This is a genomic window from Bacillus sp. CH140a_4T, from assembly GCF_008923725.1.
Taxonomy (GTDB): Bacteria; Bacillota; Bacilli; order Bacillales; family Bacillaceae_G; genus Bacillus_A.
Map to the genome: position 1 here is coordinate 271,927 of NZ_WBPF01000022.1, position 43,631 is coordinate 315,557.

The following is a 43,631-nucleotide window of genomic DNA, read 5'->3' on the forward strand; positions in this document are numbered from 1 at the left end:
CACCGTCATCCTCTGGTTTCACTTCGCGCCCTTCGTATGCTTCTACATCTCCGCGCTCCAAGATCCAAGAGTGGCGCGGCGCCTGCATCCCCTTTTCCAGATCCACTTTATACGCAGGATCTGTATAAGGACCGCTCGTATCATATACACGAATTGGCGGATTCGGAATGCCATTTGTATCGCTTTGTTCAATTTCGCGCATCGGCACTTTCATACCCGCGCGTGGTCCATCCACATACACTTTCTTACTTCCTGGTAAACTCGATTTCAATTCAATTTGCTCAGCTGAAACAGACTGTTTCATAACCTTTGTTGCCCCCCTGTACGTGACAAGGACGAGATATGGCCAGCGTATGCCAAAATAAAAAGAGCCAGGTCCATAAAAAAATAAGGACCTGGCTCATAAAGACATCATTATGTAAAGCCATTAACTTCCCTACGCTGGTACGAGCCAGATCAGGTCCAAAGGGTTAAGAAGTTCACACGCTTCTCTCTCAGCCTACGCATACGTTAGGCACCCCTAGTTTATCACTGATTTAATTTTCAATACTTTCCCATCATACACGATAATCTGAAAAATGCAAAGTTTATTTCTTTTGTTGTTTATGGAATCATCCACGTTAAATAATATGCCTGCACATACGTCATAATACCAACAATCGTAACGAAGAATAAACTATGCTTCACTGTAAAGCGGAATAAATCAGATTCTTTTCCAGCAAGTCCAACTGCCGCACAAGCAATTGCAATCGATTGCGGAGAAATCATTTTTCCTGTTACACCGCCCGTTGTATTTGCTGCAACGAGAAGTACTTCAGATACACCGACTTGCTGCGCTGTAATCGCTTGTAAATTCGAGAACAGTGCATTCGCTGACGTATCGGATCCTGTTAAGAATACACCGATCCAGCCTAGGAATGGTGAGAAGAACGGGAATAGTCCACCAGTTCCTGCAAGTGCTAACGCTAACGTAGAAGATAAACCAGAATAGTTTGCGATAAATGCGAATCCTAATACGAATCCGATAGATAGAATTGGCATTTTAAGTTCATTTAACGTTTCTTTAAATGTCGCTACTGCATCTTTTGCACTCATTTTCAAAATAAACATGGAAATGATGCAAGCAATTAAAATCGCTGTTCCAGTCGCTGATAAAATATCTAATTTCAAAATTGCCTCGTAAGGCGTCGGTTTATTTACAATCGGCTCTGCTTTCATTACTAAATTGTGCAAGCCTGGAACTTCAAACTTAAATACAAGACTTTCTAATGCACCACCCGGAGCAAATAATGCTTTAAAGAAACTTTGACTCCAAATAACTACCATAACCGTTAATACGATAAATGGAGACCATGCTTTTACTACTTTTCCTACCGTTAGCTTCGGCATAGATGACACCGTCGTTGTCGCAGCTACTTCACTATTTGCTTGCCCCGATTGATAGATTTCTTTCGGCTGCCAAACTTTTAAGAATAGCGATAAACTCACTAAGCTTACAAGTGCTGACGTAATATCCGGAAGTTCCGGCCCTAAGAACGTTGCTGTAATGAACTGCGTAATTGCAAATGAACTACCCGCTACAAATAGAGCAGGCCACGTTTGTCTTACTCCTTTCAATCCATCCATTAAAAATACGATAAAGAACGGAACAAATAATGATAAGAACGGTAATTGATGTCCAGCCATTTGTCCAATTTTATGTGGATCAATACCTGTTACTTGTCCAGCAACTGTAATCGGAATTCCCATCGCTCCGAACGCTACTGGTGCTGTATTTGCGATTAAACAAAGACCCGCTGCATATAAAGGGTTTAACCCAAGACCTGCAAGAAGCGCTGCCGTAATCGCTACTGGTGCACCAAATCCTGCTGCCCCTTCCAAAAATGCTCCAAATGAAAAACCGATTAAAATAACAAGTAAACGATGGTCATTCGTAATGGACAATACAGATGCACGAATCACATCGAATTGGCCTGTTTTCACTGATATTTTATATAAAAATACCGACATAATGATAATCCAAGCAATTGGCCATAGTCCGTATAAGAAACCATATCCGGTCGCTGCCATCGCCATTGTGAACGGCATCTTATAAGCGAATAAAGCCACTAAAATTGTAAGTACAACTGTAATAAATCCTGCCACATACCCCTTCATGCGGAAAACTGCTAAAGCTAAGAAAAAAAAGATAATCGGAATAAGTGCGACCGCTGCCGAAATCCAAATATTTCCGAACGGATCATAAACTTGTGTCCATGTGTTCATTGTTCTCTCCCCCTAAAGAATCCCCTTTTAAATTGAATAACCTCATCAATAGACTATCAGGTCATCATACCTTTAAGTCTAAAATAAAAAAACGTTCAAGAAAACGTTTTCATTAATTCTATCACAAAAACTCCCATCCCAGAAGATTTTTTTGAAAATTTCATCATTTAATATGGAAATCTTACAAAAACGTCACGTTCTTGTAATGTTCATCGATAGGAAGCACGCTAAATTTCCTGCATAATAAAGGTATAACAACGGACATTATTTATGAGGTGATATATATGAACGGAAACAAAATATTAGCAGCTTTATCATACTTTAGTGTATTATTTGCCCCTATCTTATTCCCTATTATTGTGTGGATTGTGGGCGATTCTGAAACAAAACCACACGCAAAACGCGCTCTATGGACACACATCATTCCAAGCATCGCGTCATTTATTGGATTTGCTATTCTAGGAATTATGGGTATCGGATCGGATCAACCAGACGTAACACTTGGAATTGGAGCAATGATTGTCTTATGTATTTGCGGCATTATTAGCTTATACTACTTCATTTGGAACATCGTAAAAGGTATTAAAGTGCTGAAAGCTTAAGTTTAAACAAACGTTTGATTAAAACAACACGCATAATAATAAATGAAATTTTAATGGCGATACGACAACCTTTTAATAAGAAAAAAACGTCCCAAAATACCTTTTGGGACGTTTTTTTATCTTCTGCGTTTCTTCTTTTTTCTCATCATTTTCTTGCGGCGCGTGTTCACTTTATCCGCTATAATGTGAAGCGTGCTTGCCACAACAATTCCCATTACGAACGTTACAATTTCAACCTCATGTTCCTTCGCCATTTCTATCAAATTCCCGTCAAGCGCAATTACATTTAATAGGAATAAAAACGGAGAAAACACAATTAACATGTATGCAATACGAATCACATCACCAAGTATAATTGTATGTGTAAAAAAGGAACGATGCGGCATAACCTTCTTATACGGATACCAAAATATACGCAAGAACCCCCATTTATTATACGCATTACTATACGTATCTAAATCAGGCGTTAAAAATGTAGTACCTACTAAAAAGCCAATTGCAAAAGTTAATAAAAAATCAAAATTTGTTAATCCATACGAAAAAAGCAAAAACAAAACAACCGGAAGGGATATTAAGTTTATTTTCGTATGCGTTCTTCCTGATGGCATAAAGCACTTCCTCGCTTACGTTCGCCCTGTCACCATATGACAGTTCTCACCTATTGATCTAATTTCTGATCGATAAAGGATGTGTCTATATCCGAACCAAACCACTCTGCCAACTTCACCCGTGCCTTATCTTTCACCTCTTCATTGACGTATAACGACGCTTGTAATAGCGCGGCCATTAACGCCCCTAAATCATCCGTATAACCAACTCCAGCGATGAAATCTGGAATGGCATCAATTGGTGCAATAAAATAAGCAAGTGCTCCAATCACAATAATTTTCACTCGCTTTGGAACATCAGGTCTTTGCAAAACGTAAAACAATAGTAAACTTGCATAAATGACCGACTGCCCTGCTTGCTTTGCAACATGTTTTGCTTTCTTCCAAAACGCTTCAACTGAAAATTTTTGTTCCATATGAAAGCCTCCCTATTTTTTAAAAGAAATAAGCTACAATATGTTATCAGTAAAAGTTCATCAACATTACACATAATCTATCAATGAACTTTAATTGTAACAAACAAATAAAAAAAGAACAAGTGTTCGTTAATTTTTACACAATTCCCATCATATAATAGTTTTCTATATAACCACTTACCCATCGTCATTTCTTATTTCTCAACAAAGGAAATTTTCACTTTCACTTAACATTCTGCTCTATGTTTGTTATATTTTCTAGTTGACGGACATATAAACGAATGTTAAAGTTTTCTCTGGTAGTGACAAACCACATACAAAAAATGTAAAATGTTATAGTGTTTCTCAGAAATGAATTTTGTTGTATAATACAGAAATGACGTTATGCTTATGAGCAACACAAGAAACCAAAAGGGTATGCATAGTTATAGTCGTATATGGGTGAATATAGAACCTCTAATTATGGCCAAGAAAACTATGTATTTTTTATTTTAACATTTTTCGCTCCAAAATCGACCAAGCCTGATAGAGAAAGGGTGGAAATGAATGAAAGAAACCTTGAAATCACAATTTCAAAATGTGCGTTTCACTGTATTCGTAGCCTTAGCCGTATGGTTGAAGACGTATCTTATTACACGCACAAGCTTTGATTTAAAACTTGAATCTTTCATGCAAGAATTCATTTTATTCCTTAGCCCATTAGCAGCATCATTACTGCTTGTTGGTCTTGCATTATTTGCAAAAGGAAAAAAACGTAACTATATAGCACTTGGAATTAATTTTGTCTTAACAATCATTCTTGTTGGTAACGTAATGTTCTACGGATTCTACAATGACTTCGTTACTTTACCGGTACTAGGACAAACATCTAACTTTGGAAGTTTAGGTTCTAGTGTGAAAGAACTGTTTAACTACAAAATCATCCTTGCATTTGCTGATATTATCGTATTCTTCATTTTATTGAAGAAGAAGAAAAGCTTTGCGCCGACAGAGCGTGTAGCACGCCCAATGCGTTCCCTATACTTCGTGTCAACAGTTGCTATTTTCTTCGTAAACTTAGGACTGGCAGAAGCTGAGCGTCCTGAACTATTAACACGTTCATTCGACCGCGTTATGCTTGTTAAAAACTTAGGTTTATATGTACACCAAGTGTATGACCTTGGCTTACAAGCAAAATCAAGTTCACAAAAGGCCTTTGCTGACGGTAGTAAGTTACAGGAAACAGAAAACTACGTAAAAACAACGCAAAGCAAACCAGATCCAAATATGTTTGGTACTGCAAAAGGGAAAAACGTAATTGTTGTCTCTCTTGAGTCACTACAAACATTCTTAATTGGGGCAACAGTTAACGGACAAGAAGTTACACCGTTCTTAAACCAATTTACGAAAGAAAGTTATTACTTTGATAACTTCTTCCATCAAACTGGGCAAGGAAAAACATCTGATGCTGAATTCTTAGTAGATACTTCCATGTATCCACTAGACCGTGGTGCTGTATTCTTCACACACGGTAATAACGAATATACAGCAACTCCAGAAATTTTACGTGAGCAAGGATACCACACATCAGTATTCCACGCGAACAACGCAACATTCTGGAACCGTAACATTATGTATCCGGCACTTGGTTATGATCGTTACTACAACGAGCTTGACTACAAGATTACGCCAGAAACGAAATTAAATTGGGGATTAAAAGATATCGAATACTTCGATCAATCTATCGATATGTTAAAAGAAGTGAAGCAACCGTTCTATACTCGCTTCCTTACTTTAACAAACCATTACCCATTCACTTATGATGAAAATACAAAATTAATCGATGAATACAATTCTGGTGATGGCGTATTTGACCGTTACATGGTAACTGCTCGCTATTTAGACGAAGCAATGAAACACTTTATTGAGCGTCTAAAAGCAGAAGGTATTTACGACAACTCAGTTATCGTATTCTACGGTGATCACTACGGTATTTCTGAAAACCATAACCGTGCAATGGCACAGTTCTTAGGAAAAGAAGAAATCACTGCATTTGACCATATGAACTTACAAAAAACACCGATGTTTATTCACGTTCCAGGTCAAAAAGAAGGTAAAACAATTTCAAAACCAACTGGTGAAATTGACATTAAACCAACAATTCTAAACTTACTTGGTATAGATTCTACGAATCAAGTTCAATTTGGTCATGATGTATTCTCACCTGATAATAAAGGATTCGTTGTTCTTCGTGACGGTAGCTTCATTACAGATAAGTACATGTACACGAACAGTACATTCTACGACCGTGCTACTGGCGAAGTTGTACAACTACCAAAAGAAGAATCTCAACCACTTATCGATCGTGCCCAAAATGAATTGAACATGTCTGACAAAATCATTGAAGGCGACTTACTTCGCTTCTCTGAAAGTAATAAGACCAAAACTGGTGAAGTAAAGACCGCTATTAAAGAAGAAAAGAAGAGCGCTGAGTAATCTCAGCCTCTTTTTTTTATATTTCTCCATACAATCACTTATATTCATTAACTTTAACATTACATAACCTTTACCAAATATTCACATAACATTAATGAAACATCTCTATAATAAAATATGTAAGCGAGGTTCTATATATTTCTTATCTCTCATCTGTAATAAGATCCCTTAAAGAAATATGTGAATCGTTTATTTCTACTTTCTTATAATTGTCTTTCAATATGTTTTGTTTCCATACACAAAACATTCAATAAGACGATATCCCTATGAAAGATAGCTACCCTCCTTGTGCAGCATTCCATAAGAATGTTGCTTTTTTTTATCTAAAAGCAGGATTCTTATTTCTTATTTTCGAATTTGTATATACAAAATGCTGTAAATCACCACTACTTCTCTACCATTTACAAATACACATACGTCATATGTAAAGAAGTACTCACATAAAAATTACTATAGTGATTTTTATTCCAAATGAAAGTTTCACTTTATTTATGCACTTACGAAAGGATGGGACGAAAATTGGCATATGAAAGATTTGTACTTTGGAATGATGCAGTTATTGATACAACGAAACAAAAAACGTACATAGAACTTGAAGAAAGAGGATTGCAGTTTGGAGATGGTGTCTACGAGGTTATTCGCCTATATAAAGGCAACTTTCACTTATTAGATCCGCATATCACAAGATTATATCGCTCCATGGAAGAAATAGAATTAACACTTCCTTTCTCAAAAGCAGAACTGATTATCCTACTTTATAAACTAATCGAAAATAATAATTTCCACGAAGATGGAACGATTTATTTACAAGTATCTCGTGGTGTACAAGCTCGTACCCATACATTCTCATATGACGTCCCTCCGACAATCTACGCCTATATTACAAAAAAAGAAAGACCCGCGTTATGGATTGAATATGGTGTACGGGCTATATCGGAACCGGATACGCGCTGGCTACGCTGTGATATTAAATCGTTAAATTTATTACCCAATGTATTAGCTGCTACGAAAGCGGAACGCAAAGGTTGTAAAGAAGCTCTTTTCGTACGAAATGGTACTGTAACCGAGGGAAGCTGTTCGAACTTCTTTCTAATCAAAAACGGAACTCTTTACACACATCCAGCTAATCACCTTATTTTAAATGGTATTATTCGTCAATATGTCCTTTCTTTAGCGAAAACCCTTCGTATTCCAGTACAAGAAGAACTTTTCAGTATTCGTGATGTTTATCAAGCGGATGAATGTTTCTTTACAGGAACAACGATTGAAATTTTGCCGATGACTCATCTTGATGGAACCGCAATTCAAGATGGCCAAGTTGGACCTATTACAAAAATGCTGCAAAGGTCATTTTCTCAAAGCTTGTTACAATCCAATATGTCATCTTCTTAAACACGTATAATTTCTATCCTTTCTACATTCAATATATGTATTTAAATGGAAATCAAGGTATAGATTTATGCCTTGATTTTTTTTTGTAATCTTTTTGTCATATTCAGATTACCGCATAAGTCTTGACAGTAATCGACATGCTCTTTAGAATTTTTAACAGTTGGTAAATATTTCTTCACTACATTACAGACAGAAAGGAATCGACAAATTATGAAAAAATACCTTGCCGGTCTTGCGGCAGTGTCTGTAGCAGGAGGAGCAGCACCTACACTTGATAGTGTTCAAGCTGCCCCGGAACAAAATACACAAAAAGCTGCTACAACTGTCCAAGCTTCTGCATCAAACAGCTCATCTTATACGGTAAACGCTAGCGTATTACATGTTCGTGCAGGATCAAGTACTTCTCACGACATCATCTCTCGCGTTTATAACGGTCAATCATTAAACGTGATTGGCGAAGAAAATGGTTGGTTCAAAATTAACATTAATGGACAAACTGGCTTTGTTAGCGGCGAATTTGTATCAAAAAATGGAGCAAGCAATTCTAATGTAAGTACAACAGGTGGAAAAAATAAAGTTACTGCTGATGTATTACGTGTACGTACAGCTCCAAACACTTCTAGTTCTGTTTCAGGACGTGTATATGAAGGACAAACATTAAACGTAATTGGCCAAGAAAATGGTTGGGTGAAAATCAACCATAATGGACAAGTAGGTTATGTAAGTAGCGAATTCGTATCTGGCGTTTCTTCAAATGCAGGTTCTTCAAACAACAATACGAATAATAACAACCAAGAAACTGTAAAACCAGCAAGCGGAAACTATACAGTAAATGTATCTTCCCTTCGTGTTCGTACAGGTCCTAGCACTTCTCACACAACTGTAGGTTCTGTTACAAAAGGACAAGTTGTACAAGTTGTTGGCGAAGTTCAAGATTGGTTCAAAATTAATTATGCAGGCCAAACAGCTTACGTAAGCAAAGACTACGTAACAAAAGGCGGTTCTAGCGATAACGTTACACAAGGAAACAACCAAAATAATAATCAAAACAATAATGTAACTGTTCAAACTGGTGGTACTTACGTTGTTAACGCAACATCTCTACGCGTTCGTACTGGCCCTGCTACTTACCATAGCGTAATTGGTGGCGTATTAAATGGTACGACATTAAACGTAATTGGATCTGAAGGTAGCTGGTTTAAAGTTAACTATCAAGGAAAAACAGGCTACGTTAGTAGCGAATTCATGAAATTCGTTAAAGGTGGTACTACTACTCCTGAGCAACCAAAACAACCTGAACAACCTAATCAAGGTGCAATTGGTGACTACTACATTAATGCTTCTGCACTAAACGTACGTAGCGGCGAAGGTACAAATTATAGAATCATAGGCGCACTTCCACAAGGACAGAAGGTTCAAGTAATCTCTGAAAACTCTGGATGGAGTAAAATTAACTACAACGGCCAAAATGGTTATATCGGAACACGTTACCTTTCTAAAACACCAGTTGGTGGCGCAGTAGATAATAAGCCTAACAACAACCAAAATAACAATCAAAACAATAACAACAATAATACAGGTCATAATAGCGGCGACAGTTCTTCCATACTTGCATATGCAAAATCAATGCAAGGCGTACCATACGTTTGGGGCGGAACTTCAGCTACTGGTGTAGACTGCAGTGGTTACATCTACCACGTATTTAAGAAATTTGGTCATAACATTAGTCGTCAAAGTGTTGCAGGATATTGGAGCAGCCTACCAAAAACTTCAAGCCCACAACCAGGTGACTTAATTTACTTCCAAAATACTTATAAAGCAGGTCCTTCTCATATGGGTATTTACCTTGGTGGCGGATCATTTATCCAATCTGGAGATAAAGGTGTAGCAATTGCTTCACTAAGTAACTCTTATTGGAGTAAGCACTTCTTAGGTTATACAAAAGCACCTTAAGTTATATTTTTAGAGCCTTCTAGATTACTAGAAGGCTCTTTTTAATGTGTATAACCTATTTCCACGAAAAAATAATGTATCTATTTTTCTATTTCATACACTATATTTTACAATAATGACCCATAACGTTATCATAATGTATATTTTCACATAAAAAACATAACCTATTTCATGTCTATTCATTTCATATGTGTTTTTTTAAAGAATTTTCTTTTTATTTAAACTTTTCGTTAGACGTTTGACCTCTGATGTCCATTATGATAAGTTACTTAAGATGTTATATTTGCAGAAGTATAGACGACTGTTTTATACATTTTTTTACTATGAGGAAGGAGCATACACTGCATGAATCTTTTATGGGGAATTGGCGGCGTGATTGGAGTATTAGCAATCGCTTTCTTACTATCTTCCAACCGCAAAGCTATTAATTGGCGCACAATTTTAATCGCGCTAGCATTACAAATGTCATTTTCATTTATCGTATTACGCTGGGATGCCGGTAAAGCAGGTTTAAAATACGCTGCGGACGGCGTTCAAGGATTAATTAATTTTTCTTACGAGGGAATTAAGTTCGTTGCTGGGGATTTAGTCAACGCAAAAGGCCCTTGGGGATTTGTTTTCTTCATTCAAGCACTACTTCCAATTGTATTTATTAGTTCATTAGTAGCAATCTTATATCATTTCGGTATTATGCAAAGATTTGTTAGTGTCGTTGGTGGCGCATTAAGTAAACTTCTTGGAACTTCTAAAGCAGAAAGTTTAAACTCAGTAACAACTGTATTTTTAGGACAAACTGAAGCTCCAATCTTAATTAAACCTTACTTAGCACGTTTAACAAATAGTGAATTCTTCGCTATTATGGTAAGCGGTATGACAGCTGTTGCCGGATCAGTCCTTGTCGGCTATGCAGCAATGGGTATTCCGTTAGAACACTTATTAGCAGCAGCAATTATGGCAGCTCCATCAAGTCTATTAATTGCGAAACTAATTATGCCAGAAACAGAAAAAGTAGATAATAACGTTGAACTTTCTACAGAACGTGAAGATGCAAACGTTATTGACGCAGCGGCACGTGGTGCATCTGAAGGTATGCAACTCGTTATTAACGTAGCAGCAATGTTAATGGCTTTCATCGCATTAATCGCTTTATTAAATGGTCTATTAGGATTAATTGGCTCTTTATTCGATATTAAACTTAGCCTTGATTTAATCTTCGGTTACTTACTATCACCATTTGCAATCTTAATCGGGGTTTCTCCTGGTGAAGCTATACAAGCAGCAAGCTTTATCGGTCAAAAACTTGCAATCAACGAATTCGTTGCATACGCAAACTTAGGACCACACATGGCAGAGTTCTCTGACAAAACAAATTTAATTTTAACATTCGCAATCTGTGGATTCGCAAACTTCTCTTCTATCGCAATTCAGTTAGGTGTAACAGGAACATTAGCTCCTACTCGCCGTAAACAAATTGCACAATTAGGGATTAAAGCAGTTATCGCTGGTACATTAGCGAACTTCTTAAATGCAGCAGTTGCAGGTATGATGTTCCTATAAAGTGAAACTTTAATCAGTGGGGGGTTTTTTCATCCCCCACTGATTATTAGTTGAACCAATCGGACTTTAATGGGCAGTTGATCCGCCACCTAAATTCTGTGCTTTCGCTGAATTTTGAGGTGGGGGTCTTACTGCCCATTAAAGTGGGATAAAATGATGTAAAGTCTCCTCTTTCTAAAGAGGGGGCTTTTTATTATGTTCTTTATGTTTTCGGCAAATAGTTAATACTTAATACTGAAATATAACAACATTATGGTACAATAATTACTAAGTCTGTTTATTTTTTCTTGCAAACGAGGGATACTACTTGTTGTTGCTCTCCAAAATAAACGAATCACCCGTTCTATTTCTTAATAATTGCGCATACTACAAGTATCCTTGCATGAATTACCTTTAAGGAGGAAAGTTTTGTGAAAGATAACTTCTATAAAGTCCTCTCTATGTGGATTTTACAAATTTTATTTTATTTTACAACCGTACATGTAACGCAATATGAGCATGCTCTCATTTTCACAATTATATATGTAATTGTTAATGTACTATTTCTATTATTGAATGATAAAACCGCATTTGTTCTCTTTATATTAGGAACCATTACTTCGGTATTCTACCTGTTCTACCAAGCATGGCTTTACTTATGGAGTACATCAGAACAATGGGAATACATCATTACTCACTTCCTAATGGCAGCAAACTTCTTCATTGTATATATATCAACTCATTTATTAAAGAAGATTATTCATGAAAATAAAGAGTTAACCGCACGTGTGAGAATGTTAGAACAATACATTGGAGAATCAAAATTATTAACAAGACAAGAATTTGAAAGACGACAAGCATTATTAATCACTGCTATGAATCGTCGTAATGAAACAGGCGTTATCGTTTACTTTGACTTCACTTCCTTTAGTAAATATACGAAGGAAAGTGTTATGGACCGCGTGGCTTCCCTATTAGTTGAAACGGTAAGGAATGACTTTGACCTTGCTGCTGAATACGATAATAATACGCTAGTTATTTTATTACAAAACACAAATGAAGCTGGTGCTGACATTGTAATGAACCGCCTAAACCCAAAACTGGAGCAATGGCTTGCTGCTGAAGCAATCCAAGATATAAAAGTTTCACGCGAGCAAATTGGGAACAAAGGACAGACGTTATTATGATGACACTCGTTATACTGCTTTTATTCCTTCTGTTTTGCTTACTCGTGTTTTGGATTAGCATCACATTTTCGATTAAGTATATACTTATTTTTACCGCCTTTCTATTCTCTGGCTTACTTGTTTACTATTCATTCTTAACACTCGCAGGCTTAATTCACCGAAATAGTAAACGAAAAGATCGTACACTAGAACATTACCCAAGCGTCGATATTTTAATACCTGCCCACAATGAAGGGGTCGTTATGAAAGATACTTTAGAGGCGATGGCGAAGATTGAATATCCAGGTAAACTCACTGTTTATTTATTAAACGATAACTCGCAAGATGAAACACCTGAAATTGGTGACGATTTTGACAAAGCTTATGCTCATATTCGTCATATTCGTGTTCCACCTGGTGAACCAAAAGGGAAATCTCGTGTCTTAAACTATGGTCTTAGTATTTCAGATGGTGAATACTTCTGTGTGTATGATGCAGATAACCAGCCTGAACCACATGCACTTCGAATGCTTGTAGAACACGCTGAAACAACCGAAGATGCTGTTGGAGCTGTTGGTCACGTTCGTACTGTCAATGAAAAAAGAAACTGGCTAACACGAATGATTTCGTTAGAATTTCAAATCTTCCAGCTCCTTATGCAATCCGGACGCTGGTTACTATTCCAAACAGGTTCACTAACAGGAACAAACATGCTTCTTCGTCGCTCTGCATTAGAAGAGCTTGGCGGCTATGACCCTTATGCAATTGCAGAAGACGCTGAATTAACATTACGAATTACACAAAAAGGCTATCTCTTACCAATCGTGCCAGAATCGATTACATGGGAACAAGAACCTGAGCATTTAAAAATCCTTATTAAGCAGCGTACACGTTGGCTCCAAGGGAACTTGTACATTTTAGAAAAAATGTTTTCTTCATTAAGTTTCTTTAAAGGAAAACTTCTCGTCCATTCCTTACAACAAGTTTTAGTGTATGTTGTCTTTTGGTTATTCTTAATCATTTCGAACGTTTGGTTTGTAATTGGGTTACTCGGGATATTCCAAATTCAATATAGCATTCCGTTACTATTTATGTGGTATGTCGCATATATTACATATGTTTCTCAATTATTTAGTGCCCAGAGTGTGGAACGAACCTTTACACCAACTAATATTTTTATTAGTGTAATCATGTACTTTACGTACGCACAGCTCTTTACTTACTTATTCATTCGTAGCTTAATTTTATACTTACGTGCAAAGAGCAAGAAACAAGTCATCGGCTGGGATAAAACAGTTCGATTCAAAAAAGATAAATAAAGTGAAACTTTAATCAGTGGGGGTTTTCTTCATCCCCCACTGATTATTAGTTGAACCAATCGGACTTTTATGGGCAGTTGATCCCCCACCTAAAATCTTTACTTTCGCTGAATTTTGAGGTGGGGATCTTACTGCCCATTAAAGCGGGATAAAAATAAGCACAGAGCGCCGTATGCTCTGTGCTTATTTATTGCCGTATAAATTATATATCAGACAATACCCCTTAGCTGAAAGTAATTTCACGTCCATCCCCCAACGAACGATCGACCTTCATTTATATACGAAAAAGTGATTGCTATTTTTGTAGAACCAATTGCTTCTCTTGCTGTTCTTTGCGCGTTTCAGTCTTAGGTTCCGTGTTTTCTTGGACACTACGATGTGCCACACGTTTCAAACAAATATGCTTCCACTTTCTTTCGTAACGTTTCATTATTCTAGATGTCCCCCTTGAATGCGCTTTAAAACTATTTGAAATCGCTTACAGGAAATAATATAGCACATATACATAAACGTGACAACACATTTCCGACAATTTTTTGTCAAAAATATGAATAGAATCCGCAAGATAGCGAATGTTGTCGAAATGTATCGATTTTTCTTTATATAAAAGGCATACTACTTACATAGTAAATTATTTTATTTCCCTTACTTGTATGTAAAATCCCTTCTATATAAAAAAGAGCTGATACATAATCAGCTCTTTTTCCTTCTATTATTTATGACGCTTCATACGCCCTTCTTTTTGTAACTCTTTAAACAATGCTGCCATCATAAAGAAAATAACGAAGACGAATGGGAATGCTGCAATAATAGCTGCCGTTTGTAAGGCTTCTAATCCACCTACATATAATAAGATAGAAGCTAACGCTGCTAGAACGATACCCCAAATCATTTTAATGCGGTTTGGCGGATTTAAACTACCATGCGTCGTTAACATCCCTAAAACGAATGTAGCAGAATCTGCAGATGTAATAAAGAATGTAGAAATAAGAAGAATGGCTAGGACAGATAAGGCTGATCCAAAGCTTCCCATCTGATCAAACATAGCGAATAATCCTACTTCTGTTCCCATCTCTTTCACTTTTTCAAAGATATGCGCATCACCGAATAGCTCCATATGAATACCCGTTCCGCCAAAAACAGAGAACCAAAGCGCACCAATTACAGTCGGGACAAGTAACACACCGATAACAAACTCACGAATGGTACGTCCTCGTGAAACACGGGCAATAAACGTACCTACGAATGGTGACCATGCAATCCACCATGCCCAGTAGAAAATTGTCCACGATTGAATCCATTGATTTCCGCCTTCATCTAATGGACTTAATCGGAAACTCATACTTGGTAATTCCTGAAGATAAGCACCAATTGTTGAAGTGAAATAATTCATAATAAAGTTCGTTGGACCTGCAAATAATACGATAATCATAAGAGCAAATGCTAAAATAATGTTTGTATTACTTAAATATTTAATTCCTTTATCAAGACCTGTTTGCGCAGATAACATAAATAGCACGGTTACGATTGCAATAATAACTAACTGAGTCGTCAATGAATTTGGGATAGATGTTAAATAACTAACACCACCTGCAATTTGTTTTGCACCAAGTCCTAATGATGTTGCAACACCGAACACAGTGGCGAAAACAGCTAACACATCAAATGAATGAGCAATACGCCCATGTTCCCCGCCTTTAAATAACGGACCTACTGTCGCACTGATTGTACTTGCTTTCCCTTTTCTAAAAGTAAAGTAAGCAATACACAGCGCTACAAATGCATATAGTCCCCAAGGATGTAATCCCCAATGGAAAAACGAAAAACGCAGTGCAAGTCGCGCACTTTCCTCAGTTGCACCTTCTCCAAACGGAGGTGCGTACAAATGGTTTAATGGTTCCGCAACGCCCCAGAAAACTAAGCCGATACCCATACCAGCGCTAAATAGCATAGCAAACCATGTCATATAACTATAATCAGGCTCGTCATCATCTTTACCTAAACGAATAGAACCGTATTTCGAAACAATTAAAAAGATAGACACACCTAAAATAATAGAAACAGAAATAATATAGAACCATCCAAACTTACTAACTAACGCAGTTTGAATTGCGGTTGTTACATTTCCTAAGCTACCTTTTCCGATAATAGATTCGGGAATAATCCCCCAAATTGTAAATGCAATACATAATGTTAATGAAACGATGAATGTTTTTGTCAGTTTCCTCATCAAATCCCCCTTCGTAGGTTTCACTTTTGTAAATAACATCAATTCCGATATGTAAAATCGGATAGAAAACTATAATTTTACGGTGATTTTCTTACTTTCACCTTCACCAACTAGAATTCTTATGGACAGCCTTACCTTCCGTATAACCTTTTCACTCTGCAAGAGCTATAAGATCGAAATACTGCTGTCAAATTGTGCGAGAAAAATGCGGATGGGAATGTGTTTTCCCAAAAAAAGATGTGTTACAGGTGTAAAAAAGGGCATTTTTCTTCCTTGCAACCCTTTCTTTTTGTAACAATTATGCGGTTTTTTTGCTAGTATATAGCACGTGTTTATAGTTTCACAAACAAAATGTTTATGTTTATATAACTATATTACCCATAAAACGGTAAAATACTCAAGGAATGTAATCGTTTAGTAAACATCATGTAATACTCCTGTAATATTTTTATTTACGCCGAAAACAATATGTTGTATTAAATATTTTGAATATAAGTAGAAACCTACTAATCATATAGAATGAAAAACGCTTTCCTATATCTTTTGTTATATTACAGGATGTTAACGACTTATTACGAATGGTTTGTAATTGTGTGTTTTCCCGAAATCCGAAAAAATCTGTTGCTATAATGAGGACACGAAAACAAACGCAATGGAGGCTATCATGAAAAAATTAATTGGAATAGCAACAGCAGCAGTTTTTGGTCTTGGGATTTTCACATCATCTGCTAATGCAGAAACTGTTGTAACAACAGACGTACTAAATGTACGCGAAAACCCTACTACTGAATCAAAAGTTGTCGGTAAATTACTAAACGGTAATAAAATAGATGTACAAAATACAGAGAACGGATGGTCAAAAATCACTTTAGATGGTAAAGACGCATTCGTAAGTGCAGAGTTCACAAAAAGCATCTACTACGTAACAGCTAACGTATTAAACGTACGTGCTGAAGCGAACACAAACTCAGAAATTCTTGGGACGCTTAAGAAAGACGATATGATCGAAACGACGAACCAAGTACAAAATGAGTGGTTACAATTTGAATATAACGGGAAAACAGCTTATGTTCACGTTCCTTTCTTAACAGGTACAGCACCTGTTATTGAGAAACAAGAACAACCTGCTCCTGCTAAAACTGTAGCACCAGCTAAAGCACCTGCAGCACAAGCAAAACCAGCTGCTAAGCCTGCTGTGAAAGCTGCTGAAACTAGCACACCTTCTGGTGGTCGTGAGTTAACAGTTGTAGCTACAGCATATACAGCTCATCCGAGCGAAAACGGTGGCACATACGGTGGCCGTGTATTAACTGCAATGGGTCATGACTTAACAGCGAACCCAAACATGAAAATGATTGCTGTTGACCCGAAAGTAATCCCATTAGGATCTAAAGTATGGGTTGAAGGTTACGGAGAAGCTATCGCTGGAGATACTGGCGGTGCAATTAAAGGTAACCGTATCGACATCCTACTTGGATCAGATAGTGCTGCTCAAAAATGGGGCCGTAAAACTGTTAAAGTGAAAATTTTAAAATAACCAATGACTGCTAAAGCCGGTTCTCTTTGTTGAGAGCTGGCTTTTATTTTTTTATAATAGCTATAAGGAGGTTATGTCCATGAATGTACAAGCAAAAGTAGACTGGATCAGTACACCAAAACCGTATATATATAAAGATGAAGTAACATACGAAGCTACTTCCATTGACTTTTCACTCGCTGGTGATGACAATCGATATAAATTAATTGTGCTCAACTTTGAAGAAGATACACATTACAAATTTGTCCAATATGGAATCAAACCCGGCTCACAAAAGCCATTCCCTATCGACATTCCATTTGAACAAAACATGTTACCCATTATAGAACAAATATTACATGATCCGTATGTACAAGCGATATTAAAGGAAACGCGCTCATAATTGAAAAAAGACTATCTCAATTAGATGAGATAGTCTTTTTATTAACGGTTCGGACCAGATACTTCCTCTGACTTAAGCGTATTATTCGCTCCAAGAGAATGGTACAGTACCTTTCCATTTCCATTAACAGTAACGATATGGTCATTATTAAAACTTTTGAACTTCACAGATCCATCACCGTAACGAATATGGTACTCTTCATATGTCGTTACTTTATATTTCATATCACTTTGACGCTCTACATTACGAATTTCGATTGTTAATAAATCTTCAGTAATTCCTTTTTTATGTAGATATTGTATATAATCACGGTCTTCCTTATACGATTTCCCGCTCTTATCATAATTATTTTCAATCAGACTAAAATCATTTAATGAAATCGCACGCACATTATCATAAATATGATTTCGTACAAAATCACCCACTGCTGAGCTTGATGTTTCTTTCGGGAATTTTAAGTAATACGTGCTTTGGTCCCCAATTTTAACACTTTCAGATTTTATTACACCAAAATCAGTAGTTTTCTCTAAATGTACTTCTACTGTTTCATCTGTGGATACAGGCCCCAGTTTATAATTACCATAACTTAATTTCCCACGTTTTTTACCATTTACAAATACGGTTGCATCATTTTCATCAGAAGAAATGCTTACATAATTTCCTTCAAGCGATAAATCTACATTCACTTTCTCGCTCTGTTCATCTGCTAAATCTACTTCTTTCTCTGTTTCTAATTCAGTAAGTTCTGTCTTCGCTGTTGCCTTGACAACATACGTACCTGGGAAGTATGGCCCCAACTCTTTCGAAGTTTTATCACTAGAAAGTTCTGTTTCTTTTTTATCATTCACATATATTTCCGCATTCTTTGCAGTTGTACTAACACTCATATAATAAGATTTCATGCTAAACTTATACTTTGGATATAAGAACCACTCTTTTCCCTCTTCTACAATTTCCCCATCTTTAAACGAATTTTTATCCTTTGTTAACTTTTGATCTACTGTCTCTTTCTGTAAATAAGACAATAATTGTTTATTGTAAGAAGGGTTCTCTTTTAAGTAACGCATGTACGCTTTAATATCCTCTGTCTTAATCTTTAAGCTTGAATCATTCGCTTTCACAAACTCATCAATTGCAGTAATATCTTTCTTTTGGAATGCTTCAATCATTACATTTATTTGCTTTTCTTTTGAAAACTTGTATGCTCCAAATTTATATGCCCCAAATAATAAAATAATAATAATGGCGAAACCAATAATTAAAAATAAATTTTTCTTACTTTTCACTGGTCGTGTCTCGCTTTGTACTTCTGTATATGAAGCGGCAGTGTTATCGACGATTACTTCCACTTTACTCCCACACTCAGGACAAAAGTTCAAATGGTCTGCAACGTTCTTTTTACATGTTCCACAAAACTTCAACGTGCTCTCCTCCTACTTTTTGGCTAACTTCATTCCAACAAATGCTGCTACATATGTCACAATAAAACTACACATAGTTAAATATACAAATGAATTTTGCATAGATAATACCGTTCCACTTGTTCCAAACAAACTTGTTACAGTCCCTGAAACATCTATTTGGAACTTAGAAATCATATTCATTACAATCATCATAATCGTGTAAGAACCACTGCATACTGCTAATGTAATATATATATTGGCAGTCGATAATTCAGCTAATTTTCTTCCCGCTCTAAACATAAGGAACAACGGAATAATAAGCAGTAATAAACCGTAATAGAATACGTTATTCACTTCATCAAATTCAGCAAGGCTTTCCTGACTTGCTCCTTTTGAAATCATTATATCTCTAACCACTACGCCATTTACAGAGATGCCTGATATAAATGAAAATGATAATGTGCTCTCAGATGATTTTGATTTCTTACCAATTCCAGTAAACTCCTTACTAAGTGCTGGACTTGATACTTCTAACGGAGCAAAATGAGCCATACTCCATAATTGAGGTGTTAACTCTAATGCTAATAATGCACTTTCAGATTTTAAAGTTGTTATTTCTTTTAATGGTTCAATACTGTCTTCCTTATTTACTAACGCCATAATACAAACCACTACTGCTGTTATTAAAAGTCCTTTTATCATGGCTGAAATACCGTAATAAACAGACGCTCCATATGGCATTAACTCTTGAAATGCTGCTGCCATATTATTTTTGCTTGTATGAGCAATAAACCCTACTAAAGTAAATAACGTTCCACATACAAAACCACTCATTAAACTCTTAATCGCTGAATAGCCAACCGTAATCTTACCTGCTTCTGAGAATGGAATTGCGAAAGATTGTGATGCTATAAAACTTATAATGAATAAAAAGACACCGTAAATAATACCAACTGTTGCTGCTATAAAGATTTGATCCTTAATCGTTTTTGCAACACGCTGCTTTCCTAACCAAATTCCTGTTCCAGCGAAAATCATAAATGGAATGATTAATAGTAATGTAAAAGGAGTATGCCAAGATAAAGAAAATATCAATCCACTATCGTCGCTAGCTGTAAAACCAAGTAAATGATAACTTAACATCGTAGAAGTTGCACTCGAATAAAAGCTTGGCAACATTTCTAATTCTTTCGCAAATTTACTAAACATCTCACTTAATATAGAAGCAAATAATACACTACCAATCCAACCAGCAATTAACATGAGAATACTTGCAACACCCCCACCAATAAAACCTGTTTTTAAAACGGCTTTATCTGCTGTAAATTTAACTTCAGGAGTACCTTCCATTGTAGGCAATTTAATAGATTGTTCTTTTTTCTTCACAATAAATAAAGAATGCCCACACTTTTGGCAATATAAATTTTGCTGAGCATTTTCACCGCCACAACCTTTGCAGTATTTTGCAGTATCTTGTTCTAACGTTACTGCATCTATAGCTCCTGCAATCTCCATACTTCCTTCGTTAGGGCAATAGTTTACCTCTTCACCATGTTGATTTCCACATGTGCGACAATACATCTAATTCACTCCCCACTTTGCTTAATTCCACAAACCGGACAGTAAGTAGAGTTTTGATCGATATGTTCATTACATGAAATACAATTTGTCGTTTCACCTTCATTTTCTATCGCTATCATTAGATTCGGCTTCCCACACGAACCACAAAACTTATCATTTATTGATAAAGGTCCACCACATTCACATGTAGCTTTCTCGCCTTGTTGCTTTTGCAGTTCAACAATGCGTTTTCTTGCTTGATAAATAACTACATCAAATTCTTGAATTGGAGCAATCATCTCTTTTAGGCTCGCTTCATCTACTCCGTTTCCTCTTAATTGAACATAGACTCTTTGTCCAATCTCTAATAGAACCTCTGCCTTTTTCTGCATTTGCACTTGCATTTCTTTTTTCAGTTGAGCGATCTCTTGTGCAACTTGTAACTTCATCTTCCCTTGCTCAATTCCTTCTTGTAACTTATTCATTCCACTGCCTAACTTCGTCTGTAAATCTGACAAACCATTTCTCCTCCTATACTTATATAGTAATATACAAAATTAACATTATATATATTACCATGATTTTCAATTTATGTAATCCAAATTTCATTTTTTCTGTTTTGAGCATTTTTTGTTTATAATGGTAGAGGAAAGAAATATGTGTACGGAGGAATATTATGCTGCAACACTCAATTACGAAAGATGAAATTATGATGATTGCGAATGAGTTCGTTCAAGGACTAGATCCACAGCAAACAGCTGATCAGGAACATGTCGCTACAGCTCGGCACCTATATCGTAGTGGTGTTGTCTACAACGTTGACTTTGATGGTTATACGCTATCAGGAACTGTAGACGCTGAAGGCAGCGTATATAGCGTCCATATCCCGATTCGTAACGTCGCTGAAAGCTATTGCGATTGCTTCGCACCAACGCAATGTGAGCATATGCTCGCTGTGTTACTATCTGCAGCATCTAGTTTCGGGCAAGTAGGAGATGTATTAACTTTATTCAAAAATAATACGAAACCTTCCCTTCCTCCTATTCGAACTGCAAGACAAGTATTGCAATCATCAGCGTTTGAAGAAACGGATTATAAAAGTTGGCAATCGTATTTTGACAACGAATATGAATCATTTAAAAAAGAACAAGCTCGGCTTACTTATAAACAAATGTATTTTCTTATGAGTATTTTTACAGACTTCTATACGAAACTCGAACGGAAAGCTCCGCGTATCGTTGCGATACATGAGTTGTTCAGGCTACATGCAGCGCTTTATTGCTTTCAAAAATTATTAGAAGAAATCCAGGACTTCGAAGCAAATAAAACGTATTCTTATCACCAGCCTGTTAACGTCGTTCGCTTATTAGTAGATAAAGTGGAATCCATCGTTCGGGACTTACAATCAGAAGCGATTCCTTCAGAGTCAGAAGCAATTTTGCAAGAAACAGCTCGTCTCGTTCACGAAGTATTCTTCTCCACCGACGCTTATACGCAAGAGAGATTCTTTATTTATCGTCACATATGGAGTGAACTGTTACACAATAAAGAGAAATTGCAAGAAGAAGAAAAGCGAATCAATACGAAAATCAATCCACTTTCTAAAGCATTAGCATCTTCTCATCTACTCTTTTTAAATGATGAAGATCTATTAGCGATGGACTTACTGAAGAAACAGCCTGCTTCTGTTGTAAGTCTGTACTTCTATTGGTTAGAAGAGCTATTAAGTGCAATGAAGTGGGATCGCGCGAAGAATTGGCTTTCTTTTACGTATAAACAAGTGAAGAAAACGATACATGAGCACGAAAATACGATTTTCATAAAAGATATCGTTCACTTATTCGTCATCATGTATGAAACGTATGCAACTCATACAAATGAACAAGCTGGATTCGAAATGATTTTGCAAGAGCTATTACCATATAGTTTCGCAAACTATGAGCAATACGTACTCGCGAAAAAGCAATATCGAACATGGGCAGAACTTCAGCTCTTACATGGATTTGAAGCAATTGAACTTTTGAAAGAGCCACTGAAAGATATTGAAAAGGAAGCACCAGAAGCGGCACTTCCTCTTTATCACCTTGCTGCCGTAGAGGCCATTGAAGAGCGAAATCGCAAATCATATAGACGTGCAGTTCGTTACTTAAAGAAATTACGTACATTGTATAAACGATTAAAGCGTACCGATGAATGGGATGCTTTCATTATTCACATCGCAAACTTACATTCACGTTTGCGTGCACTACAAGAGGAATTACGGAAAGGAAAATTAATCGATGATCAATCAAACTGAAGTAACAATTAGGCTCCAGCACGTTAGTCACGGTTGGTTCCTTTGGGGGGAAGATGACAGCGGTACTCCATTATCCGTAACAAGTTGGAAACGAAATGCATTTACATGGCACTCCACTTCCTTCTATGGCACGTTTCTAAAAGAAGCAACCTTTGAAGGAAAACAAGGTGTTATGCTAACGAACGCACAAGCATTTGAATACATCGCTAATAAACCGATGAACTCCTTTGCCCATATTCAAATGAGCGGCCCTATTACAGCACTTACAGAAGATGCGAACGAATTATGGGATGTCTTCACAAGTGGTAGCTTCGTACCTGATATGGAGCGTTGGCCCAAACAACCATCTTGGAAAGTTCAAAATACCCCAATCGAAGATGACACATTGGCATCCCTTTTCTCGGCTGCGGTAAATGAAAGCATATTACAAGATAACCGCTCGAACGACGGATGGGAAGATGCAAAGAGACTTTATGAACATTACGACTTTACGAAAAGACAATTGGATGCAGCACTACACGAAGAAGATTGGCTTCGAAAAATTGGATACATTGAAGATGACCTTCCCTTTACAATCGGACTACGGCTACAAGAGCCGCAAGAAGAATTTGAAATGTGGAAGCTTGAGACAGTTGTTACACCAAAGCGCGGGGCACATCGCATATATGTATATGAAAGTATCGATTCTTTACCAAAACGATGGCACGATTATGAAGAGCGTATTCTTGAAACACAAGAAGGCTTCAGTAAGCTCGTACCATGGTTAAAAGAAGAGGATACATTCCGAAGTGAGCTCTTTGAAACAGAAGCGTGGAACTTCTTAACAGAAGCAAGTAACGAATTACTCGCTGCAGGTATTACAATTTTACTACCATCATGGTGGCAAAATTTAAAAGCGACAAAACCAAAATTACGTGTGCAACTGAAGCAAAATGCAACGCAAACACAATCTTTCTTTGGTATGAATACACTCGTTAATTTCGACTGGCGCATTTCAACGAACGGCATTGATTTATCAGAAAGCGAATTTTTCGAACTCGTTGAACAAAACAAACGATTATTCAATATAAATGGTCAATGGATGAGACTGGATCCAGCCTTTATTGAAGAAGTACGAAAGCTCATGAACCGTGCCGATAAATATGGCCTCGAAATGAAAGATGTCCTTCAGCAACATTTATCAAACACTGCCGAAACAGAAATGGTAGAAGACGATAGTCCATTTACCGATATTGAAATCGAGCTAGATGGATATTATGAAGAGCTATTCCAAAAACTCTTACACATTGGAGATATTCCAAAAGTAGATGTTCCTTCTTCACTAAACGCCACACTCCGCCCGTATCAACAACATGGCATTGAGTGGTTATTATATTTAAGAAAACTTGGATTCGGCGCATTATTAGCTGACGACATGGGACTTGGAAAAAGTATTCAAACAATCACGTACTTACTATATATAAAAGAGAATAATCTCCAAACAGGACCTGCCCTAATCGTGGCACCGACATCTGTTCTTGGAAATTGGCAAAAAGAATTTGAGCGTTTCGCACCAAATTTACGTGTTCAGTTACACTATGGAAGTAACCGTGCGAAAGGCGAATCATTTAAAGACTTCCTTCAATCAGCAGATGTTGTATTAACATCTTATGCATTAGCTCAGCTTGATGAAGAAGAACTTAGTACGTTATGCTGGGACGCTGTTATTTTGGATGAAGCACAAAATATTAAAAACCCACATACGAAACAGTCAAAAGCAGTACGAAACTTGCCAGCAAATCACAAAATCGCTTTAACCGGTACACCGATGGAAAACCGACTTGCCGAGCTTTGGTCTATTTTCGACTTTATTAATCATGGATATCTTGGCAGTTTAGGACAATTCCAGCGCCGTTTCGTCTCACCAATTGAAAAGGATCGTGACGAAGGAAAAATCCAACAAGTTCAACGTTTTATCTCGCCGTTTTTACTGCGTCGTACGAAGAAAGATCAAACAGTCGCATTAAACTTACCAGATAAACAAGAACAGAAAGCGTACTGTCCACTTACTGGTGAACAAGCTTCCTTATATGAACAACTTGTGCAAGATACATTGCAAAATGTAGAAGGATTAAGCGGGATTGAAAGACGCGGATTTATATTACTCATGTTGAACAAACTGAAACAAATTTGTAATCACCCTGCTCTTTATTTAAAAGAAACAGAGCCAAAAGATATCATCGAACGTTCCATGAAAACGAGCACGTTAATGGAACTCATTGAAAATATAAAAGATCAAAATGAAAGTTGTTTAATCTTCACGCAATACATCGGTATGGGGAACATGTTAAAAAATGTGTTAGAAGAACATTTCGGTCAGCGCGTCCTCTTCTTAAACGGTAGTGTACCGAAGAAAGAACGTGACAAAATGATCGAGCAGTTCCAAAACGGAACGTATGACATTTTTATCTTATCGTTAAAAGCAGGTGGAACTGGCTTAAACTTAACCGCTGCCAACCATGTCATTCACTACGACCGGTGGTGGAATCCAGCTGTAGAAAACCAAGCGACAGACCGCGCATATCGCATTGGTCAAAAACGCTTCGTTCACGTTCATAAACTGATTACAACGGGGACACTAGAAGAGAAAATTGATGAAATGTTAGAAAGAAAACAATCATTAAACAACGCCGTCATTACAACCGATAGTTGGATGACCGAACTATCTACAGACGAGCTAAAAGAATTACTTGGTGTATAAACAAAAGGAGCTAATCTCAAAAGATTAGCTCCTTTTTCTATTCCAAAACCAATTGCTTATTATAATTCCTGTTAATCCGCCACACGTATCCAGTAATGAATCTTGCCACATCGGTGTACGGTCTCCCGTAGTCCATTGATGAATTTCATCAAATGTTGCATATCCCGCAACGAAAAGAAGAGCGTATATGAAACACCTTTTTCTCGAATAACCCGATCGATGAAAAGCATAATACGTCAATGAACCGAGCATAAAGAACACCATGAAATGAGCACCTTTACGAAGGAAAAACTCAATAAATCCGCCTACACCTTTATTTGCAATGCTAACAGGTGTACCACCGCCGTAATCGATAGATACCCATGAAAAATGCTCTTTCACAAACTCAACATTTACATATTGTTCAATATCCGAGCGCATATCCTGCTTTTTATACGGTTGTGCCGAGGAATAGAAAATCAGCCCCACCCATAGTAAAACAGGAATCCAAAATAACCATTTACGATTCATTCTTCCGAAACCCCTCTCTTAGTCTTTTAAGCGTACCAAAAAAAAGAAAAAATTTCACGCCAAAACATGACATTCACGCCCTATTTATAAAGTGAAAGGGGGTGATAAACATGGCAGTCGAAACAATCGTAATGGACTTAACTTTACGTCTTGTCTTAAACAATGGATTAGATAAGAACGGAAAAACAGTTTTCAAGAACAAACAATTTAAGCGCGTTAAAACAAATGCAAACTTAGAGCAAGTACAAAACGTAGCACGTGCTCTTGCTTCCTTACAAGCATCACCACTTCACGCTGTACAACTTGTTAGCACATCAGATCTTTCTAGTCTATAAGGTGAAACTTTAATCAGTGGGGTTCCCCCGCTGATTATGAGCCAACACTGGTCGCGCTGCCCACATATAGCGGAATAAATAAAAAGGAGGAAATAACGTATGCAAGTACTAGAATTAATTTTCGCGAAAGAAGATGGAAAAACAGTTGTTTTTTCTATCGAGAAACCGATCACACCTGTCGATGCACAAGTCGTAAATCAAGTAATGGATACCATCCTTGCCTCATCTGTATTTTCATCAATTAATGAAAATACCCGAAAAAAAGGAGCCCGTCTCGTAGAAAAGAATGTATCTGAAGTTCCAATTAATTTATAAACAAAAAGACGAACCTGCATCATTTTGCAGATTCGTCTTTTTTCTTCGGCATTTCAATTGGAATAAAGATGTTTGAAAATCCGACGCATACATATTTATAGTGTTCTCCGCCTATATCAAACTCGGTCGTATATGTTGAGAAGAAAATATAATCACTTCGCTTTGTATAATTCTCGATTAATAATCCAACTTGTGGCTCAACATATTTTTTCGCCAACTTCTTACCAGCTGATGCTAAATCGCCAAGGAGACCCTCTTCATTTTCCTTTTGGACTTCATCTAGCTTCTTACTTACATCATTACGTTTCATAAACTGCTTTGCTGCCCAATCTGTATATTCTCCTTTACTCGGATTACTATTTGCTAAATATACTAGAAGAACAACAACTAGAGCCATAATAATATACCTTTTCTTCATACTATCTCACCGCCTACTCTTTTCTATTTTCATATATATGTACAAGCGATGCAAATTAGAAAGACTAACATCTATTGATTGTAAACGAATAGTCAAAATTTACAATACGAAACAGAATATTAACAATTAATTTACTTAATTCTTATATAATAATATTTAGAACTATTATCATTTATAAAGGGGGAATCAAATTTATGAATGGAGAAAATGATATTATTATTTCTAATTCTACAATGATGCTAGAACCATGCAAGCACCCTTCTTATCAAACAAAAATGATCGACAGTAGCGGGAACCATCTTTACTCCTGTCAAACTGCTCTCCAACTCATCAAGCAATCTTGTCTAACGAATGTTCACTCTACTTATCAAGGTAGACGCAAAGCGGTTCAAACAAACTTTAAATTTAAGCAAAATGTCCCAATTCCAATTAATCATCGAGAATATATTTGTGCTTTCCCAACAGAATCTCCTTCTTCTCCAAACTGTATATGGCTATTTTATAACCATATAGATGACATAGATTTTTTTAAAAAGAGTAAAAAAGCTAACATTCATTTTTCCAATGGTACAACTACAACCATACATATCAGTCCCCATAAGTTAAAACAACAATTATTAAAAGCCGGATACGTATTATCACGTATGAACATGCAAGATTCGCTACAATCTAAAAACCTCTTATTACACTTACTACTGTAACAGAATAAGTAGAATGGAAAGCAATATCCCTTGCCTTCCATTCTTATGATAACATTTATTCTCTTAAGCTATTTCGCATTTTCTCAAGTGCTTGCCGATACACCCATCTCACTTGATAATAAGTCATTTCCATCTCGCTAGCGATCTCCCCCATCGTCTTCCCTACAAAAAAACGTTCGAAAATAATGTACTTCTCCTTCTCATCTAATACACTCATAAAGTCCTTCGCTCTTATTTCAACATCTTCAGACGTAAAAATCTCCTCATATTCACCTACGTAAACGTTCCTTTCTTGCAAAGCGAACTCTTTCTTTAACCTCTCTAATATATAACCTCGCACCGTTACAATTGCATATGCAGGGAAACTTCCCTTCTCTGCATCAAATCTTTCATACGCATGCCAAAGACCAATTAAACCACATTGATAATACTCTTCATAATCTTGACGAATACCTAGCTTCTTTATTTGATTTACAATCATACCTTCATATAACACAACTGCCTCTTTAAAAGTTGCTGGTTTCACACAGTACCCACTTCTAAAAGGTATACCTCTTTGTTATTCCGCCGGTACCTCCACAATATAAAAATAAAGAAGCGATTTCACTGTGAGTAATTTCAAATACTACCGCTGAAATTTGAAATTACATGAAGTAGAATTTGAAATTCTGCTGATGGTATTTGAAATAAGGGTAAAAATAAAAAAGGTGACTCTCGAGAGAGCCACCTTTTAATCAAATCATATTATGCGCCAAAACTGTTTCCTAAACCTTTTAGAAAACCTAACCCTATCGTTAGAATAAAGAAGATTACAATTAAAATTGTCGCTTGTTTCTTGCTTAAACCAGCCACAATATGTAACCCTAATCCTGTTAAAATTAAACTCCAAATATTAAAAATCTCAATTGAAGATGCAATGCCGTTTAAAACTGTCCCTTTTTCAAATAAAGGGGCTAAACTCGTATAAGCATCCGTTCCATTTCCATCAAAAATCAAACCTAATCCTACATTTAACAAGCTCCCAATGTAGAAAACAAGATTAGCGTATAAGTAAATAGATAATATCTTCATGTAAGGGGTATCATTGCCCATTAACATCATAATCACTTTATAAAAACCTGCTGCAATAAAGAGGCCGATAGGTGTTCCAACTAATCCGAAAAGTGCCCCGCCACCAAGTGCAAACCATTTTATCATCTGCCCATCTTGGCCATTAAGTTCTTTTGCGACTTCTGGGGTATTAATCGTTGATAAATAAAATACTGCTGCTGTCGTAACCGTCCCAATTAGAACAAATAAAAGGAAAGCTACCCAAACCGGACTTTTCGTCTTCATTCTCTCAAACTGAACGCCAGGAGATGTAATCATCCCTAATAATGACGGCTTCTTCCCACCTGCAACTTGCGTATTAATATTCGTTTCCATTATAACGCCTCCTTATTTATATAGGCATATTTGGTAAAAACGCTGCCACTATCATAACAATCGCCGCTAAGAATGCCGCTTTAATAATAAATAAAACGATAATTGGAATTGCTGCTTTCACTTTACTTACTCCCGCTGTAATTTGCAGTCCTAACCAAATTAAAGCAATATTCCATAAATAGAATACTTCAATCGTACTACCGATTCCATAAGCGACTGAACCTTCCTCAAATAACGTCCCTAAACTCGTATAAGACGTGAATCCATCGCCTAAACTGAAAGCTATAATAGCATTAATAAGTCTACCAATAATAACAACAACATTTGTATATACAATGATCATTACTAACTTTTTATAAGAAGTATCATTCCCGTAAAACATCATAAATACTTTATATATAGCTGCAATAACAAACGTTACAAGCATAACACCCACAGTACCCGATACAGTACCGTAAATAACTTCGGATGTAAGTGAACTCTGTCCTGCAAATTCACCACCTAATTCTTTTTGAAATTTAATCATCTCAGGTGATGTATTCATAATATATGCTTCCAAACCACTTAAAAGTCCTTGTAACAACGCAACTAGGAAGAACATACCCCAAACTTTCTCGCTCGTCTTCATTCTCTCAAACTGTAAGCCTGGAGAAGTAATCATTCCAAACAATGATGGCTTCTCTCCGCCAACTTTTTGTGTATTCAAATTCGCTTCCACTATAACGCCTCCTTCTATGTATATAACCCGTTCTAATGGGTGGTGCACTTCCTCATATGAGGCTACGAACCACCCACTAGAACGGTAATGTGTAGTTCTACTACACTATTAATTACTCATAACGTAATGCTTCAATTGGGTCTAATTTCGCAGCTTTGTTTGCTGGAATTAATCCAAAAATAATACCAAGTGTCATAGAGAATAGTACGCCTCCAACGACAACTTCCCATGAAACGAGTGGTGGCCATTTCGCAAATGTGGAAACGATATATGCCCCGCCATATCCAAGACCAATTCCGATTAAACCACCTAGAAGCGTTAACATAACTGCTTCAATTAAAAACTGTAATAAAATTTTACTACGCGTTGCTCCAAGTGCTTTACGGATTCCAATTTCGCGCGTACGTTCCGTTACGGATACAAGCATAATATTCATAACACCAATACCACCAACGACTAACGAAATACCAGCGATACCGCCGATGATCATCGTCATGATGCTAGTGACTTTAGAAACATTTTCTTGTAATTCTTTTAAATTCACCAGTTCATATTTACCTGAAATTTCACTTGGCTTACGACTATTTAATACATCAACAGCTTGTTTCCCAGCTGCTTCTAAATCGTCTACATTTTTAGCTTGAATTGCGATATTTTGAATATCATCTGTTCCGAATAAAACAGGCCATAATGTAAGGGGGATTAACGCTTCTTCCATTTCAAATCCCATAAACTCATTATCAGATGTATACACACCAATAATTTGCATTGGCTGCCCCTTCATCTCAATAATTTGTCCAACTGGGTTTACGTCCTTAAATAACGTCTCCTCTGTTTTTGTACTAATCATCACAACATTATTTGCATGAGAAATATCTGATTCACTTAAAGTACGTCCCTTTACGACCTTTACTTTATGAACCGCAAAATATTCATTATCAAGACCAATAACATTCAGATTTGCTTTTTTATCATTTACATCCAATATCTCTGTTGTCGAATTTGTCGTAATAACATGTGAAACATTTTTCACTTGTTTTACTTCCATAATATCCTCTTCTGTTAACTTCGGTATTTCAAATCCGCCTATAGCAAACTCATCATTCATATCTGGTTGAAACTGAATTGGCATAAGGTTATTACCACCAGAACCTGCGAATTTCGACTTCAACATCGCTTCCCCGCCTTGCCCAATCGCAACGACAGTAATAATAGAACCAACGCCGATAATAATACCGAGCATTGTAAGAGCTGAACGCAGTTTATGAGCTAAAATAGAAGATAGGGCAATTTTTATACTATCTAGTAAACTCATACCGCACACCTTCTATCTTCTGTAATTTTCCCGTCTCGCAGTACAATGCGGCGGGAAGAATACGCTGCTACTTCCTCTTCATGCGTAACCATAACAATCGTTGTACCTTCTGCATTAAGCTTCGTGAAAATATTCATAACTTGCTCACCAGACTTCGTATCAAGCGCACCAGTAGGCTCATCAGCCATAATGAACGTTGGATTATTCGCAATCGACCTTGCAATCGCTACACGCTGCTTCTGTCCACCTGATAATTCATTCGGCAAATGATGAACCCTATCTGACAAACCGACTTTACTAAGTGCATCCAGAGCTCTTTGACGACGTTCGGCTTTCTTCACACCACCGTATACGAGCGGAAGTTCAACATTTTCTACTGCTGAAAGACGTGGCAGCAAATTAAAATGCTGAAACACAAAGCCAATATATTCATTACGAATTAAAGCAAGCTTTGACTCGTCTGCTGTTAAGATATTCACGTCATTCAGCATATATTCGCCTTCTGTTGGACGATCTAAACAACCGATAATATTCATAAGCGTTGATTTACCAGAACCAGACGGCCCCATAATCGAAACGAACTCACCACTTTGAATCGTTAAACTAATACCGTGCAAAATCGGTACTGCCAATTTTCCTTGATAATACGTTTTAGCAATATTATTTAACGTAATCATTTCTCTTTCACTTCCATTCCGTCATACACATCGTCGGAAGGATTTTTAACCACCTTTTGCCCCACTGTTACGCCTTCTACAACCTCTGTCCAGTCTCCATCAGTAGAACCTTTTTTCACATTTTGTTTACGAAGCTTTCCTTTATCCTCAACATAAACAAATGCATCATCAGCTTTTTCTACAATACTCTTAGTCGGAACAGCAATCATCGTCTTATTCTCTAAACTTACTTGCAGAGAAACGTGATAACCTGGAGATAAACCATCTTGACTATCAAGACTTGCTTTATATGTATATTGGGACATATTTTGAGTCGCTTCACCCATACCACCAGCTTGAGCCATCTCTGCACTCGTTGGGAATTCACTTACCTCTGTAATCTTACCTGTCCACTTCTTCTTATTATTTGCTTTCGCAGTTACAGTAAATGTTTGATCCTTTTGAATTTGTGACTTTTGAAGCTCAGTTAACGTCCCTTGAACTTGGAATGGATCTTTAGACGCCACTTGTAAAAATGCTTTCCCTTGACCACCTAACGCTTGAGATGAACTTTGCGCCGCATCTTTATCTAACTTTTGAACGACACCAGAAAAATTACTATAAACCGTAAGTTCTTTCTGTTTTTTATTTAGCTCCTCTTTTTGCAACTTCCCTTTTTCTTTCTCAAGGTCAGTTGTCTTTTGCGCCATCTCTAACTCACTTACTTGCTCTTCCATCGGATCTGTTACTTCTTTCCCAGCTCCGCTATCTTTCGCTTTCTTAATTTCTTTCTTCAGCGAATCAATCTTCTTCTTCCCTTGATCATAACGCATATCTGCCATCTTCTGATCAAGCTCAGCTTGCTTCATTTGCAAGTTAATCTCTTCATTATCATAAGAGAATAACTTCGCACCTTTCTCAACCTCTTGTCCTTCTTTTACCTCAATATCTTTCACTTTTCCTTTAGTTGGATCTGCATAGAAACTTTCAATATTCCCGGGCTTCACCTGACCAGAAATTAACTTCGTATTATTAAGCTTTCGCTCCGTTACTTTCTCAAAGCTTACAGCGTCAGCAGATGTTGATGCACCTTTCTTCTTCCCTTGCATTACAAAAATATTAACTGCTGCTACAATAACAATTAGTGCAATAACCCCGATAATAATCCATTTCTTTTTCTTGTTTGGAGTACGAACCGTATTTGGTACCATTTTCTCGCTCCCTTTATAACTTAATAGTTTAATATAAAAATTGTATAAAACTTTCTGAAAACAAATTACATATTATTACATTCTTTTTACAAAGTTTTACACATCCATTTATATTGTAACAAAAATTCCAATGATTAGAAATATGACATATCGTCTTTTAAGATAGATTTAAGGAAAGATTATATTAATATAAGAAAAGCTATCCTATATTAATAAACTCCTCACAAAGATAAATTATTAAAATTGTTTTCCTAATCGCATCACTGTCATTTTTGTCATATATATTTGACATTTCATTTATTCAATTATAATATGTCATATATACATGACATTCCGTTACACAAGGTCTACAACTATTAATAGGAGGTTTATATTTGAATAACGTTAAACAATATCGAAAATCTGAAGGTCTCTCGCAGCTAGAATTAGCTAAAAGAGTTAAAGTGGCGAGACAGACAATAAACTTAATTGAAAACAATAAATATAATCCCTCTTTAGCCTTATGTATCGAATTAGCAAAAGCACTAAAAACAGATTTAAACAGTCTATTTTGGGAGGGAGATTAAATGATGAAAATTGAATGGAAAGAAAGAGTTTATAATAGTTTTGTTGGAACAATGAGTGAGCGAGATGAATATCAAAAACAAGAAATCAATAAAGAATTATCTGTGGCCGGAATTGGTTTATGGTGGTTAAATATGTTGATAATGCTTATTATGTTACTTGTTGATACTATGAACCACACAATATCTATAGGAACTATATTAATTTTTCTGTCTAATATGATTTATGCTAATTATTTAGCCTTTAAATTCAAGAAAAAAGGTTTAAGTGATACTGAATGTGCAACAAAAGAAGAATATTTACAACACAAGAAAAAATTAAGAAAAGCTGGCTTAAAAACAGGTTTGCTTTGGGGCTTTCAAATGTTTGTTTTTATGAATTATATCCTTCCCTATGTAGGTTCAGAGGAAATCTCTATTTCTTTATTTGATGTTGTGCTTTGGAGTTGCGGCGGTGGATTTTTTGGTCTAACTATGTATATATTCGGTTTATGGAACCTAAAAAGATTATATTAAATAACAAAAATCATTTACATATTAAACTGCAATTTTACATACTGTTTGTTTTTCCTAATATAAAAGCTATCCAATCACAATTGGATAGCTTTTCGAACAAAATATTATGCCGCTTTAGGTTTTTTTCCCTCATGTCCACGTTGAACGATGAACAAGAAGATTGTTGATAAAATTGCACCTGTTAATAGTAAGATGAAGCAACCGTCCCAGCCAGAGCGATCAACAATAACACCGATTGCTGCGTTTGCTACAAGACTTCCGCCTACATAACCGAACAGACCACACATACCAACTGTCGTACCTACTGCAAATTTCGGTACTAATTCCATCGCACTTAAACCGATTAAAAACTGTGGTACATAAATTAAACAACCGATAATAGAAACTGCAATACTTACAACAAGTATGCTAGTTGCTTGCCAATATACAAACGTACCAATAACAACTCCAACCATACTAATGATACATAATGGCATACGTTTTCCTTTAAATAATTTATCACTTAAAAGACCAACGATTAATGAACTTGGAATTGCCATACCTTCAAAGATTGCGTATGCCGCATGTGCTTCATTTTTTGAAAAACCTTTAACTGTCGTTAAATAAAGCGGAACCCAGTTAATAACGCCGAAACGAATTAAATACACAAATGCATTTGCAATACATAAGAACCATACAAATTTATTTTTCACTACATACTTCATTAAAATTTCTTTTGGTGACATCTTGTTAGCATGATCTGCTTTTTCAAGATTTTCATAGTCATTACGATACTCATCAATTGGAGGAAGACCTTCTGATTCTGGTGTATCCTTCGCATTAATCCAAACAAGAACTGAAATTACCATTGCGATAATCGCTGGGAAAATAAACACGCCGCCTTGCCAATGGCTTTCACCAAAAATAGCTACCCCAATTCCAACAAGTGGTGGCACAAGCATTCCGCCAACGTTATGTGAAATATTCCAAATACCTGTTTTCGTACCACGTTCTTTCTTTGAGAACCATTTCGTCATAACGATACTACAAGGTGGTGCTCCCATACCTTGTACAATACCATTTAGAACAAGTAGTGTAACAATCATTCCAAATGACGATGCAAAACCAAAACAAATATTTACAAGCCCTGATAAGAATAAACCGACTGCGATAAAGCGCTGGGCGAAAGCTTTATCTGACAAATTCCCCATAAAGAACTTACTAAATCCATAAACAATTGCCATGATTGAACCTAGTAGTCCAATTTCAGCTGTACTAAATCCATATTCTTGTACTAAATACGTACTTGATAACGTAAAGTTACTACGAACTAAATAATAAGCAGCATACCCAACTGAAATTCCCATCAATACACGAATACGTAATAATTTGTATACTCGATCAATCATATCTGCTGGCAATCTCTCAATTGCAGGTGCTGGCTTAAGCCATTTAAACATATATTTTCGTCTCCTTTTCTCACTTCTGAGAGAGACGCTGTCTATTCCATATCTCGATTATTCCGCTATTTGATATATTTTTGTTTGTTCTTCTAACCGGCTGTCCTTCTATTTCTTGCTCATTCTTCGCAAACATCGTTGGTACGCCAAACGAAACCTTTTCTAAAATGTGACCCGCTTCTTCTGATAAACAATAATCAATAAATAAATCCGAAATAATACCATTCGGTGCACGTTTTAGTTTCGAAATCGCATTAACAGATAACCCTGTTTGCTCAGGTACAATACTTACAATTGGAAAGCCTTGTTTTTGAAGCATTCTCTGATCTCCCATGAAATTGATGCCTATCATATACTCACCACTCGCAACAAGCTCCACTGGTATGTAACCATTCACCGTTACTTCACCAACTTGTCCTGCGAGATTCTTCACATATTCCTTCGCTTCCTCTTCACCTACAGTATCAATAAGTGATTGAAAAAACGTATATGCTGTTCCTGATACATTTGGATCGGGCATCACAATCTTTCCCTTATATACTGGATGTAACAAATCTTTCCACCTTGATGGATAAGGAAGTCCGAGCGGTGCTATTTCTTCATTCCACCGCTCTTTATTGATCGCGATTGCCAGCTTCTCCACTTCATAACCGTACCAATAACCGTCTTTATCTTTAACAGTTTTCGAAATACGGTTCGCGTGCTGACTTGTAACAGGAATAGATAGATTTTTTTGTTTCATCATTTGATGCGCGTCTACCGTACCGCCAATAATAATATCCGCTTTCGGGTTTCCAGCTTCCTCTTCTACCCTCCGAAGAAGCTCCTCTGTCGAAAGACGAATAAATTCATACGTACAGCCGCGTGGTTTACAAAATGATGACAGCAAAGCTTCACCAACTTCCTCACGAGCTGCTACATACGCAACAAGATGACGATCATCCAAAATAGGGAGACCACTTTTATTATATTTAATAGAGGTTGTATCTCGAGAGCAACTAGACATCGCTCCTCCAATTACTAGCAAAAAGAAGAAAAAGGCTATCTTTCTCATGACACATTCTCCTTTACAAATACATTTGCGAGGGAGCTTTTCATATACATAACATTCCCGTTATTATCACCGAGATATTGCACAACAAAGTACGATGGATATACAGAAATAGTAAGAATGTCTTCTCGCTCATTCTTTATACGCTTCCCTGTTTTATACGCGGTAATATAAGCAATCGGTTCATTCTGTGATTGTAATAATTTCTGTATTTCTCCGTAATCTGTAATTTGCTTTGCGTACCGAATCGAATCAAGTATGTGCGTAACATTCATCGTACGTTCTACATCACCTTGGCGTACTATGACATCCTGCGCTGACGCAAAAAAATCACTAATACGTTCTGGTGTGTAATACAGGCTTAACAAATACGTTTGAAATGCTGAAATCATTGGGTCCGTACCATTCTTTCCGTACATATCAGCCCCGTACTGGAACAAGTCACCTACTGCAAAAGTACGTTTATGTCCATTCAAGTACGTTACTTCTCCAGTAAATACTTGTTCTTGAATCTTAGCTTCTCTCGGTTCTATTTGAATTCGGTCAAAGAATGAAACAATCGTATGCAAACGAACTTCATCCGTTATAACAATTTCTCCCCACTTTTCATGTCTAACCTTCATTTCAGTAGGCAGGGATTCATTCACTCTTTGTAAAACAGTTTGTTTGTCATTCACTATTGTGATTCGGTTGTATATTTGCTTCTCCATCACATAAAACAAAATAAGAGAAACAATTATACAAAGAACAAACATAAGAATTTGAAATGATAGCCTTTTCATTTCTGCCTACCTCCAAGATAAAAAAACGTTGTTTCGAAAATACCGCATAATTGTTTCATAAATGTATCATTTAACCGCTTTCAAGTTTTTTATGTCTTCCATCCGTCTCGGAAGTAAGAATGTAATAAATATGGTAGTACCTATTTCTTCACTACTCTCAATCCGCATACTTCCGCCCTGCTTACTCATAATCTCCTGACAAATATACAAACCGTAACCATTCCCGTAACTAGAAGGCAGTACCTTCCCGCCTGGTGATTCATTCCACTCTGCAAGCACGCCTTCATCTATACCAATGCCATCATCATGAACAAAAACCTTCGCCTCACGTTCATTTACGATTACATTCATACGAATTTGCGTAGCATCGCTATATTTTATCGCATTATCAAGCACGTTTAAGAAAATCTGTTTCGTCTTATCAAAATCTGCAACAACATGTACATCTGTTAACTCATTTATCACTTCAATCTCAAATTTCTGCAGACGAGGTTTCACAATTGAAACTGCTTCTTCTGCTAATTCCTTTACATTCACAACTGTAGGTGACACTTCAAACGTACTCGTCCCGTACTTTGAAGACTTAAGTAATTCCTCTACAAGTGATAATAAACGCTCACTTTCTACAGCTACATATCGCAGGCTCTCCTGTACATCTTCCTGCGCCTTTAACTTCGGAATTAAATCCACATAGCCAATAATTGCAGTTAGCGGTGTTTTTAGCTCATGCGTAATACGGTCTAAGAAATCTTTCTGCTTCTCTTTCTCCTCTTTCAATTGCTTAATATGCAGCTCAATTCCATCGGCCATCGCATTAAAAGATGCTGAAAGCTGAGCAATTTCTACATATTCATTTAGCTCAATCTTACTTTTATAATCACCATTCGCAAGCCGATGCGCCATTTGTCTTAACTGATCGATCGGCTTATGAAGAGACTTTGCCAAACGAATTGCAAAGAAAATACCCGCAGCTACTAAACAAAGAGACGTCATTAAAAACGTCCAACCAACATTTGTTAAAACTTCCTTCTCACCCGTTAATTCATTTATGAAGCGGACACTTCCAATGACATCGTTTCCATAATACACTGGGCTTGAAAACAAAAGAATTGGAGCTGGGTCTCCCTCTTCAAAAACATAAGATTTCTTCCCCTTCAAAGAGCTTTCAATATCAATATTCCGGTGAAGAAGTGCTCCCTTTTGCGTATCCGCAACAACATCTCCATTCTTCCCAATCATCTGTACACGGACATCCATACGCTTCGCTAAATACGAAGCAATTAAAAGTGAATTCGGACCGAGCGTCTCCACCTCTGCTTCCTTCTCTAAATAATTCATCGTATAAATTTGTGCTTCTATACTTAACTTCTCCAAAGAATTTGCCGCGTTATGATACATATTCTTTTCTAACGTAATATAAACAACCGCGTACAACAGAACAAAAATCGGGATTAACAGTCCAACTATTCCAAACACCATATTTCTTTTTAAAGACATACCATCACCACTTAACAATCCAGTTTATAGCCAACGCCATAAATTGTCTTAATATATTCCCCGCTATTCCCTAACTTCTTCCGCAGTCTTTGCACCATAATATCAACCGCTCTCGTATTTCCGATATACTCAAATCCCCATACTTTCTCAAGTAACTCATCTCTCATAAATACACGCTGCGGATTTGAAACAAACAACTGACATAAATTAAACTCTCGGTACGTTAACTGAATTTCTTGTCCACTCACATGCACTTTTCTTTCCTTAGGGCAAATCGTTATCTCTCCCGCTCCAATTACTTCATGGCTTACCGTTACCTCTGTCTTCTTCACACGCCGCGTCATATTCTTGACCCGAAGAATAAGCTCTGCATAATTAAACGGCTTCGTCACATAATCATCTGCGCCAAGCTGCAACCCGAGCAATTTATCATTCATCTGACTCTTCGCAGTTAACATGAGTACTGGAATATCTCTATTCTTCTCGCGGAACAAACGAAGCAACTCGTACCCATCTGTATCTGGAAGCATAACATCCAAAATCAATACGTCCGGCCCTTCATTCCATCTCTCTAAAGCTTCTCTCCCATCAGCCGCAGTGAGCACTTCATACCCTTCCATCTCCAACTGCATCCGAATCAAATTACGAATGCTCGATTCATCATCAACTACAAGTATTTTCATTATTCTCCTCCTTCCATCACGTATTATAGTACAGTTTAGTATAGCAAAAATCTTATAAAAAAAGAGAGGGTATTGTCGAACATATGTTGAACGACAATACCCTCTCTTTCACTTATTATATTTTATTTATCATACCCATTAGGTTTCTTCTGATGCCAATTCCAAGCATGCTCAATGATTGTCTTCACATTTACATACTGCGGATCCCAGCCTAACTTCTCTTTCGCTTTCTGAGAAGAAGCAACTAAACGTGCTGGATCTCCCGCACGACGCGGTGCTACCTCAGCAGGAATGTCATGATTTGTAACTTCGCGAACTGCATCAACGATTTCTTTCACGCTGAAACCATTACCATTTCCTAAGTTATAGAAATCACTCTCTCCGTCGTTCTGCAAGTCTATAAGACCCAAGAAGTGAGCTGCCACTAAATCTTCAACATGAATATAATCACGGATACAAGTACCATCTGGTGTATTATAGTCATCACCAAACATCATAATCTTCTCACGTTGCCCTAACGCCACTTGCAGTACAAGAGGAATTAAATGCGTCTCTGGACGGTGATCTTCCCCAATAATACCATTTGGAGTTGCACCAGCCACGTTAAAGTACCTGAAAATCTTATAACGTAAATTAGAAGCTTGGCTATACCAATGAAGCATCTTCTCGATTGCTAACTTCGTTTCTCCATATGTATTCGTTGGATTTGTCATCGTTTCCTCAGTAATAAGATCTACATCTACCTCACCATACGTTGCCGCAGTAGAAGAGAAAATAAACTTATCTACCTTAAACTCATCCATTACCTCTAATAAACAAAGTGCACCATACACATTGTTATTATAATATTGAAGAGGCTTCTCCATACTAACGCCAACTAAAGAATCAGCTGCGAAATGCATAACTGCCTCAATATTTTCTTGTGTAAAAACATCTCTTAAAAATGCTTTATCACGAAGGTCTCCATTATAAAACTTCGCACCTTCTGTAATTGCATCCTCATGACCAGTTTGTAAGTTATCTACTACTACAACAGATAAACCTTCGTCTACTAATTTTTTTACAGCGTGAGAACCGATATAACCGGCTCCGCCGCAGATTAGAATTGAATTCATTGTCTTCCTCCTACATATATTAGGATTGCTTACTTACTCACTTACTTATTATAAAAGGTATACGATTGCTCGTATACCTTTTGTGTACCTTTATTACTTAGCAACGAAATAATCCGTTACATATTGTGCCCAAACTTCATGCCCTTTAGCACTTGGGAAACCGAATTCAATCTAAAGAATTTGGGTCATTACTTATTACTTAGTCACTTCAAGATGTGCTCTTAATTTATTTGTTAAATCTTGTTTTGCTGCATCTGGAACATAGTAATACCAAATGCCATCGGCAGCCTTGTGACCGTCACCTGGGATTTGGATATCCTCACTATTTTTCAAGCAATCTTTATAGTTCTTTTGCATATCAAACATTTGATCTTGCGTTAAGTTTGTCTTCACATTCTTTTGAATTGCCGTTAATACATCCCCATAACCTGTTAAAGAAGAGAAGCTTGCCCCCTTCTTAATAACAGCCTGCATTACTTGACGTTGACGCATTTGACGTCCAAAGTCACCACGTGGGTCTTCTTTACGCATACGTGTGTATGCTAGAGCTTGGTCACCTGTTAAATGAATATTCCCTTTTTGGAAATGCTTCCCTTCTAGAGAGAACTCTAAATCATTATTTACATCTACCCCACCGACTGCATCAACGATATCTTTAAAGCCTTCCATGTTCACTTCAATATAATAATTAATAGGAACATTCAAGAAGTTCTCTACGGTCGCTACAGACATATCTACTCCGCCGAATGCATAAGCATGATTGATTTTATCGCTTTTGCCTTTTCCAACAATTTCTGTATACGTATCACGAGGAATACTTACTGTTTTCATAGAGTTATTTTTAGGATTTAATGTAATCACCATTAAAGAATCTGAACGCCCTTTATCATTACCGCGCTCGTCTGCTCCTAGTAATAAAATTGACACGGGTTCACTCTTACTAACTTTTTCTCCAACATTACTGTTGTTTTGATCTCGTTTTAAAGGTTTATGCACTTCTTTTAATGTATTAGATACAGAAGAATATACATTATAGGCATAAACTCCTCCACCTATGATTAGTACCCCAAGAATACCGAGTACCCAAAATAAAATTTTCTTTTTCATTATTGTAACCTTCTTTCTTAAGCCTAACTTACAATACATATAAATCCTATTATACAAAAAAAAAACTTAATAAAACCAAATAATATAGCGATCCACAAAAAATAGACAAACAACAATTATATATTGTTATTTGTCTATCACATATCTTAATATATTTATTCTTTCTTGTCACCAAGCGCAAACGTGATTTCTGTCTCACAAGCAATTTCACCATCTACAGTAGCAACTGCTTTTCCTTTTCCAATTGACCCACGTACACGCGTCATTTCAACTTCTAAACGAAGCTGATCACCTGGGCGGACTTGTCGTTTAAAGCGGCAATTATCGATGCCTGCGAAGAATGCTAAGCGACCACGATTCTCTTCTTTCTTCAACATAGCAACAGCACCAACTTGTGCTAAAGCCTCTACAATTAAAACACCTGGCATTACAGGATAATCTGGAAAATGCCCATTAAAAAATTCTTCATTAGCTGTAACATTCTTTATTCCAATAGCACGCTTTCCTTCTTCTACTTCTAAAACTTTATCCACTAGTAGAAATGGATAGCGATGAGGAATTATTTCTTTAATTTGTTGAATATCTAGCATACACTTCTCTCCTTACACAAGATTGGTCATACCACCAGAAGTTATACTATCATTATCCCATTTTAACTCTCATTTGTCATTATAAAAAAGATTTTAGAATTTCTCTTCTAAAATAAAAAAATGTATACACTCTTTTCAATATATGTTATCTCTGACACGGAGGTTGAAAAGAGTGTATACCCAAGTTAGGGAAAGGCAAATTATATCAAATATATTAAGCCTTAATGTCGTATTCATAAATCATTATATAGGAGAAAATCTTGAAAGAAAAACCTAATATTACACCTTTTTTGTTTTTTTTCAGGATAATTATTAGCATTTTCTCTTTTTTCCTCCTATTTTCTTTAAATTATTATATTTTAACATTAAAATAAAATATCAAAAAATATACTCTCTTATCGTTATCACTTTTACATATGTTTTCCGTTTATTTATTAAAATGTTTTTAACAAAATCAATCTAATATCAATATCTCTCGTACTCTTTGATTTCATGATACAAAAATGCTATTCAATTAAATTTCAATATCTTCTATATAAGGGTGATTCCCCCCTTTTCCTTATAACTTTCATGTATAATAATACAGTAACAATACTACCAGATTTTTTAAATGGTAAAGGAAAGAGGCAACAAAATGACTGAACGTTTAAAAGTAATGACAATTTTTGGGACACGCCCAGAAGCAATTAAAATGGCACCTCTTGTGTTAGAGTTGCAAAAGCATTCAGAGAAAATTGAATCGATTGTGACTGTAACGGCGCAACATCGTCAAATGTTAGATCAAGTATTAAGTATCTTTGGAAT

General features: G+C 36.6%; 40 protein-coding genes, 1 pseudogene and 1 riboswitch (1 of these 42 running past the window's edge). Of the genes and pseudogenes, 17 read left to right on the forward strand and 24 right to left on the reverse strand.

Annotated features, from left to right (window positions below; translation table 11 throughout):
* Window positions 1-304, reverse strand: the 5' end (the start) of a protein-coding gene (thiC, locus tag F8162_RS27675) for a phosphomethylpyrimidine synthase ThiC (RefSeq protein WP_151632060.1). Its footprint begins 1,457 nt before the window's first position; 304 of the gene's 1,761 nt are visible here — the first part of the coding sequence; the start codon lies at window positions 302-304; its stop codon lies beyond the left edge, outside the window.
* Between the two features lie 112 nt (window positions 305-416).
* A riboswitch (TPP riboswitch) is annotated at window positions 417-532 on the reverse strand.
* Between the two features lie 71 nt (window positions 533-603).
* Window positions 604-2,265 carry an L-lactate permease gene (lldP, locus tag F8162_RS27680; RefSeq protein ID WP_151632058.1) on the reverse strand — a complete coding sequence of 554 codons (1,662 nt, stop codon included), beginning with the start codon at window positions 2,263-2,265 and terminating at the stop codon, window positions 604-606.
* A gap of 284 nt (window positions 2,266-2,549) precedes the next feature.
* Here lldP and F8162_RS27685 point away from each other — a divergent pair, with 284 nt between their 5' ends.
* Window positions 2,550-2,867, forward strand: a complete 318-nt coding sequence (locus tag F8162_RS27685) for a DUF4870 domain-containing protein (RefSeq protein ID WP_151632056.1) — start codon at window positions 2,550-2,552, stop codon at window positions 2,865-2,867.
* Window positions 2,868-2,983: 116 nt separating this feature from the next.
* Here F8162_RS27685 and F8162_RS27690 read toward each other — a convergent pair whose 3' ends face one another.
* Window positions 2,984-3,475: a metal-binding protein gene (locus tag F8162_RS27690; protein WP_001139074.1), complete on the reverse strand. Its 492-nt coding sequence runs from the start codon at window positions 3,473-3,475 to the stop codon at window positions 2,984-2,986.
* 50 nt (window positions 3,476-3,525) lie between these two features.
* Window positions 3,526-3,891 (reverse strand): YkvA family protein, encoded by a 366-nt coding sequence (locus F8162_RS27695; protein WP_000435500.1) that lies wholly within the window; start codon window positions 3,889-3,891, stop codon window positions 3,526-3,528.
* A gap of 546 nt (window positions 3,892-4,437) precedes the next feature.
* Here F8162_RS27695 and F8162_RS27705 point away from each other — a divergent pair.
* The 6 genes from F8162_RS27705 (at window position 4,438) to F8162_RS27730 (ending at window position 13,732) form a co-directional block, all read left to right on the forward strand.
* Window positions 4,438-6,366, forward strand: coding sequence for an LTA synthase family protein (locus tag F8162_RS27705; RefSeq protein ID WP_151632052.1), 1,929 nt, complete (start codon window positions 4,438-4,440; stop codon window positions 6,364-6,366).
* A gap of 507 nt (window positions 6,367-6,873) precedes the next feature.
* Window positions 6,874-7,758, forward strand: coding sequence for a D-amino-acid transaminase (locus tag F8162_RS27710; protein WP_192797676.1), 885 nt, complete (start codon window positions 6,874-6,876; stop codon window positions 7,756-7,758).
* Window positions 7,759-7,968: 210 nt separating this feature from the next.
* The gene (locus tag F8162_RS27715) at window positions 7,969-9,711 is read left to right on the forward strand and encodes an SH3 domain-containing protein (protein ID WP_151632048.1); all 1,743 of its coding nucleotides are present in this window, start codon (window positions 7,969-7,971) and stop codon (window positions 9,709-9,711) included.
* A 345-nt stretch (window positions 9,712-10,056) separates the two neighbouring features.
* Window positions 10,057-11,268 carry a NupC/NupG family nucleoside CNT transporter gene (locus tag F8162_RS27720; RefSeq protein WP_151632046.1) on the forward strand — a complete coding sequence of 404 codons (1,212 nt, stop codon included), beginning with the start codon at window positions 10,057-10,059 and terminating at the stop codon, window positions 11,266-11,268.
* Between the two features lie 410 nt (window positions 11,269-11,678).
* Window positions 11,679-12,434: a diguanylate cyclase gene (locus F8162_RS27725; protein WP_151632044.1), complete on the forward strand. Its 756-nt coding sequence runs from the start codon at window positions 11,679-11,681 to the stop codon at window positions 12,432-12,434.
* The gene (locus tag F8162_RS27730) at window positions 12,431-13,732 is read left to right on the forward strand and encodes a glycosyltransferase family 2 protein (RefSeq protein WP_151632042.1); all 1,302 of its coding nucleotides are present in this window, start codon (window positions 12,431-12,433) and stop codon (window positions 13,730-13,732) included. The genes F8162_RS27725 and F8162_RS27730 overlap by 4 nt, the downstream gene beginning before the upstream one ends.
* 712 nt (window positions 13,733-14,444) lie before the next feature.
* Here the strand turns inward: F8162_RS27730 and opuD are convergent.
* A complete protein-coding gene (gene opuD, locus F8162_RS27735) occupies window positions 14,445-15,962 on the reverse strand; it encodes a glycine betaine transporter OpuD (protein WP_151632040.1) in 1,518 nt (505 codons plus the stop codon).
* Between the two features lie 664 nt (window positions 15,963-16,626).
* Here opuD and F8162_RS27745 point away from each other — a divergent pair.
* Complete coding sequence (locus tag F8162_RS27745; RefSeq protein ID WP_151632036.1) at window positions 16,627-17,499, forward strand: cell wall-binding protein EntA; 873 nt, start codon at window positions 16,627-16,629, stop codon at window positions 17,497-17,499.
* Window positions 17,500-17,578: 79 nt separating this feature from the next.
* On the forward strand, window positions 17,579-17,881 hold the full coding sequence (locus F8162_RS27750; RefSeq protein ID WP_151632034.1) for a DUF3910 family protein: 303 nt from the start codon (window positions 17,579-17,581) through the stop codon (window positions 17,879-17,881).
* A gap of 41 nt (window positions 17,882-17,922) precedes the next feature.
* On the opposite strand, the gene F8162_RS27755 is transcribed toward F8162_RS27750, so the two are convergent.
* The 3 genes from F8162_RS27755 to F8162_RS27765 are packed head-to-tail and all read right to left on the reverse strand — an operon-like array spanning window position 17,923 to window position 21,362.
* The gene (locus F8162_RS27755) at window positions 17,923-19,302 is read right to left on the reverse strand and encodes a zinc ribbon domain-containing protein (RefSeq protein ID WP_151632032.1); all 1,380 of its coding nucleotides are present in this window, start codon (window positions 19,300-19,302) and stop codon (window positions 17,923-17,925) included.
* A 12-nt stretch (window positions 19,303-19,314) separates the two neighbouring features.
* Window positions 19,315-20,865 (reverse strand): zinc ribbon domain-containing protein, encoded by a 1,551-nt coding sequence (locus F8162_RS27760; protein ID WP_151632030.1) that lies wholly within the window; start codon window positions 20,863-20,865, stop codon window positions 19,315-19,317.
* A 5-nt stretch (window positions 20,866-20,870) separates the two neighbouring features.
* On the reverse strand, window positions 20,871-21,362 hold the full coding sequence (locus F8162_RS27765) for a zinc ribbon domain-containing protein (RefSeq protein ID WP_151632028.1): 492 nt from the start codon (window positions 21,360-21,362) through the stop codon (window positions 20,871-20,873).
* 158 nt (window positions 21,363-21,520) lie between these two features.
* Here F8162_RS27765 and F8162_RS27770 point away from each other — a divergent pair, with 158 nt between their 5' ends.
* Together F8162_RS27770 and F8162_RS27775 are read left to right on the forward strand one after the other, a co-directional pair.
* Window positions 21,521-23,140, forward strand: coding sequence for an SWIM zinc finger family protein (locus tag F8162_RS27770; RefSeq protein WP_151632026.1), 1,620 nt, complete (start codon window positions 21,521-21,523; stop codon window positions 23,138-23,140).
* Window positions 23,124-25,880 carry a DEAD/DEAH box helicase gene (locus F8162_RS27775; protein WP_151632024.1) on the forward strand — a complete coding sequence of 919 codons (2,757 nt, stop codon included), beginning with the start codon at window positions 23,124-23,126 and terminating at the stop codon, window positions 25,878-25,880. Before F8162_RS27770 ends, F8162_RS27775 begins: the two co-directional genes overlap by 17 nt.
* A gap of 24 nt (window positions 25,881-25,904) precedes the next feature.
* Here the strand turns inward: F8162_RS27775 and F8162_RS27780 are convergent, their stop codons facing one another.
* Window positions 25,905-26,390, reverse strand: coding sequence for a VanZ family protein (locus F8162_RS27780; protein WP_151632022.1), 486 nt, complete (start codon window positions 26,388-26,390; stop codon window positions 25,905-25,907).
* Between the two features lie 110 nt (window positions 26,391-26,500).
* Here F8162_RS27780 and F8162_RS27785 point away from each other — a divergent pair, with 110 nt between their 5' ends.
* Window positions 26,501-26,725: a DUF1659 domain-containing protein gene (locus tag F8162_RS27785; protein ID WP_000257706.1), complete on the forward strand. Its 225-nt coding sequence runs from the start codon at window positions 26,501-26,503 to the stop codon at window positions 26,723-26,725.
* Between the two features lie 99 nt (window positions 26,726-26,824).
* Entirely contained in the window at window positions 26,825-27,040 is a 216-nt protein-coding gene (locus tag F8162_RS27790) for a DUF2922 domain-containing protein (protein ID WP_001197599.1), read from the forward strand.
* A 19-nt stretch (window positions 27,041-27,059) separates the two neighbouring features.
* Here F8162_RS27790 and F8162_RS27795 read toward each other — a convergent pair whose 3' ends face one another.
* The gene (locus F8162_RS27795; protein WP_151632020.1) at window positions 27,060-27,458 is read right to left on the reverse strand and encodes a DUF4359 domain-containing protein; all 399 of its coding nucleotides are present in this window, start codon (window positions 27,456-27,458) and stop codon (window positions 27,060-27,062) included.
* 194 nt (window positions 27,459-27,652) lie between these two features.
* On the opposite strand from F8162_RS27795, the gene F8162_RS27800 reads away from it, so the two are divergent.
* Entirely contained in the window at window positions 27,653-28,159 is a 507-nt protein-coding gene (locus F8162_RS27800) for a competence protein ComK (protein WP_151632018.1), read from the forward strand.
* A 55-nt stretch (window positions 28,160-28,214) separates the two neighbouring features.
* Here the strand turns inward: F8162_RS27800 and F8162_RS27805 are convergent, their stop codons facing one another.
* The 6 genes from F8162_RS27805 to F8162_RS27830 form a co-directional block, all read right to left on the reverse strand.
* Window positions 28,215-28,685, reverse strand: coding sequence for a sigma-70 family RNA polymerase sigma factor (locus F8162_RS27805; protein ID WP_151632016.1), 471 nt, complete (start codon window positions 28,683-28,685; stop codon window positions 28,215-28,217).
* A gap of 218 nt (window positions 28,686-28,903) precedes the next feature.
* Window positions 28,904-29,584: a Yip1 family protein gene (locus tag F8162_RS27810; RefSeq protein WP_151632013.1), complete on the reverse strand. Its 681-nt coding sequence runs from the start codon at window positions 29,582-29,584 to the stop codon at window positions 28,904-28,906.
* Window positions 29,585-29,600: 16 nt separating this feature from the next.
* The gene (locus tag F8162_RS27815; RefSeq protein WP_151632011.1) at window positions 29,601-30,302 is read right to left on the reverse strand and encodes a Yip1 family protein; all 702 of its coding nucleotides are present in this window, start codon (window positions 30,300-30,302) and stop codon (window positions 29,601-29,603) included.
* A 112-nt stretch (window positions 30,303-30,414) separates the two neighbouring features.
* Window positions 30,415-31,617: an ABC transporter permease gene (locus tag F8162_RS27820; RefSeq protein ID WP_151632009.1), complete on the reverse strand. Its 1,203-nt coding sequence runs from the start codon at window positions 31,615-31,617 to the stop codon at window positions 30,415-30,417.
* Window positions 31,614-32,294 (reverse strand): ABC transporter ATP-binding protein, encoded by a 681-nt coding sequence (locus tag F8162_RS27825; protein ID WP_088082101.1) that lies wholly within the window; start codon window positions 32,292-32,294, stop codon window positions 31,614-31,616. Before F8162_RS27825 ends, F8162_RS27820 begins: the two co-directional genes overlap by 4 nt.
* The gene (locus F8162_RS27830; protein WP_151632007.1) at window positions 32,291-33,484 is read right to left on the reverse strand and encodes an efflux RND transporter periplasmic adaptor subunit; all 1,194 of its coding nucleotides are present in this window, start codon (window positions 33,482-33,484) and stop codon (window positions 32,291-32,293) included. The genes F8162_RS27825 and F8162_RS27830 overlap by 4 nt, the downstream gene beginning before the upstream one ends.
* 374 nt (window positions 33,485-33,858) lie before the next feature.
* Between F8162_RS27830 and F8162_RS27835 the strand changes: the two genes are divergently transcribed.
* Window positions 33,859-34,050 (forward strand): helix-turn-helix transcriptional regulator, encoded by a 192-nt coding sequence (locus F8162_RS27835; protein ID WP_001067018.1) that lies wholly within the window; start codon window positions 33,859-33,861, stop codon window positions 34,048-34,050.
* Entirely contained in the window at window positions 34,051-34,563 is a 513-nt protein-coding gene (locus tag F8162_RS27840) for a DUF3278 domain-containing protein (protein ID WP_151632005.1), read from the forward strand.
* 104 nt (window positions 34,564-34,667) lie between these two features.
* On the opposite strand, the gene F8162_RS27845 is transcribed toward F8162_RS27840, so the two are convergent.
* From F8162_RS27845 to fabZ, 8 genes are all read right to left on the reverse strand, one after another.
* A complete protein-coding gene (locus tag F8162_RS27845; protein WP_151632003.1) occupies window positions 34,668-36,002 on the reverse strand; it encodes an MFS transporter in 1,335 nt (444 codons plus the stop codon).
* 19 nt (window positions 36,003-36,021) lie between these two features.
* Window positions 36,022-37,056 (reverse strand): ABC transporter substrate-binding protein, encoded by a 1,035-nt coding sequence (locus F8162_RS27850; protein ID WP_151632001.1) that lies wholly within the window; start codon window positions 37,054-37,056, stop codon window positions 36,022-36,024.
* Window positions 37,053-37,835 carry a DUF3919 family protein gene (locus tag F8162_RS27855; protein WP_151631999.1) on the reverse strand — a complete coding sequence of 261 codons (783 nt, stop codon included), beginning with the start codon at window positions 37,833-37,835 and terminating at the stop codon, window positions 37,053-37,055. The genes F8162_RS27850 and F8162_RS27855 overlap by 4 nt, the downstream gene beginning before the upstream one ends.
* 66 nt (window positions 37,836-37,901) lie before the next feature.
* On the reverse strand, window positions 37,902-39,332 hold the full coding sequence (locus tag F8162_RS27860; protein WP_151631998.1) for a sensor histidine kinase: 1,431 nt from the start codon (window positions 39,330-39,332) through the stop codon (window positions 37,902-37,904).
* Window positions 39,333-39,343: 11 nt separating this feature from the next.
* On the reverse strand, window positions 39,344-40,015 hold the full coding sequence (locus tag F8162_RS27865) for a response regulator transcription factor (protein WP_151631996.1): 672 nt from the start codon (window positions 40,013-40,015) through the stop codon (window positions 39,344-39,346).
* Window positions 40,016-40,137: 122 nt separating this feature from the next.
* The gene (galE, locus tag F8162_RS27870; RefSeq protein WP_151631994.1) at window positions 40,138-41,130 is read right to left on the reverse strand and encodes a UDP-glucose 4-epimerase GalE; all 993 of its coding nucleotides are present in this window, start codon (window positions 41,128-41,130) and stop codon (window positions 40,138-40,140) included.
* A 195-nt stretch (window positions 41,131-41,325) separates the two neighbouring features.
* Window positions 41,326-42,237 (reverse strand): transcription antiterminator LytR, encoded by a 912-nt coding sequence (lytR, locus tag F8162_RS27875; RefSeq protein ID WP_151631992.1) that lies wholly within the window; start codon window positions 42,235-42,237, stop codon window positions 41,326-41,328.
* Between the two features lie 155 nt (window positions 42,238-42,392).
* A complete protein-coding gene (fabZ, locus tag F8162_RS27880; RefSeq protein WP_075396245.1) occupies window positions 42,393-42,827 on the reverse strand; it encodes a 3-hydroxyacyl-ACP dehydratase FabZ in 435 nt (144 codons plus the stop codon).
* A gap of 634 nt (window positions 42,828-43,461) precedes the next feature.
* Between fabZ and F8162_RS27885 the strand changes: the two are divergent.
* Window positions 43,462-43,631 (forward strand): annotated as a pseudogene (locus F8162_RS27885) (UDP-N-acetylglucosamine 2-epimerase (non-hydrolyzing)); the annotation flags it as partial.

Coding starts and splice junctions, on each gene's coding strand:
- lldP (WP_151632058.1), bottom strand. CDS start 2,265: ATGAACACATGGACACAAGTTTATGATCCGTTCGGAAATATTTGGATT.
- F8162_RS27685 (WP_151632056.1), top strand. CDS start 2,550: ATGAACGGAAACAAAATATTAGCAGCTTTATCATACTTTAGTGTATTA.
- F8162_RS27690 (WP_001139074.1), bottom strand. CDS start 3,475: ATGCCATCAGGAAGAACGCATACGAAAATAAACTTAATATCCCTTCCG.
- F8162_RS27695 (WP_000435500.1), bottom strand. CDS start 3,891: ATGGAACAAAAATTTTCAGTTGAAGCGTTTTGGAAGAAAGCAAAACAT.
- F8162_RS27705 (WP_151632052.1), top strand. CDS start 4,438: ATGAAAGAAACCTTGAAATCACAATTTCAAAATGTGCGTTTCACTGTA.
- F8162_RS27710 (WP_192797676.1), top strand. CDS start 6,874: ATGGGACGAAAATTGGCATATGAAAGATTTGTACTTTGGAATGATGCA.
- F8162_RS27715 (WP_151632048.1), top strand. CDS start 7,969: ATGAAAAAATACCTTGCCGGTCTTGCGGCAGTGTCTGTAGCAGGAGGA.
- F8162_RS27720 (WP_151632046.1), top strand. CDS start 10,057: ATGAATCTTTTATGGGGAATTGGCGGCGTGATTGGAGTATTAGCAATC.
- F8162_RS27730 (WP_151632042.1), top strand. CDS start 12,431: ATGATGACACTCGTTATACTGCTTTTATTCCTTCTGTTTTGCTTACTC.
- opuD (WP_151632040.1), bottom strand. CDS start 15,962: ATGAGGAAACTGACAAAAACATTCATCGTTTCATTAACATTATGTATT.
- F8162_RS27745 (WP_151632036.1), top strand. CDS start 16,627: ATGAAAAAATTAATTGGAATAGCAACAGCAGCAGTTTTTGGTCTTGGG.
- F8162_RS27750 (WP_151632034.1), top strand. CDS start 17,579: ATGAATGTACAAGCAAAAGTAGACTGGATCAGTACACCAAAACCGTAT.
- F8162_RS27760 (WP_151632030.1), bottom strand. CDS start 20,865: ATGTATTGTCGCACATGTGGAAATCAACATGGTGAAGAGGTAAACTAT.
- F8162_RS27770 (WP_151632026.1), top strand. CDS start 21,521: ATGCTGCAACACTCAATTACGAAAGATGAAATTATGATGATTGCGAAT.
- F8162_RS27775 (WP_151632024.1), top strand. CDS start 23,124: ATGATCAATCAAACTGAAGTAACAATTAGGCTCCAGCACGTTAGTCAC.
- F8162_RS27780 (WP_151632022.1), bottom strand. CDS start 26,390: ATGAATCGTAAATGGTTATTTTGGATTCCTGTTTTACTATGGGTGGGG.
- F8162_RS27785 (WP_000257706.1), top strand. CDS start 26,501: ATGGCAGTCGAAACAATCGTAATGGACTTAACTTTACGTCTTGTCTTA.
- F8162_RS27790 (WP_001197599.1), top strand. CDS start 26,825: ATGCAAGTACTAGAATTAATTTTCGCGAAAGAAGATGGAAAAACAGTT.
- F8162_RS27795 (WP_151632020.1), bottom strand. CDS start 27,458: ATGAAGAAAAGGTATATTATTATGGCTCTAGTTGTTGTTCTTCTAGTA.
- F8162_RS27800 (WP_151632018.1), top strand. CDS start 27,653: ATGAATGGAGAAAATGATATTATTATTTCTAATTCTACAATGATGCTA.
- F8162_RS27810 (WP_151632013.1), bottom strand. CDS start 29,584: ATGGAAACGAATATTAATACGCAAGTTGCAGGTGGGAAGAAGCCGTCA.
- F8162_RS27820 (WP_151632009.1), bottom strand. CDS start 31,617: ATGAGTTTACTAGATAGTATAAAAATTGCCCTATCTTCTATTTTAGCT.
- F8162_RS27825 (WP_088082101.1), bottom strand. CDS start 32,294: ATGATTACGTTAAATAATATTGCTAAAACGTATTATCAAGGAAAATTG.
- F8162_RS27830 (WP_151632007.1), bottom strand. CDS start 33,484: ATGGTACCAAATACGGTTCGTACTCCAAACAAGAAAAAGAAATGGATT.
- F8162_RS27840 (WP_151632005.1), top strand. CDS start 34,051: ATGATGAAAATTGAATGGAAAGAAAGAGTTTATAATAGTTTTGTTGGA.
- F8162_RS27845 (WP_151632003.1), bottom strand. CDS start 36,002: ATGTTTAAATGGCTTAAGCCAGCACCTGCAATTGAGAGATTGCCAGCA.
- F8162_RS27850 (WP_151632001.1), bottom strand. CDS start 37,056: ATGAGAAAGATAGCCTTTTTCTTCTTTTTGCTAGTAATTGGAGGAGCG.
- F8162_RS27855 (WP_151631999.1), bottom strand. CDS start 37,835: ATGAAAAGGCTATCATTTCAAATTCTTATGTTTGTTCTTTGTATAATT.
- F8162_RS27860 (WP_151631998.1), bottom strand. CDS start 39,332: ATGTCTTTAAAAAGAAATATGGTGTTTGGAATAGTTGGACTGTTAATC.
- F8162_RS27865 (WP_151631996.1), bottom strand. CDS start 40,015: ATGAAAATACTTGTAGTTGATGATGAATCGAGCATTCGTAATTTGATT.
- galE (WP_151631994.1), bottom strand. CDS start 41,130: ATGAATTCAATTCTAATCTGCGGCGGAGCCGGTTATATCGGTTCTCAC.
- lytR (WP_151631992.1), bottom strand. CDS start 42,237: ATGAAAAAGAAAATTTTATTTTGGGTACTCGGTATTCTTGGGGTACTA.
- fabZ (WP_075396245.1), bottom strand. CDS start 42,827: ATGCTAGATATTCAACAAATTAAAGAAATAATTCCTCATCGCTATCCA.